The sequence below is a fragment of the Faecalibacterium gallinarum genome, from assembly GCF_022180365.1.
Lineage (GTDB): Bacteria > Bacillota > Clostridia > Oscillospirales > Ruminococcaceae > Faecalibacterium > Faecalibacterium gallinarum.
In genome coordinates this window covers 225933-283603 of sequence record NZ_BQKV01000098.1, presented here as the reverse complement: position 1 = coordinate 283603, position 57671 = coordinate 225933, and the positions used below count along the sequence as shown (strand labels likewise).

Here is a 57671-nt window from a genome sequence, read left to right as displayed (position 1 = left end):
TCTTTATAACGATGGTAAAAGTCGATGGCCTCGTGGGCCAGGTAGACTTTATCCGGGTTGAGGCAGATCTCATACTTTTGGGTTTGGGGGTTATACTTCACCCCGGGGGTATGCCCGTCGGTGATGATGCCCACCATGACGTCGGTGGCCTGGGGCTTTTTGCCGTCCTCCAGCCAGGCCCCTTCGGTCTGGTTGGCTGCAATGGCCCCGCCCCAGAGAAACCCTTCCGGGAACGTATACTGCAATTTTCTATCGGTCATATTTCTTCCCCTCTCTTAATAAAAAGGGCACAGCATTCCATTTTATGCAATCCTGTGCCCTTTTTCTGTTACGCTTACTTCAATTCGTTGGTGACTGCGTCATTCTTGATGACCTTATTGGTATCCTCGGTCTTAACGAAGAATACCAGGACAAAGGTCACCACAAAGGCGATGGCCAGGGTAGCAACTGCCTTCCAGATGTTGCTGGGGTCCTCGCCCATATAGGTGGGCAGGGTCACAATGGAAGGCGCTGCGGTTGCGTAGCGGACCAGGCCGCTCAGCCCGGCAAAGAGGCCGCCGGCCGCGCCGCCGATCATGACACAGGGCAGCACGTTTTTAAACCGGAGTGTAAAGCCATAGATGGCCGGCTCGGTGATGCCGCCGAACAGGGCGGTAAAACTGGTGGTCAGCGCTTCCTGCCGGATGGTGGTATCTTTGCTTTTGAGTGCCAGCGCCAGAGAAGCAGCGCCCTCAGCGATGTTGTGGGCCAGCATGCCGGGGCCCGCCACCGTCTCGTAGCCCACCGCGGACATCTGGGCATAAATCAGAGGGATGGTGCAGTTGTTCAGGCCAAACAGAACCATCAGCGGGGCGATGGTGCCGATGAAGGTGGGCAGCAGCCAGGGAATGGTGTTCTGGAGCCAGGTCAGCAGAGCCGCCAGGCCGTCGCCCATAATGGCGCCGATGGGACCCAGCACGCAGAAGGACAGCGGGATCATCACAATCATGACCAGCAGGGGTCGGAACACATATTTAACCACATCGGGCAGGAATCTGGTACCGAATTTTTCCACATAGCTGGCCACCCAGACGATCAGGATGATGGGGATAACCGTCGCGCTGTAACTGGTCATCCGGACGCTCAGGCCGAAGATATCCAGGCTGGTGCCGGCCGAAACTGCATTGCTGAAGGTGGGGTGGAGCAGCATGGCGCCCAGCATCATGGCCAGGCCCTGGGACATGCCGAACACCTTGGCGCTGGTGGCCGCCAGCAGCACCGGCAGGAAGTAGAACACCGAGTCCGCCACAAAGGTAATGATGGTATAGACGCCGGATTCGGTGTTGACCAGGGACATCCGGGTCAGGATGGTCAGGAGCGCCTTGATCATACCGGAGGCGATCAGTGCCGGCAGAACGGGGATGAAGATGCCGGAAATCAGGCCCAGCGCCTTCTGGACCAGGTTTCCCTTATCGTCTTTTTTGCCGGAGGGGGCCATATCCTCGGGATGGTTGTCGTCCACAGCGCCCCCGGCGATGCCGATTTCATCCGCCACCGCCTGGTAGCATTCGTTGACGCTGGGGCCGATGACAAACTGGAACTGGCCGGCAGATTCCAGCGCCTTTAAAACGCCGGGGACCGAGTTCAGTTTTTCCAGGTCCACCTTGCTGCGGTCCTTGACTTCAAACCGCAGTCGGGTGGCGCAGTGGGTTAGGTTTTTGACGTTGTCTTTTCCGCCTACGACTTCCAGAGCCTTTAAACCTGTTTCACGATAGTCCATAATGTCCTCCCCTTCCAATTTCTTTGTAACAAACCTTACAGTCCGTTGTTGGCGATAATCTCCTTATAGCGGTAGTAGCTCTGCTTGATGGAGCGGTGCAGATCACCGGTGCCGTCGTTGTGATAATCCACATAGATGAATCCATAGCGCTTGTCCATCTCGCCGGAACCAGAGGATACCAGATCGATGGGGCCCCACCAGCAATAGCCAAAAACCGGCGCTCCGTCCTCGATGGCCATATGGAGCTGCTTGAGGTGTTCTTCCAGATATTTAACCCGCTCAGGGTCCTGGATGGGCACCCCCTTCGACTCGTCCTCGTACAGGCCGATGCCGTTCTCCGCAATGAAAAGCGGCTTGTGGTAGCGGTCCGCATATTCATTGATCAGGACGCGGAACCCCTTGGGGTCCTTGCGGAACCGCCAGGGATCGGGGCTGAATTCATTGCAGTATTCGTTGGTAGTCTTTGCACCGCCGGGCACCAGGGCGCCGCCGTCGTACATATGGCCCTCCTGGTACTTGCACACGTTGGAGAAGTAGTAGCTGAAGCCCAGATAGTCCACGGTGTTGTCCCGGATAATCTCCAGCTCCCCGTCCCGAATCTCGGGGCGGACTCCCCGTTTCTCCCACAGTTTTGTCAGCCAGTAGGGGTAATAGCCATCGCACATAATGTCTGTGAACAGATAGGTCTCCCGTTTGGCGTCAATGGTGGCCAGCACATCGTCCGGATTGCAGGTGGCGGGATAAACCGCCGCGTGAGAGCCGGCCATCATACAGCCGATTTTCCCGTTGGGCACCAGCTTATGGAACAATCTGACGCTCAATGCGTTGGCCAGCATGGTGTTGTGCAGTGCCTGATGCATCTCCTTTTCCGTGTAGTTCTGGTCAAAGAACTTTTTGTCAGGGTCGGTCCGGGCGGGCAGCACCCCAGCTGCGGCAAAAGGCCGGCGGAACAGGTTGTTGATCTCGTTGAAGGTGAGCCAATATTTCACCTTGGAGCCATACCGGCGGAAAATCGTGTCGCAGTACCGCAGGTAGAAGTCGATGCACACCCGGTTGGACCAGCCGTTGTACTTGGTCATCAGGTTGAGGGGGTTGTCAAAATGGGTGATGGTGATGATGGGCTCCATCCCATAAGAGCGGATGGTGTCAATCACATCGTCGTAATGTTTCAGGGCCACCTCGTTGGGCTGCATTGCATCGCCCCCGGGGAAAACCCGCGCCCAGGAAATGGAGGTACGAAAACAGGTAAAGCCCATCCCGGCGATCAGCTTGATATCCTCTTTATAGCGGTGGTAGAAGTCGATGCCGGTGTTCGCCAGATAGACCTTGTCAGGGTCCTGGGCGATTTCGTACCGGCCGGTTTCAGCGTTGTATCGGATGCCCGGCGTGTGGCCATCGTTTTCAATGCCCACCATCACATCTGTCACCTGTGGGGTTTTTCCATCCTCCAGCCAGGCGCCCTCGGTCTGGTTGGCGGCAATCGCGCCGCCCCACAGAAACCCTTCGGGGAATTTGTATTGCAGTTGTTGTTCCGTCATAGTCTCCTCCATTTTTCCCGATCGTTTCCATACGAACAGCCGCGCGCTTGGCTCATGTTTGCGATCCGTGATTTTGAACAAATTCGTTTGATTTGTTTGGCCTTATTATATCGTCCCGCCAGCCAAATGCAACACAAATACAGTCTTCTGAAACTTTGTTCCATGTCAAGGGCCCGGAATCCCAAAAATAAAATTGTGTTTCATTTCCCGCGAACTTTCACTTGACGAAAGACTCTTTATTTGATATGCTATATTTTAGCACTTATTTTTCAAGCGATTTTGGTTAGATTGCATGACAGCAAGGAGACAGCATTATGAGCCGATCGGTACAAGAAACGCCAGCCGAAGATACCCTCACCATTCTGGAAAAGATCGGCAAGCTCAAACTGACCAGCACAGAATCTGCCCTTGTGTCTTTTTTGCTGAGCAACTCTGAGATGATCGCCAGCATCCAGCTGAACGAACTGGCCAAACAGGCCTATGTCTCCTCTGCCACCATTTCCCGGTTTGTCCGCAAACTGGGGTTTAAAAATTACAATGACTTCCGGGTGGCCTTTGTCAAAGAGCGCAGCGGCACCGCTTTCCCCGATATGGTGGTAAACTACGATAACCCCCTTCACCTGAACATGTCCACCCAGGACATCGAAAACACCATTTTCAGCATCCTGGAACAGACCCTCAAAGATGTATTCGTCATCAACGACACCGCCAGTTTTGAAAAAGCAAGCGAGTTGATTTTCAACGCCAAGCGGATCAAAATCTACGGCACTTCCACTTATCTTTCCATTGCCAACATCTTTAAGCTCAACATGCAGCGGATCAACAAAAACGTGGAGGTCATGCATCTGGAGGGCGAAGGCGTGTTTTCGGCCTACCGGGCCACCCAGGACGAGCTGTCCATCGTCATCACTTACAGCGGAAAATCCTCCCTCGCCCTGGCACAGGTGGTTTCGATCCTGTCCCGAAGCAAATCCCCCCTGCTGCTGATTACCTCCATGCACAATAAAACCTACAACCTGAACGATTTTGCCTCGGTGCTGTACATTCCCTCCAAGCAAAAGGGCCCAATCTATTTTTCCTCCATCTCGGTGGAGATGTCTATTTTTGCGATTCTCTATATGCTGTATGCCTGCCATTACGAAAAAGACTACAGCCTGAACATGGAGTATGTCCAGTCCATCCTGAAAAGGAACAATATCCAGGAGTAATGGATTTTCCTCTCCCCGTCTGCATTAAAACTGCTTCTCAAGAGGGCCCAGCCTATCTCGCCGAATGTCTGAGCGCCCGTGGATGGGGTCACACCGTTTCCCTTAATTTTGCAAAAAAGGCATCTGGATTCCAAGTGTAATCCAGATGCCTTTTTGTTATAAATTATTCTTGTGATTTTTCGCAGGTTTAGTCTAAATCCGCGCCATTGGTAACGATCACCTTTTTATACCAGTAGAAGGATTTCTTGCGGTACCGCTCCAGTGTACCACTGCCATCCTGATTTCGGTCTACATACACAAAGCCGTAACGCTTGGTCATCTCGGCCGAAGCGGCGCTGACGCAGTCGATGGGTCCCCAGCTGGTGTATCCGAAGACATCCACCCCATCCTCCAGAGCCCGCTCCATGGCCCGGATATGTTCCCGGTGGAAATCAATACGAGCCTGGTCGTCCACCGTCAGGGTTCCATCGGGCAGACGGATGAGCGTTTCACGGGCGCCGATGCCATTTTCTGCCACAAACAGCGGTTTATGGAAACGGTCGTACAGGTAGTTTAAGATGTAGCGCAGACCTTCCGGGTCAATGGGATAATTGTAATCCGACACCGGCACATAGGGGTTTTTGAGCCCTCGCATGATGTTCCCGTTGGCCATGGCATACCGGCTCTCATCGGCCGCCACCACCTTGCTGCTGTAATAGCTGAAGGAGATAAAGTCCACCGTGTGACGCAGCGCCTCCCGGTCCTCTGGGGTAATCTCCAGGGAAACGCCATTTTCCCGCCAGAGCCGCTGGGCATAGTAGGGATATTCCCCGATGCAGTGGACAGTGATAAAGTAATCCAGCTCCTGCTGGGAGAGCATGGCCGTCATCACATCATCCGGCGCACAAGTCATGGGATACCGGGGGGCCGAAGCCGCCATACAGCCGATCCGCAGCTCCGGGTCCAGCTCGTGGGCAAACCGGGTGACCAGGGCGCTGGCCACCAGCTGGTGGTGGGCTGCCTGGTAACGATCTTGGGCGGTCAGCTCCCTTTTCGGGGTCATGACCCCGGCCCCCAGCAAGGGCGAAATCAGGGTTACGTTGATCTCGTTGAAGGTCAGCCAGTACCGCACCCGATCGTGGTAGCGCCGCAGCACCGTCTGGGCGTAGCGGACAAAACAGTCGATGGTCTTTCGGGAGCGGAACCCATCGTATACACGGCACAATTCCAACGGCATCTCGTAATGCGACAGGGTAATCAGCGGCTGGATTCCATAGCGCAGACAGGTATCAATTACCTTGTCATAGAATTGCAGGCCCGCCTCGTTGGGGGTCGTCTCCAGCCCGGTGGGATAGATGCGGCTCCAGGCGATGGAGAAGCGGAAGACCCGAAACCCCATTTCCGCCAACAGTGCGATGTCCTGTTCATACCGGTGATAAAAATCGGTGCCGATCAGTTTCAGGTTGTCCGGGGTAGGGCCAGCCGTCACCGGCCCCTGTACCCCCCGGGGCATCACGTCCTGCTGGGACAGCCCCTTGCCGTCTTCCTGGTAGGCGCCCTCGCACTGGTTGGCCGCCAGTGCACCGCCCCAAAGAAAATTCTGCGGAAAACTCATGGTTTACTTCTCCTGCCCTGCGAGTTCCTCCACAGGGTCTTTGTGGGTAATGTACGAGAGGATGAATGCGCTGGCCATGGCAATGGCTACGGCGATGCAGATGTGCGGGAAAGAGTTGTCCTCGCCCAGATAAACCGGCAGCGCAAAGATGGTGGAGGTGCCGTAGGCCCACTGTTTCACATGCATGATGCCGGCGTACAGGCCGCCCAGGGCGCCGCCGGCCATTGCGCAGTACAGCGGCCGCTTATACTTGAGGCCCACGCCGTACAGAGTCGGCTCGGTAATGCCGCACAGCGCCGTGACGCCCACCGTGGAAGCCAAGGTCTTGAGCTCCTTGTTTTTGGTCTTGAGCGCGACGCCAAAGGTGGCAGCCGACTGGGCCATATTGCTGCACACCATACCGGGAGCCAGAATGGTGGCATATCCCATAGTGGCACGCTGGATGGACTGGGCGCTGCCCACGGCATAGTGCATGCCGGTCATAACCAGCAGCGGGCACAGACCGCCCACGAGGGTGGGAACCAGCCAGCCCACATAGGCATCCATCGCGGTAAAGGCGGCGGCCAGATAGTTGCCCAGGATGGAACCCAAGGGGCCCAGAACTACAAAGCCCACCGGGACCGTGACCAGGATGGTAACCATGGGCACAAAGAACACCTTGATGGCCTTGGGCGTATACCGCGTGAAGAATTTTTCGACAATGGACTGGAAATAGACAATCAGGATGACGGGCACCACGCTGGAAGTATAGCTGGCCAGGGTAACAGGCAGGAAATCAAACAGCTTGACGGCCTCGCCCGCCTCTTTGAGGGCCATATAGTTGGGGTGGACCAGCATGGCCGCGAAAATCAAGGACAGATAGGGGTTGCACTTAAACTTTTTGCCGGCAGAGAAGGCCAGGAAAAAGGGCATATAATAAAACACGCCGTCCGCTACCAGGTAGAAGATCTGGTAAGTCTGGGAGCTGGAGCTGATGAGCTCGAACTGGGTCAGAACCGACAGAATCGCCTTAATCATACCGGCGCCGGCCAGGGGGCCGATCATGGGCATAACGATGCTGGCCATGGTGTCCACCAAACGGGAGAAAATGTTTCTCTTTTTGGCGTTTTCTTCCTCCGGCTCCACTGCGGCTTCGCTTTTCAGCCCCGTATAGGCGATCAGCGCATCGTACACTTCCACCACATGGGGGCCGATGATGACCTGAAACTGGCCCGCGTTGTCCACGCAGCCCGCCACGCCGGGAATCTTCTTGATGGCTTCCTTGTCGGCTTTAGAGGTATCTGCCAGGGTAAAACGGAGACGGGTAATGCAATGGGTTGCCCGCACAATGTTCCCTTTTCCGCCGATCTTCTCCACAATGGTCTGCACCAAGGTAGTGTAATCGGACTGATTTTTCGCTTTTGACATAATGGTTGCCTCCTCTTGTTTGCGGAGGGTCCCAAAACGGAGGGTGAGACGGCTGCGGCCTTCTGTAACCGATACAACACCGGGCAGTTTACGCACCGCGTCCGATTCCGCCAGGCTGGCGTCTTTCAGCGTGACATACAAATTGTCCTGCCGAAATTCATGCCAACTGACATTATCCTGGCCGCCGATCAGCGGCAGAAGCTGTGCCAAAAACTGTTCACGATCCATATTATGGGACCTCCTAGGGATTGGTTGTATCTGTTACCGCCAGATGCGCGCCAAACCAGCGGGAACATACTAAAATAAAAACAAACGATACGGAACAGGTCTGTTCCGTGTTGGAAAACATCAGTCTTCTTCCCGATTCTGCACCCGATGGATATGCAGCATCAGGTAGAGAATCTCATTGCGGCTGCACTGCCAGCCGTACCGCTCCTGCAAGTGGTGCGCCAGGGCGCAGGCACAAGCATAGATCTGGGGGTATTCCTGGGCGGTCTGCTCCAACAGGCTGCCGCTTTCGTCCTGAGCCGGACGGCCTGTCTGCAACCGCTGGACCAAAAATTGCAGGTGCATGGCAAAGCGGGCGTAGTTATAGCCTTCCCGGCAGAGCTTTATGCCCAGCCGCTGTTCCACGATGGCGGTCAGTTCTTCCAGCACATTGAAGGCGGTCAGCATTGTGTGCATGTTGCTGCCCTCCAGCTCGGCGTTGATTAAATGCAGCGCAATGCTCACGCCCTCTGCGTCCGGCAAACTCGTACCTGTGCGCAGGCGGACAATCTCCAGCGCCCGGATTCCCAGTTCACTTTCTTTGGGATACAAACGTTTTACGTCGTAAACCAGTGGCATCGCCAGGGCAATCCCCTTTTTCTCCCGCTGGATGGCAAAGGCGATGTGATCCGCCAGGGTAAAAGTAAGGTTGGGGTTCAGTTCGCCGTCCAAAGCGATTTCGGCCTGCTCCACAATATCGGCGCTTGCCAGCACAACGTCCTGGGGCAGCTCCGCCAATGCGTCAAAGTAGCGCGGATCCACATCGTAAAATGTACGATAAATCCGGGAAAGGTCTGTCAACTCATAGGGCATTGTGCCAAACCCCACTCCGCGCCCCAGCACCACCATCTCACGGCCTTTTCTGTCCTGTGCAACCGCAGCGTTGTTGTTGATTTTGCGAATGATTTTCATGCCGGGTGCGGCTCCTTTCCAGATAAAAAAAACCCCCGGAGCGGACTACCACACAGAACAGCTCGCCTTTTTAAAAAGGCGATAACCCTGTACTGCTAGTAGCGCCTCCAGAGGAGTAACGGCTAGTTTTGTTTACGGCCATTATACTACCAAAAGAATGGCCGGGTTGTCCATTCGCAAAACCGACAAAAAGTGATTTTGTTTTTCGTGCATCGTGTTTAAAGTCTTCTGGTCCGTCCGCTCCTCAGACAAGTTCGGCTGTCCCCCGCGTCTGACGTATTCTCCCGCATCTTTCCATAAGAAAGACCCCCGCGCAGAACGCGCCGGGGCCTTTCTACCTTCTTTTCTTTTTTCCTGCTTCATGCTATACTGAATTCACAGCATTTCACGAAGCTGCGTCGATTCGATTTTCTGCCTGGGAAATGCACAGAAAGAGGGTGTGCTTATGACAAAGTTCCAATCCCTGAACCAATACCAAAAGATTGTTTTGCTGATTTTGGCCGCAATGACCGCTCTGTTCAGTATATTGTATTTCATCGCATTTTCCCGCAAAGGTTTTGCGTACAAGGACACCATCCTGATCCCAAGCCAGGAAGAGGGTTCCACAGTCTATTCCGGCAAAATTGAGGGCCAGCTGGCGCGGTTTACCGTGTCCCCAGATAAGACTATCTTATTTCAGTACGGAGATAAAACCTATGGGCCCTATACCGCCCGGGAAGATGCATCCGCCATCCCCAAAGGGAACGACCACGCCGAATCCATGACCGGCATTGAGATTCTCCGCGGCGACGAGATTATGTTCCGGGGCGCAATGTTAGACCTTGGGAATCTTCGCGTATTGTACAATGAAGATGGCAGCCCGGAAACCCTTTCGATTTTTGCGACTATGAGCGACGGGAGGGTTGTAAACCAATATGGGCACACCGTCGATCCCATGGAGCCCACCGTTTCGGATCTATTGAATTTGATGGCCGGCCCGGAGCTGACCCACAAAGGCGAAGGGGCCGGCTGGTTTGGTGGGGTATTCTTCTGCGTTGTTACCGCCATTTCCATCTTGTTTGCAGACGAGCTGTTCCGTTGGCAACTGATGTTCCGGGTGCAAAATGTGGAGAATGTGGAGCCCTCCGAATGGGAGATTACGGGCCGGTACATCTCCTGGACCGTTCTGCCCGTCGCGGCCATCGTTATTTTCGTAATTGGGCTTAAATGACCCGGCCCTCGCAGCGCTCCTATCTTGTGGAAGTTTCGTATTTATTCCTGCGTCTGCTTTATCCCCAGACGCTCATACTCTTCCGCAGGGGCATCTGCCTCCTGGAGCGCCCGGGCCAATCTTTCCTCCCACTCCCCGCGGTTTTGGTCCGTCAGGATGTTGTTCTGCTCCGCCGGATCCACTCTCAAATCGTAGAGTCTGTCGCCAAATTTTTCCGCGTGGTAGAACGAGAAGGCCGGGATTTTCATGCAGGGCAGGCCGTTGGTCATCCGGCAGCCGGGGGTCATCTCTGCCCGGGCCAGCTGCTCTGCCGAGAAAAAGCCGCAAATATTGGTGGGCATCATGGTGTATTCATACAGCGGTCCATTGCCCGGGAGATTCGCCTTGATAAACACATGGTCTCCATCGGTGTAACCCGTAGAGCTGCCGTGTACCCCAAACAGGGCCTGTTCCCGGACCGGTTTGCCCTGGGTCAGTGCCGGCAGGATGGACCGGCCGTCCATCTCCCCCATTGGTTCCGGGTCACACCCGAATACCTCCAGCAGGGTGGGCACAAGGTCCACCGTAGCGCACAGCTGGTTGCATCTGCCCCCTTCCGCCACGCCCGGCAGGTGCAGAAAAAAGGGCAGATGGACGATCTCCTCATACAGGGGCGGAAAATTCTTCCCCAACCACTCATGTTCCCCCAGCAAAAAGCCGTGGTCTGTGTTGACCATGAGGGCAGTGTCCTTCCACATATCGTGGGCATCCATAAAGTCCAGCACGCGGCCCAGATTTTCGTCGCAGAGAGTCAAAAGGGCCGCGTATTCTTTTGCCCCATTTTCCAGAGCTTCCTTATAGTTGCCTTCCGGCAGCTGGCCATATTTAGGCCAGAACAAGGTCTCCTGGTCCGGCAGGCCATAGCGTTTGCGGTACTGTTCCGGCACATAGAAGGGTTCATGGGGATCAAAGGCTTCAATCTGTAAAAACCAGTTGTCCCGATCTTTGTGCTCGGCCAAAAAATCCAGGCCCGCCTGGAAGGTTTGTACGCTGGGCATGGTTTCCCGGGTCGGCTGCCGGGTCCGGTTGCGGTAATGCTGCTGTAAAGATTTCCCCGTTTTGCTCAGGGCGCAGTAGGGCGCCGGCATTTCCGGCAGAATGTCGCTGGGCACAAAGCAGTCGTTTTCCTGGCCGCGGAACCCCTCCCAGCTATTGTACCGGTTGTGATAGGTGGCCCCGCCGTCCTCCCAGTAGTGGGAATGATCGGTAACCAGATGGGTATAGATTCCGTTTTGTTTCAGCACCTCCATCACCGAACGGTCAAAGGGTTCCAGCGGGCCCCATCCCCTGCGCAAAAAATTGTATTTGCCGGTATGCAATTCCCGGCGGGCCGGCATGCAGGGCATGCTGCCCCCGTAAAAACGATCAAACCGGGTGCAATGTTCTGCCAGGCGCTGGAAGTTGGGTGCCTGAACCCAATCGTTGCCGTAATTGGGCAGAAACTTGCGGGTCAGGGTGTCAAACATGACCATAATGACGCGCATTCCTGTTTCCTCCTTTCCGTTTTTTCAAACGCTCTCATTCAAAGCAGAGATCTGCGCAATCCAGACGAGCCGCCTCCCGGCCCGATACAGTAAAGTAGACGCTGTGAACCCCGGTCAAGGACGGAACTTCTGTCTGTACGGTGACCCACACATCACTGTCGGCGGCCAGCTCTGCCAGGGCCGGACTCTCCGGGGCATCCAGATGAAGTGTCACTTGGCCCTGGCCCCGCAGGGTCATGGAGAGGATGACGCAGCCCGCTCCAAAGTCAAAATACTTAAACCCAAATACGCTCCCCGGGCGAAGATTTTCCAGCCAGGAGCGGTAGCCTTCCGGGTGGCCGGGTTCCTTTGCGCCGTTCACATAGGGGATGTCCGTCTCGGTCCGGTGCTGGGGCTGGAGGGGCAGAAGCTGCTTCATCTTTTCCTTGTCGGGGCCTTGCAGGCAGCAGGCAATGCTGGCAGGGTAACGCTGCTCTCTGGCAGGCAGAGGCCCGCCGTTCAGGCCGCAGCTGGTAATCTCCGCCTGGCGGAAGGTTCCATCCGGCTGAAGGAGGATCTCATCGGCGCAGCCCTGACGGCTGAACTGGCCGCCGTGGGTGTGGCGGTGCCAGAAAATATAATATCTGCCGCCGATCTGTTCCATGCCGCCATGGTTGTTGCCCATATAGTACTGGGGCTGCTGGTTGCCCTCCCGCCCCAGATCGCCATTGGAGACCAACACCCCTTTATAGGTAAATGGGCCCTCCGGTCTGCGGGACATGGCGTAGCACAGCTCATGGCCCTGGAGGCTGGAATAAACGAAGTAATACCACGCCCCAAAATGCCGGATGCTGGAGGCCTCAAAGAAAGGGTGCTCCTCAAAACTGGTGCCTTGGGCCGTTTCAGGGCCGTTGGCCACACACACCGGCTCCGAGACAATGGTCTTCATATCCTCTGCCAGCCGTACCACCATGGCCCCAGGGATCTTTTCCGGCATCCCGGGGTAATGCTTGGTGGGCGCACTGCCGGAATAGAGATAAATGCCCGAATCCTCCACCAAAACAGCCGGATCGAACCAGACAAAATCCTTGGGAACCGTACCATCGGGGCAGGCAACCTTGCCCCAGTATTCATACCGGCCCGCCGGCTGGTCACAGACCGCCACCGACACAACCCCCGACAAATCCATGGAATAGTACAGATAGTACCGCCCATCGGGGCCGCGTGCCACGTCCGGCGCAAAAATCAGATGGGGTTTGCCCGCCCGGGTGGATAAGGATGGAATCGTGGGGTCCTGCTGCTGGGGGTCCTGCTCTTTGCGATAGATTACCCCTTCGTAACGCCAGTTTCCCAAATCGTCCAGCGGGGCGCTCCAGCCCACATAATCCCCCAGGCAAAACTCATTTCCGCCGTTCTCGTCGTGGCTGCCGAACACATACAAACGCCCCTCAAAAATATGGGGTTCCCCGTCCGGGACATACTCCCAGGCGGGAAGATAGGGGTTTACCGCGGGTTTCTTCATCGAGCGCAACCTCCTTGGATGTCCATGGTCCCCGGCACCGGATCACGCCCATAACACAGCGCCAGTTTTGAGAAAAAGTCCTCCAGCAAAAAGCGAACGTCTATACTGTCATAGATGCGGATGAGTTTTCCCTCCGGGTCTTCCCGGTAGGTAAAGTCGTCCTGGATATAGGGCGCGCGGCCCGGATGGAAGTTGCCCCGCCAATCGCACTGAAGCAGCGCGGCTACCACCGGCGAATCCCCCAAGTTCCAGTTTTCCCCTTTTCGCAGCGGATAGGGGTCGGCTTCGCTCAGGTTATAAGCTTCGATTTCATCATAGAGATACCGCCCCGGCGCGCCGCAAGGGCGGACTTTCCAGGCCAATTCCGCCATGGTCACTTCCACGGTGCCATAAGCGTTCAGGGGGATCTGCCACAGATTCACCTCCGAGCCAAAAACCACCCGGGCGGCATACAAATCCTGAATCAGATTGAATTCCTTCCCGCCCTGGGGGTAGGCCCCGCCGCCGATCCAGACCACCGTCATCCGCCCCGCGATCTCCGGGCACCGGTTGATGGCGGCGGCCACATCGGTCAGCGCCCCCTGCACCGTAACATACAGGGGCCGCGGGTCCTCCCGCAGAGCCTCCTGAATGATGAAATTCACCCCTTCACTGGCGGGGGCGTCCGCTTCACTTTCCAGAGGGCCCAGACACCCCCGCAGCATGGGCACATCCTCCATGCCGGCGGCCTCCATCAGGATAAGCAATTCCTGATAGCTCTTCTCCATGGTGGTATAGGTCCCGGGAGCCTTGCTCTCAAAATGGGCCGCCACCACTCCCCTCACATCAAAAATGGGGGTCATCAGCTGGTGAAGAACGGCGAACTGGTCGTCCGCCTCGTTCTTCACATCGCTGGAAACAATGAGCCGCAGCTGCCGGCGCATGGGCAGGCGGAGGCCCATCCGGCCCAAGATCTCGTTTCGCTTCACAGCCTTTCCTCCCCCTTATTTCACAAGAAAGTGCATCAGCGCATCCGCCGAGGCCACCGCCCCGCCCAGGCGCTTCATATCCTCACTGAACTCCTCGGCCGTGGCCTTGTAGGAGGGCTCGGTCAAAAGTTTTACGATGGCGGCTTTCAGACTCTCCGAGGTGATGGCGTTTCTATCCAGGAAAGCAGTGCCCAGGCCCAGTTTCTCGATCTGGCGGGCGGTGATGGCCTGCTCCTCCATCTGGGGAATGGCGATCATGGGCACGCCGTAGTAGATAGCCTCGCCGGTGCCGCCCATCCCCGCGTGGGTAATGAACACCGATGCCTGCGATAGAATGTCCAGCTGGGGCACCATCTGGCCCACCTCCACGTTGGCGGGGATGTCCTTCAGGCTGGCGGGGTCGATGGAGCCCAGGGCCGCAAAAACGTTGATGTCCAGATCCCGCACCGCATCAAACAGGATGGGGTAATACTCGGGCCAGTTGTTGAAGGCGGTGCCCAGAGAGGAATAGAGCAGCGGTTTGCCGTTGTCGGGCGCTTTCCAGCTGCCGAAGGCAGTCCGCTTGCCAATCTGGACGCCGGTAAAGACGAAGTTGTCCCCAAAGCTCTCGTTGTGGGGCACCAGACGCTTCTGCATCATCACCAGGTTAAAATCCCCCTGGCCGTCGAAAATTTCTTTCACCGTCATTTTCCGGCAGCCGTATTTTTTCACGAACTCTTCGGCGATCTGGTCGGCCGCCACCCGCAGCGGGTGAGTGGCCGGGACGCTCTCAAAGCTGGCGGCCATGGAATAGGACTCGTTGGAGGGGTAGCTGGTGTAGAGCATCACATTGGGGACATGCAATGCGTCGGCGGCGATGGTGCCCGCAATGCCCGCGAAGTCGTGGACAATGGCGTCGGGCTTATCCTCTTTCAGGACCTCCAGAATGGAGTCGATGGCTCCGCCCGCTTCGTTTAAAAAGAGGAAGGGCACGGTGGCGCCCACGTCCTCATCGGCGCCGCCCTCCTGCTGGCCGGACTGCTGGGCCATCCAGGAAGGGACGGCCACAAATTTGGCACCGGTGGGCTCGACGATGTTTTTGAAATTCTCGGTGGAGAAATAGGTCACCCGGACGCCCCGGTTGACCAGCTCGGTCACCAGGGAGAGGGTAGGGTTCACGTGACCGAAAGCGCCCAGAGATACAACTGCGATATGCATAGAGAAACTCCTTTCAAGCAAAATCATTTCAAAAAGGCAAAAAAGGAGCCATGCAGGCAGCGCACGGCGTCGCCCGCATGGCTGCGGAAATAAAGGAGAGAAGATGGCTTAGGATTCCTGCCCGGCTTCGGCCTCAACGGCTGACGCCTCGTCCGCAAGATACTTTTTATCCTGCATCCGAATAAAGGGCATGTAAACCAGAACATCGAGCACAAAGAGCACCACTTCCATGATGGCCAGGGAGACGCTGCCATTCAGCAAGCCGGTGGCCACCATGGGGAAGTTAAAGACGGTAACCCCTGCATACTTTGCCACCAGGCCCGAAGAGCAGGCCAGATAACCCAGAACAAAGTTGAGCATCGGGGTGATGATCCAGGGAACGGCCACAAAGGGATTCAGCACAACGGGCACACCGAAAATCAGGGGCTCCGAGATGCCCAGGAATGCGGGGGCCACCGAGATTTTGCCCACCGTTTTCAGCTGGCTGGACTTGGAGAAGAGAGCGACCGCCACCGCAAAGGCCGGATAAACCACCGCAACGGTCATGGCGTAGGAGAAGGCCATGCCAATAACGCTGGGGATGGGCTCGCCTGCGGCGTAGGCCGCCTGGTTCATGCCGTCCAGACCGAACATGATGGGGCCGGTCAGGCTGGCGAGGAAGCCGGGATGGACGCCGAACACCCACAGCAGCTGGGTGATCAGCTGGAAGATGCACATAGCAATGACGTTGTTGCCCATGATGGCGGTCAGAGGAATCTGGAGCAGGTTATACAGACAGTCAAAGATATTGCCCCAGGGGGTCAGGCCAAACAGGGCCCGCACCACCATGGCCACGATAATCACCACAAAACCGGGGATCAGGGAAACAAAGGAATTGGACACATAATCGGGGGTGCCTTCCGGCATTTTGATGACGATTTTGGCATCCACAATCGCCTTAAAAATCTTTACCGTGAAAATGGCCACGAAGATGCCCACGATCATACCCTTGGTGCCCAGGTATGTATAGGCGAAGTTCGCAGAGGATGCTTCCGGGTCAGCCAGCGGCGAAAGGGTCAGGTAGGCCACAATCGCCAGAATGGGGACCAGATCCGCCTGCAGTTCCAGATTTTTCGCATAAGCCTTGGCGATCCCGTAGGTAAAATAGACGCCCAGCATATTGGTGGTAGCCGCCACCACCATATTCAGGATGGTCACGAGCCCTGCGCTCTGAATGAACGACTGCCAGAACGGGATGGGCAGACCCGCAAACAGGCTGGCAAAAGAGCCAATGATGATGATCGGCAGGTTGGGCATAACGCCTTTGGAAATGCTCCGCAGATAGATGTTGCCGCCCACCACGTCGCTCAGCTTGGTGGCCATCTCCACAAAGTTTCTCTTCGCCATGGCTCAGACCTCCTCGCCCATCATCTTGCGGGCGGCCTTGAGAACAGCAGCGCCGTTCATCATGCCATAATCTTTCATCTCAATGGCCGCCGCAGGAACACCGGGGCAATCCTGCTGAACTTGACCCAGCTTGTGTTTGACCTGAGGGCCCACCAGGATGCAGTCCGCATCGGTGGCCACCTGCTTGGCATCCGACAAAGCGTAAGCGGCAATGCTGCAATCGTAGCCGGATTTGGCGGCAGCGTCCTTCATCTTGGCCACCATCATACTGGTGGACATCCCGTTGCTGCACAGTAGAACAATTTTTTTCATGATCTTTTTCCTCCATCCATCGTTGATCTAGTCATTTCAACAGCTTTTCAGCTGGTTCGCCCGGACTTATTGTTTCTCCAGTTTGTCGATCCGCTTATACAGGGCAATCATCTCTTCCACCAGGGTCTTGGTCAGCTCGGCGCTCATCAGCTGATCCTCCGCGTGGGCCAGCACCAGCCGGACGGTGGTTTCGACGCCCTGGCCCTCGGCCTCGATCATGGCGGCGTGGGCGTGGTGTCCCTGGATAAAGTACTCGTCTCCCTGTTTGAAGAGGGCCTCCGCCTCTTCGTACTTGCCCTCTTTGGCCTTGTATAAGGCCTCCATAAAGGTGCTCTTGGCGCCGCCGGCGGCGGTAATCAGTTCAAACACCTGCATCTCTTCCTGTTCGGTCATTTCTGCCATGGGTCATTTCCTCCTTATTCCATCCAGGTCCTCGCCGTTGGTGGCGATGACTTTTTTATACCAATCAAACGATTTTTTACGGCGGCGCTCCAATGTTCCGTTGCCCGCGTTGTCCCGGTCCACATAGATGAACCCATACCGCTTTTTCATCTCGCCGGTGCCTGCGCTGACCAGGTCGATGCAGCCCCAGGGGGTGTAGCCCATTAGAGGAATACCGTCCTCTTCCACTGCGGCTTTGAACGCCTTGATATGCTCCCGCAGATAGTCGATGCGGTAGTCGTCGTTGATGGAACCGTCGGGCTCCACCGTGTCCACCGCACCGAGGCCGTTTTCCACAATGAAGAGAGGTTTCTGGTACCGCTCATACAACAGCCGCATGGTCAGCCGCAGGCCCATGGGGTCCACCTGCCAGCCCCACTCGCTGGAGGGCAGATAGGGGTTTTTGACACCGGCCACCACATTGCCCTGGGCAGTGCCCGCCTCGGTGGGGCGGCCCGCTTGGACCATGGACATATAGTAGCTGAAGCCGATATAATCCACGGTGCCGCGGCGGAGCAGCGTGTCATCCCCCGGCGCTTTTGTGATCTGAACCCCTGCCCGCTCCAACTTATTGAGCAGGCGGGCCGGGTATTCGCCCCGGGCCTGCACATCCGCAAAGGCCAGCATAGTGCTCATCATATCGTCGGCGGCCTTGGCGTCCAGGGGGTGGCAGGTCTCGGGATAGACCACCCCGAACAGGGTCATACAGCCAATCTGATTTTCCGGGTCGATCTCATGGCCCAGCAGCACTGCCTTGGCGCTGGCCACAAACTGGTGGTGGGCCGCCTGATAGATCACCTGGGTCCGATTTTCCTCGGGGCGGATGTCCAGGCCCGCCGGGTTCCAGGGTCCAAACTCGATGGCGTTGATCTCGTTGAAGGTCATCCAGTATTTGACTTTGCCCTTGTACTCGGTAAAGATCACCCGGCAGTACCGCTCGAACAAATCCACCAGGCGCCGGTCCCGCCAGGCCCCGTATTTTTTCACCAGGCCATACGGCATCTCGTAATGGCTGATGGTGACCACCGGCTCGATGCCGTACTTGTGGCACTCATCAAAGAGGTTGTGATAGAACCGGATGCCCGCCGGGTTGGGCGAAGCCTCATCCCCCTCGGGGAAAATCCGGCTCCATGCGATGGAGGTACGGAAGCACTTGAACCCCATCTCCGCAAACAGGCGGATATCTTCCTTGTACCGGTGATAAAAGTCGATGGCGATGTGGCTGGGGTAATACTCCCCTTCCAGAATGCCGTCCGTAAGCCGGCGCTTGGTGTGGGCGTCGCCCGCAGTGAGGACGTCCGCCACGCTCAGGCCCTTTCCGTCCTCCCGGTAAGCGCCCTCGCACTGGTTGGCAGCCACTGCGCCGCCCCACAGGAAATTGCTGTCTAATGCCATATTGTTCCTCCTTGGATCATTCCAAAAGCAGTTTCATGAAGTGCTCGTACTCTCTCCGGCTGATAATCCGTTTGACCCGCAGCTGGTCCGAAAGCAGCGAGCTGGTCAGCTGGTAAAACTTTTGCGTCTGAGCCGAAGTCGATTCGTAGATGGACACCATCACCACCAGCTGAACTGTATTGCTGGACCAGAGGATGGGTTTATCCAGAATGCCCACGCAGACCATGTTTTCGTGGAAGAAGCAATCCTCCGGGTGAGGGATCGCCACCTGGTTGCCAAAGTCGGTACCACCCAGCTCTTCCCGGGCCAGCACCGAAGCGCAGAAGGTTTCCTCCGGGATGGGATAAACCTGGGCCAGCCGATGGCTCAATTCCCGGATGACCTCAGCCCGGGTGGTGCCGGTCACATGGGCGAAAAACAGTTCGGGCCGGTAATACGTTCGGAGGAAATCGGTGCTCCCCTGCTCCAGCTTTTTCCGGACCTGGGGAATGTCGTCGCTGTCCAGAAAGTTCCCGATCTCATAGATCGGGGTTCCGGCCGTGGTGTGCAGAGGCACCGTGGTAAACACATAGTCGATCCCGCTCAGATCGTACTGCTCGAACTCGTACATGCTGCACACATCCAGCCGGTTAATATAGACCCCAAACTCATTGCGGAACCGAAAAGCCAAAAACCGGCTGCTGGCCTTGCCGGTCATGCAGACCAAGAGGATATTCTTCTTCTCGATGTCATCTTTCAGGGATTCCAGCGCCATTTCCAGGATGATGGCAAAATACCCGGTCTCGGCCTCTGAAATTTTCCGGCCATAGAACCGTTCCAGCTCCACCATTGCCCGCTGGGCTATGGCAAAAGCGAACGGGTAATTCTGCTTTATCTCCTCCAAAATGGGGTTCGGCATGGGGATGCCGTAGGTCATCCGGATGTGGAAGGTGGCCAGATGATTGTACAGGGCAACACGGACGTTTAAATTGTCCTTAAAGTTGAGATTGTAAACCTTTTGGATGCAGTTCATCAAAAGGCTGCTGAGGCTGTTGATATCCTGGAGTACCACCGGATTAGACTGAAGTTTGTATTCGTCGCCCAGAATCCGCCGCCCTGCAATATAGACGGCAATGTAGAGCTGCTCCGCCGGCTCCGGCTCGATCTCCACCTCCATCTCCCGCAGCTGCTGCACCAGAATCCGGGCAATGGCATATTCCGGCATCTTCTCCACCCGGGCCAGCTGGTCGGGGCGGGCCTCCCGAATGATATTCCCCTCCCGCGTCCGCATGCAGGCCACATAAAGGTAAAAGACAATGTTCTGGAAGGCGGCTTCCGAGAATTTGACCCGGTGCCGGAGCATTACATCCAGCAAAACCTCGCCGATCAGAGCCGTCAATTTAGCCTGGGTCCCCTCCTGATCCAGGGCCCCATAATAGGGCTGGACCAGATAGTCCATACAGCATTTTCGTTTATCAAACTCGTGTCCGTGGACCCGCACCCCATAGTGGGGTTTACGCTGCAAGACCAGATCGTAATGCCCCAGCACAAACTCCACCTGCTTGAGCTCGGTGGAAAGGGTTTTGGTGGAGACACAGAGCTCCTCGCTCAGATCTTCCAGTTTCCAGCATTCTTCGCTCTGCAAAAAACGGGCCAGCATGTATCGGAACCGTTCTTCCACCGAGTTGGGGATAGACTGACGCATCCGGGCCTGTTCGGTCTGAAGCCAGGCCTTATACCGCTCCCGATCCTGCACCACCAGTCGATAACCGTGCCGTGGGCGGGACTCGATGGTTGCACCGTGAGATTCCAGCTCCTTTCGCAGATCCCGTATCCGGGTTTGGACGGTCCGGTCACTGGTTTCGTTCTGGTCTGCCAACCTTTTGGAAGTCAAATATTCTGTTTCGGAGAGGCTCGCCAACAGGTCCACCAGCTTTGAATCCAGCATACCGATCAATTCCCGTCCTTTCCCAAAAATTCATTGACCCGCGCCGTAAAGGTCATAGGCTGTACCTGATTTTCCTTCATCCACTGTTTCAGCGCCTCACTGCACAGGAACGCCGCCTCCATGGGGCGGATAAGGGTATAGGAAGAATGGTCCAGAATATACTGATCCAGATATCCGGGGTGGAACACCAGAACCGAACACTCTTTTTCTTTTATCTGTGCTTCATCCTCGAACAGATACCGGCAGGGATCGTAAAGGCCCTTTTCGTCCAAATGATAAAAGGCAGAGCACTGGATGCCGTATTCCGCCGCCCACTGGGGGTTGACGGGGTCGCAATAAAGCAGGCCATTCCGGGCCGCCACATTTTGCAAGCCCTGGAAAAAGTTGGGCGACATCACTGCGTGACCCTCAAAGTAGGCCGGGTCCCGGCCCGTGATTTGGCGGAACCGGTCCAGCTGGGCCTGGATTTCCAGCTCCACCTCTTCCAGGACGATGGTATCCTCTTTGCGGGAGCGGATCTCACGACTGGTACAGAACATCCCGTTGGGCTGAACCAGAGAAGGGATCCGGGCCGGGTCGGTGAGGGGGCGCCCGACACAGATATTGGTGTGCTGCCCCACCTCGACGCCTGTCTCTTTCACCAGCGCATAACCGGCTGCTGCTTCGGGCATGTTGGGCATCAGGCCGGTACAGGTAATGGCCCCACTGACAATGGACCGGTAGATCCCGCAGTTGACCCCTTCGCTGAACCCCAGGTCATCCGCCCTGAAAATAATCTTCATCTCTCCCCCGCTCCTCTCGGTTGTTTCTCTCTTTTGACGTTACCAGTGTACCAATTTGTGCCCCCAATGTCCACGAAGTCTTTTTCGGTAATAAATGCCGAAAAAATCCACATTACAGGGTTTATTTGTGCAGTACAACAAATTCATCTTGACGTTTTTGTACATTCCTGCCGACTCGGATGTATTGCAAAAGCCATCCGTTTGCTCGAACCGTTCCCCAGGCCGCACAATTCCAGCCTACACCATTCTGCACGACAACCGGGAAAACAGAAAAACCTCCCCTTGCAGGAATCGCATCCCGTAAGGAGAGGTTTTGAGATCGTGTGCCACGATGAGCCCACCCGCTCTGCGGGATGGTCTGGACGCTCTGGCACACTTTCTTTTTACTTTAGTTCCGGGTATAATTGGGTGCAGAACAGCCCTCCCGCGACAAGAGCGGTGAGCGCGTCAGCCGCCGCTTGGGCCGCCAAAATGCCGGTGTATCCCGCCAGAGCACGCCCGGCCACCAGGGCCAGCGCAAAGATTACTCCCTGCCGGCTGATGGACAGCACGAAAGCAGCCCCCGCCTTGCCGGTGGCCTGAAACAGGATGGACAGCAGAAGGACCGCCCCCACAAAAATCATGGTAACCACCTGCCAACGCAGCATGATCACACCGTCCCGGACGATGCTGTCGTTGTCCATAAAAATCCGCATCAGGGCCGGGGCCGCCAGGCAGATACCGACGGTCAGGACCAGGGCTGACCCGCTGATAAAACCCAGGCAGAACCGAAGCAGCGAACGAAACCGCTGCTTATCCCCCGCGCCATAATAGTAGCCGAACAGCGGCTGTCCGCCAAAGGCAAACCCGGTGAGAAGGAGCAGGGCGATCATACTCACCTTGAGAACAATTCCCATAGCGGCGATCTTGTCGTTGCCGTAAGGCAGCAGGAACTGATTCATTAAGACAGAGGCTGCGCTTTGCATAACATTCACCACTGCGGCCGGGATGCCAATGCCCATGATCTGCCCGACGTGCTGGGCCGGGACAAGCATCTGCCGGGGATCCAGCGATAGGACCCGGCTCTTTTTGATGACCGCCGCAGCATAAAACACATCGGCGAGCAGGTAACCAATGACGGTGGCGATGGCCGCGCCGGCTGCGCCCATCCCCAGAGTGGAGATAAAGATGGGGTCGAGAATAATATTCGCCACCGCCCCCAGGATGGTGCCCGCCATGGATTCTTTGCTCATCCCCTCGGCCCGCAGAAGGTTTGAGTGGATAAAGGACAGGGTGATCACCGGAGCACCGGCCGCCAGCCAAAAGCAGTAGGCAGAGGCATGGGCAAAGGTCTCTTCGCTCGCCCCCAGCAGCCAGACCAGCGGGGTGCGGGCCAGCAGCATCACTGCGCCGATTACGCCCCCCGTCAGCAGAGCGGCGTAAAAACAAAAGGCGCTGGCCCGGCGCACCCCCTGCTCATCCCGTTGGCCCAGCAAGCGGGAGATCAGGCTGCTGCCGCCCTGCCCAAAGATGTTGCCGACGGCCATCAGCAGGGTGAAGACCGGCATCCCCAGCGAGACGCCGGCCACGATGTTGGTGTCCCCTGTCTGCGCCACAAAAAATGTGTCGGCCAGGTTATAAATCAGGGTCACCACCATGCTGCAGACCAGCGGCACCGCCAGTTTAAAATAGGCCCGGGCCACATGGCTGTCATTGAAAACATTTTTTCCTTCCATGCAAAATCCTCACTTTCTGCGGTACAGTATACCAGCGCCGGAGCGTTTTTTCTGTGCCACATGACACATTCCGGGAGCAAGGAGGCCCCTCATGAAACGTATAGACGATCCCCACCAGATCCAGAAGCTGCGGGCAGCCAGCGGCGTCTGCCGCCTGTTTGACACCCCCGGCCTCATCTTCCAGGCTTTTTCCTTTGAGAAGGGTGAATATCTCGTTTCGCCCGACCGCCGGATGGACTGGCTGCTCTTTCTAGCTGAGGGAGCTGTGCGCATTTACGGCATCCGGGAAAATGGCAGCCTCTTGCCGGTAGACCGACTGAACAGCCCCGCATTGCTGGGGGATCTTGAATTTACGGAGAACGGACGCTCGGCTTTCTACGCGGAAGCCTGCGGCAGGGTGATCTGTCTGGCCCTGTATGTACCGGCCTATCGCGACGCCCTCAACCGGGACCTGCGTTTTTTGCACGTTCTGCTCCACGCCTATGCAGACAAGATCAAAATGTTTTCCGCTATGGACCTTACGGCCGCTACCGTCGAGGAGCGGGTGTTGCTCTATATGGCCACCGCCTGCCCGGACCAGGAGTTGCGCGGCATCGAGGCCGCTGTTTTGCAGCTGCGGTGCAGCCGCCGCCAGCTCCAGCGGGTCCTGCAAAAACTCTGCGCCGCCGGCCAGGTGGAAAAGCTGGGCAAAGGCCGCTACAAGCTGGCCGGCCCCCAGTGGACCAGTGTTTTATCTGAGGGAATTTCCGAGAGGGCGATCCGATGAAAAGTCAGTAAAATAACGCCTCTCTTGCTCAGCATTGCGGCAGATGCTACATTTTGGGACAGATCGAGGCTTTTGTCCTTTAAGATTTACAGTTCGTTCATTGACAACCTCTTTTTTCTGGTGTAAAGTTAAGACACTCTTTGCACTGCATTACGTCCTTTTACAGGATGCGAGCTCAACAGTACAAACTGAACAGGCGCTGACCAAACCGTCATTTGCCGGGCCTCTATGGCAGCAGATGTCCAACATCTGCGGGACAGTTGTATGTCCCGCAGGTGTTTTTTTATATTCACCCGGGGAAACGAGAATTTTCAGAATGTGTTTGCAAGAGAAACTTTTGTCGAAAGACACAGAACAGGAGGATTTCCCCATGAAAAACACCGCCAAGCAAACCGACACAGTTTCCCGCAAGAATCCCATCGATGAATCCGCCGCCATCCGGAAGATGTCTTTTGTCAGCGTGGCTGGCAACGCCGTTTTGTCCGGGTTCAAATTCTTTGCCGGGGTCACCGGCAACTCCGGCGCGATGATCTCCGACTCGATCCACTCCTTCTCCGATGTAATTACCACGTTGATCGCCTGGATCGGGGTCAAAGCCTCCAAAAAGGAGGCAGACGCCGCCCACCCCTACGGCCACGAACGGATCGAGTGTATCGCCTCTCTGCTGCTGGGGATCGTGCTGCTGGGCACCGGGCTGGGGGTCGGCAAGGTGGGGCTGGAGAACATTTTCTCCGGCAACTACCAGGCCCTGGCTGTCCCCAGCGCCATCGCTCTTGTGGCCGCCGTCGTCTCCATCGTGAGCAAGGAGGCCATGTACTGGTACACCCGCTATTATGCCAACCTGATCCATTCCTCGGCTTTTCTGGCGGACGCCTGGCACCACCGCTCGGACGCCTTTTCCTCCATCGGTTCCCTGATTGGCATTGCCGGCGCTATGATGGGATACCCGGTGCTCGACTCGGTAGCCAGCGTGGTAATCTGCCTGTTCATCGTCAAGGCCTCCTATGACATCCTGAAGGACGGCGTGGTCAAACTGCTGGATACCTCCTGCGGCGAGAGCTACGACAAGAAGCTGGCGGATTATATCTCCGGGCAGGAGGGCGTAGTCTGTGTGGACTCTCTCCGCTCCCGGATGTTCGGCAACAAGGTCTACATCGACCTGGAAATCCAGGTGGACGGCGAAAAATCCCTGCGGGAGGCCCACCAAGTAGCCGAGCGGATCCACGACGACGTGGAGAAAACCTTCCCCGATGTAAAGCACATCATGATCCATCTGAACCCCACCGCTAAGGCCGTGTGACCAAAGTTAAAAAGAGATTTGCTCCCGTTTAAGGGCAACAGCCCGCTTCCAAAAGGAAGCGGGCTGTTGTCTTATCTTGGGGATTCCCCGGTATCTATTGCGGATTTCCATAAGTCCCCAAGATCCGGCTCACCCTCAATAAAGGAATATGCTTATGAGCGCATCAACCGCCCCTATCTAGCCGCCTGAAAGCAAAAAGGCGGTGGATATTGCGGGGTCGCACCGCCGATCCCACCGTCTTGTGAGAACGATAAAGCAGCGCTCTTACAGCTCGTTGATGGTCTCTGAAATTGCCATGCTGCAAATTCTTTTTGCGGGGGCCAGGGGCGCCAAAAGAGCGGTGAAAACCAGAAACGCCAGGATTCCCCCCAGTGTGCCCAGCGGGAGCTGCCATCCCGTCCCCCAATAGTTTGTAATCATCTGGGAATAGAGAAACCAGTGCAGGGGCAGCCCCAGGCCGCAGCCCGCCAGGAGTCCGAGGCCTGTATAAGCGGCCGCCTCGGTCCGGATCATTTTCTTGATTTGGGCGGCCTCCATTCCCACCGCGCGCATGGCCCCATATTGCTTTGTTCTGGCGGATACGCTCATGGAGATGCTGTTGACCGTATGAATCACGGTAATCAGGGTAATCACTGCGAGGAATCCATACACAAAGAGGCAGAACATATAACAGGTGTTTTGGGTGTCTTTGTTTTGGGCCAGACGGTCGTAGAAGCGGTACTTCTCCCCCGCCAGCGCATGAAGTTCCTGCACATTTTTTTCGGTGGCGTCCCGGGTCAGCTGGACATCCAGAATCGCATAGGCGTCCTGGCCGGTGATTTGCCGGAACAGTTCTTCCGAGCAGATCACGGTAGGCTGATCCGAAGAATCAAAAGGGCTGTCCTCCAGGACGCCGGCCACCGTCAGCTCAGTCTGCTCCAGCCGGATGGTATCCCCCACTTTCAGGGCATTGCTCTTGTCGTAGACCGTCAACACCCCCTCGCCCCGGATTACAGCAGCCATATCTCCCGCAATCAAATCTTCTTCAGCCCATCCAAACTGCCGGCTCTCGTAGGAAATCAAATCAATCCGTCCGGTTTTGCCTTCGTATTCGGCGGGCAGGCTCTGGTACATCCGGCCAAACACCCGCTCCACATAGGGATAACCTTCCACCCGGGCAGCAAAATCTCTTTCGATTTCGCAGAGATTTTCGGGGCTGGCGTAAAAGACGTCCGGCGCCCAGGGTTTCAGCGGATTAAGAGCCATCTGAACCCACTGAATCAGAACCGAAAAGCTCAAAATCAGGAGGATGCTGAGGGCAAAAGAACCCGTCATCAGCACCAGATTTTTGGGGTAAGAGATGGCGTGATGAATCCCCAGGGCCGTCTCAATGTTCAGAGAGCTCTTTCGGACCGGACGTGAAATATTTCCCTTTTCGGCGAGATTTCCGGTCACCGCCGCCACCGGCGAAACCCCTGCCGCCCGTCTTGCGGGAGCGAGGGAGGAGAGCATCACCGTCAAAACTCCCACCACCACGCCGCTGGCGATCCCGATGGCGCTGACCCCAAACAGCGGGATCTGCACAAACTCAGCCCCCACCCCAAACCGCAAAAGAGCGCAGAGAAGCCAGGTACAGAGAATCCCGGCGCCCACCCCAAGGGGCACCGCCGTTTTGCACCAGTAGAGGGCTTCCAGCCGGACCAGGTGCATGATCTGGGCCCGGCTGGCTCCAATGCAGCGGAGCATCCCAAAAAACTGAGTGCGCTCCGCGGTCCGGCTGTTCAGGCTGCCGGCGATCATAAAAACCCCCGCCGCTAAAACCAACGCAAACAGGATGGCTGCCACCAAGTACATTCCCATCACATAGGAATCGCTGCTGAATCCGGTCAGCCCCAGCAGCGCCGTATTTTCGGTCAGGGTCTCATCGGTAAACCCCTGGGTCTGGCGCAGCTCGGCGATCACCCGGCGGACGTTGGTGTGTTCCGCAAAGCGGACAAAACAGACCGGGGCCAATTCGCTGCCTTCTGCTTTGGCGAGGGCCCGGAAGGAATTCCAGTTCAAAAAAGCCCCCACCACGTCGGCGTCCGAGCTGATGGTCACATCTCCCCCAAAGCCGGAGATCGTATAATCAAATGCGCCTGTCGGAGTGTTCAGGGTTACTGTGTCCCCTATCTCCAGGGAAAGCAGATTCTTTGCCCGGTTGGAGAGCAGAATCTCATCCTCCCGGGCGGGGTAATGCCCCTCGGTCAGATTGTCGTAGATCCGGGTGAGGATCGCTTCCTCCCCGCCCGCGATGACGCAGGCTTTCCCTCCAATGGTATAGTCCGCGGACAAATCAAAGTTCAGCCCGTCATAGAGGGAATAAGCCGCCACATCTTCCCTCTGGGTCACCTGCTCCACCTGCTGGCGGATGGGCTCTTTCAGCATGATATGCCAATAGCCATGATCCGCAACCACCCGCTCCTTTTCCATCCGGATGCCCATATCCGCCATGCTGAAAATGGTGGTAACCAGCAGGACTGAAATCACAATGCAGAGCAGAGTCATCCGGTTTTGGCGTTTGCGCACCCGGGCCGAGATCGGAATCAGACTCAGATAGCTTTTCATTCCCGGCACCTCCCGAAATCGGTCAGTACACCGTCGGACACCTGCAAAATCCGGTCCGCCGACTGGGCGATGCTCCTGCTGTGGGTGATGATCAGAATGGTCTGCTCGTATTTGCGGGAGGCCTCTTTCAAAAGGGCAATTACTTCGCTGGTGTTTTGGGTATCCAGGTTGCCGGTGGGCTCATCCGCCAGGATCAGGGCCGGGCGGGTCATCAGGGCCCGGCCGATGGCCACCCGCTGTTGCTGTCCGCCGGAAAGCTGGCTGGGCAGGTGGTTCCGGCGGGCAGTCAGATTCAGGACTTCCAGCAGTTCTTCCAGATAAGCCCGGTTGGGTTTTTGATAGTCCAGCAGCACCGGGAACAGGATATTCTGCTCCACGGTCAGCTCCGGGATGAGGTTAAAACTCTGAAAAACAAAGCCGATGTTTCGCCGGCGAAACACCGTCATGTTTCGCTCCTTCATGGCGAAAATATCTTTGCCGTCAATCCACACTTTGCCGGAAGTAGGGGTATCCAGCGCACCGATCATATTCAGCAGCGTGCTCTTTCCTGAGCCAGACTCCCCCACCACAGCCACAAATTCCCCTTTTGGGACCGAGAACGTGGCCCCTTTGAGGGCGTGGACTGCCGTTTCACCGGTGCCGTAGGTTTTGGAGAGATCTTTGACTTCCAACAGATTCATTCCATAAAACACCTCTTTCTTTTTTATGGAAAGAGTAACACAGCAACCCTACCGCAGCCCGACAGATTCCCTACAATTTTGTAGGAATCAAAAAACTGATGGTAAAAATCGCCCCCCGGCCAGGGTCGCTGTCCACCTCGATGGTACCGCGGTGCGCCTCTACCACCGCCTTGGTCAGGGGGAGCCCCAACCCAACTCCTTGGGTATCCTTGGAAAACCGGCTGCGGTAAAAACGCTTGAAAATATGGGGCAGATCCTCCGGGTGAATCCCGCTGCCATTGTCCCGAACGACGATCTGGACCATAGACGCCAGCTGCCGCCACTCCACCTGGATCGTGTCCCCGGCTTTTGTATGGTCAAGGGCATTTTTCACCAGGTTGCTGATGGCTTCCACCATCCACCCCCGGTCGCACAGCAGGGTCACCTCGTCCCCGCCGGAAAAAACCAGCTTCTTTTCTTCCCGCTGGGCCTGGTAGGCAAAGTGCTTTTCAATGCCGTCCAAAAGTTCCGCGAGGTTTTCCTCCCGCTTCTCCAGCACAATGGTTCCGGAGTCCCATTTGGCGATCTTCAAAAGATTTTGGACCAGGGTTTCGATCCGGTCCAGCTCCTGTTCCGAGAGGTCGGCAAACTCCCGGATGGTGGGGCTGCCCTGGGCTTCCTCCTGCAAAATCCCATTATAAATATTCAGCGCCGCAAGAGGGGTTTTCAGCTGGTGGGAGATATTGGAGATGGTGTCCTTTAAATAGAGCTTTGCTCTGCCCTCGTTTTCGGCGTGGGCATTCAGGGTCGCCGCCAGGGAGTTCACCTCATGGAACAGCCGATACAGCTCCCCTTCCTCATCGCAGTCGATCCGGGCGTCCCGGTCGCCGGAGAGATAAGCTCGAATCTGCTCCACCGCTTCTTCCATAATTTTTTCCTGCTGCCGGAAATAGAAAAAGAGGGCCGCGCAAACCATCGCCCCCATACACAAGGCCCCGGCCAGCACAAACCAGGCCGCTCCCTGGCCGTACAGGCGAACCGCCGCCCCCGATACAGCCGAAAAACCGACGGACAGCAGTAAAACCCAGCCGAAAAGCCGGTTGATTCTTCCATTGGCCAGGATACGCATGGCACACCTCATTCCACCACATTCCACTTGTAGCCGCTCCGCCGGACTGTGACAATCTTTTGGGGGCGGCCGGGGTCGTCCTCAATCTTTGTGCGCAATCTTCGGATATATACGGTGAGAGTACTGCTGTCGATGTAGTTTTCCTCACAATCCCAAAGCCGGCCCAGAATCTGTTCCGGGGAAAGCACCTGGTTTGGGTGCTCCATAAACAACCGAAGCAGCTTATACTCGCTGGCCGTCAGATCCACCAACACGCCGCTTTTATAAACTTCATGCTTCAGCAGCCGCATCGTGATGTCGTTTGCCCTCAGCTCGGCATCCCCCTGGCTGAAATTTTCGCTGCGGCGGAGAAGGGCGTTGACCCTGGACAAAAACACCGCCAGTTTGAAGGGCTTGGTGATATAGTCGTCGCCGCCCAGGTCCAGCCCCATGATGATATCCGTCTCCTCATCGGCAGCGGTCAGGAAAATAATGGGCACCCGGGAGGTCTGACGGATTTTCTGGCACAAATCGTAACCGGAACCATCCGGCAGGGACACATCCAGAATTACCAGGTCATATACTCCGTCCCTCCAAAGTTTCTCCGCTTCCAGGCTTGTCCGGGCAATCTCGATCTCATACCCCTGTTTTTGAATTGCAAAGGAGAGCCCATTGATCAGGCTCAAATCGTCTTCTACGAAAAAAATCCGCTTCATATCCGGTCACCGTCCACTGTTTGCTTCTGTCCCATTATATTTCCAGGATTTGCAGAATACAAGCCGGAACCCCTAAACTTCCCAAAACCAAGAAAAAGGCGGGAAGCAAAAATGCTCCCCGCCGGATCTCACAAGGCCACTGGGCCTTTCTCAAATATTTTCCTATCCGTTTTAACGTTTGGATTCCTGCCGGGCCGGACCCTCCAGACGCCGCACATAGCACCGGCCCTTGCCATTCTTTTTCGCCTGGTAGAGCATCCGGTCGGTCTCTGCATATACCTGCTGGTAAGTACACCCGGGCCGGGTGCAGACGCACACCCCCACGCTGCACTGAACTGCCAGAGGCTGTGTCTGCCATTGAATCGCGCCCAGCTGCTCCACCAGACGCTCCCCCAGGAGCCGGGCCTGGGCCTCTGTTATGGGCCGGTCGTAAAGGATCGCAAATTCGTCCCCGCCAATCCGCCCCAGGGCCGCTGCATCCGGAAAAACACAGCGCATGACCCCCGCCGTCTCTGCCAGCACATGGTCCCCGCAGGGGTGTCCGTAGCGATCGTTGATCCCTTTAAACTCATCCAGATCAAAGAGGAACAAGGTCAGCCCGCCCGTTCTTGCGGTGTATTCCGAATCCTCGAGCAGCCGTTCAACCCGTCGCTCCACCGTTGTTTTATTGAGCAGGCCTGTCAACTGGTCCTGCTGGACCAGCCCCTGCAATATATCGTTCATCTCCACAATCTGTTTTTGCTGTTTCAGGGTCACGGCAGTGTGGTGGGCGTTGGCCAGGCAAACCGCCAGGGCCACCACAAAGGTAATGGTCAGGTTCAGACGGTCTCCGGCTTCCATCCACGGGGCCATCACAACCCGGAACAGGAGATACCACGCCAGATACTGCACGGTGCTGTAAGTGGGCGGTTCCTGAATGAACAGGGCCAGCCCCAGCAGCGCGGTGGTTAGCACGGTCGTGCCCGCAGCAGGGTCTCGGTACAGATCGTACGTGTTAAGCCCCATGTGCCACAAAAAAAGAGCATTGGCCAAAGCGTATTGTACCGTCCACTGAAGATCAACGGATGCTTTGCGCAGCAAACGCCGCAATGCCAGCCACAAGACACCCAAAAGAATCAGGAGGCAGTACATCGAAAAATAAATCCGGTTGTTTTGTGTTCCCAAGCCGGACCGGGACCAAAACAATACACGGACGATGTTGAAAATCTCCACAGGAAAAATGATTGCGCAGATAATCCGCATGGAAATGTTGTTTTTCCGCACCGACTCACGCAAAAAATCCCTCCAAATATCCTCGGGGATTTGCAGAGCAACAGGCCATTTATCTTTGAGACGTTTTTGTATTTTGCGCACCATAAAAACACCCTTTATTAAAACAGGCTGAACTCCAAAATGTCGCCCTGTTTTTATACTATGAAAGCCGGACCCCGCAGTCGAAAGCCCCTCTTGACGATTTTTTGCTTCCATGCTATTTTCATTTTATCGACCCAAACGATATTGGAAAGCCGTTGTTTCAAATCCGATGTTCCGTGCGCAGAATTTGCATTCTGCCGAGAAAAGGAGGCTGGCTATGCTCCGGATCGCCCTATGCGATGATGAAGAAAAACACCTGAATCAGACTGCGGCGCTGCTGGCGGCCTATCTCAGGGTCCGCCCCCGTCTGAACGGACAGGTGGAGTGTTTCCAAAGCGGCGGAGAACTGCTGGCCCGGGCGGAGAACGACGGAGGTTTTGACCTGTACATCCTGGATATCCTGATGCCGGAGCTGAACGGAATTGAGACCGGGCGGCTTCTACGGGCGCTGGGGGAGGGCGGTGAGATTGTCTATCTCACCAATTCCAACGACTTTGCCGCCGACAGCTATGACGTCCGGGCCTTTTTTTATCTGCTCAAACCGGTAGAGGAGGCCAAGCTCTTTCAGGTATTGGACGGCGCAGTGGAAAAGCTGAGCCGGCGGAGAACCAGCGCCGTCGTGGTAAACACAGCGGCGGGGCCCCGGCGTCTTTTGCTGGAGCGCATCCGGTATGTGGAACGAGTGGGGCGCTGTGTTCGTTATTATTGTACCGACGCCACCGTAGACTCCCAAAGTATCCGGGGCTCTCTTCGGGAGGCGGCGGCGCTCCTGCTGGCCGATCAGCGTTTTTATCTGTGCGGGGCCAGTTATGTGCTGAATTTTCAGCATGTATCTGGGGTGAACGGCCAAGCGGCCCTGCTGGATGACGGCCAAACCGTTATGCTGCCCCGGACCGCAGCTGCCGAGTTTAAAAAAGCCTGGGGTGGCTACTGGCTGGAGGAAAACGGTAAATGGTAGAATTATTTATGATGGAGTACCTGACGGCGTTGGGTATGACCATGGTGTTATTATTTCTGGACAGCCGGTATTCCCCGCGGCGCACGGTGCTAACCGTCTGCAGCGCCATTGTTCTGGTTATGGCCGGGGTCGCCGCATTCTATCGGGTCTTCGGCCCAGAGACCACCCTCCGATATTATTCCCTGATCGTCCATGCTCCCAGCCTGCTGCTTTGCCTCGCCCTAAGCCGTTTCCGGGGATGGCGGCTGGTATTTCAGCTTCTCTCCGCGATCTTGTTCTGTGCGCTGATTCAGCACGGGTCCGGATCAATCTACTATTTCTCCGGCAGCCGGTTTTGGGTGCTTCTATTGTCCTACGCGGTCCTCAGTGCCGGAGTGATCTGGTTTTTGGTCCGCTTTCTTCGGCCGTTGTTTCTCAAGACACTGATGGAACTGCGTCAGGGTTGGGTGCTCATATGCCTGGTCATGGCCGTATACTATGTCATTATCATTTATCTGATCCCCGGCTATGTTGGGCTCACACGGACCAGTACCATCCTGAAACCTGCCATTTCTTTATTAATGGTGGGGTTTTATTCCATCTTGATGTTCCTCTTTTCTAGCATTCAGCGGGAAATGGAAACCCGGCACAGCGCACAGCTCTCCGCATTGCAGCTGTCTGCCCTGCAAAGCAGAATGGAGGCAGTGAAAGCCGCCGAGAATGTAATCCGCACAGAGCGCCACAACCTGCGCCACCGGCTCCAGGCTGTCACCGAACTGGTGGCCCGCGGGGATCAGGACGCTGCTCTGGATTTTCTGGACGCGGCGCAAAAACGGCTGGACGAGCACAAGGAAATCCGCTGGTGCCGCCCGCCGGTGCTGGACGCCGTCTTTGCCTCTTACTTTGCCCAGGCTGAAAGCCAGGGGATCCCGGTGGAGGCGAAGATCTCTTTGCCCGACACCCTTCCGGTGAAGGAGGGCGAGCTGGCCATTGTCCTGGCCAACGCTCTGGAAAACGCCATCCATGCCAATCTGGCCTTGCCCCAGGAGAAGCGGGCGATTCGCTGCAAGATGGTGGGAACCCCCAGCATTATGCTGGAACTTTCGAACCCATACACCGGCAGCATCTCCTTTGACAGCGACGGCCTGCCAACGACCCAAAGGGAGGGGCACGGCCTGGGAGTACAGTCCATCTCCTCCTTCTGCTGCAAAACCGGGGCTGTCTGCCAGTTCAACCAGCAAGACGGCTGGTTCCGGCTGCGGCTGGTGCTGTAAGCATCCCACCCAAATAAAAATGACGTCCGATTCCGAAACGGATCCGGCGCCGTGAAATCACAGCATCAAAAGAAAACCGGCAGGAGCCCTCTATGAGAGTTCCTGCCGGTTTCCATCTGTTTTTATTAAATTCCGGCCGCTCTGCGCATGGTTTCTTCCACCGTCTCACGGCTGGGCATGGAGCGAATGGCGCCCTTTTTGGTGGTAACCAGATAGGCCGCCGTGTTGGCAAACCGAAGCATCTGGTCCAAATCCCGGGTGGTCAGCCCGTCCAGGCCGTGTTCCAGTATAAAGTTCAGAACGCTGGCGCAGAAGGTGTCCCCCGCCCCGGTGGTTTCAATGACGCCGCCCAGGGTACACCCGGGCTGGAAGGTATGGAGATCCCCATAGAAAGCATATGCTTTACCTCCTGTTCGCCCCCTGGACGCTATTCCTGGTGCCTTTCATAGGGCTCTGGTTCATTCTCCTGGTCTGCGAGCTGATCCTCTATCGCCAGCTGGACAGCGCTTTTCAGATTGAGCAGCAATTCATTCAGCTTGAAGGCGACCCATGGCGGGAAACCACTTAAAAAACTGGCCCGGCTTTGCGTTTGCATTGCCAGGCCAGTCTTTTTATTGGGTGAGTTTCGTCAAATGTTTAGGAGCCATAGAGAGAATCAAAAGGCCGCCAGATCGGCCTCGGTAATGACCGTGGAGGGAAGGGTGCGGGTATCCTGATTTTCCGAAAGGGTCAGTTTGCCCTCCCGGAGCAGAGCCACCGCCTTGTCATGGCTGGCCGGGTTCCAGTTGTTGCCGATGATCCTCCAGTTCTGGTTGACTCTCGGCTCAATCACACCGCCCTTAACGGTCCGGATGTACTCGCCCAGCAGCTCCCGGATGCCGCCCACGTCGCCGCGGACGTCCATTTCCAGCAGCTGGGGCATCTCGTCGCCCGGGGCGAAGATATCCGCCGCCATCAGCAGCTGGGTGGTGGCGCGGTAGTTGTTCACCGCAATTACAAAGCTGTCGTTATCCTGCACCGGCCGGCCGTCGGGCCAGGTCAGGTTCTTGATCCGGTTGCCTGGCTCCTCCGAAATATCCAGCTCGTAGTTGACGCCCTCAAACGCATCGTACAGGTAGTACCGAGTGGAGGGGTCAAAGGCGATGGTCACATCCCCCGGCTGCCAGGTCTTGAAGAAGGCCGCCGACCACTCCATATAATCCCGCAGCTGGGCGCCGTTCATCTGGAGCTTGTACAGGGTATTCTCGTAGGTATAGATGCTGGTCAGGTCGCACTTGCGGATGACGCCCTCCTGCATCTGGCCGGTCATGGAGGTCAGTGCGGTAGCAGACACCTGGGCGCCGGTATAGTACATCTGCACCTCGTTGATGAAATCCAACAGGGCGGTATCCTGCACCATAGCCGAGGGAATGTTCACAATCTCGTTTTCGGGTGCCATGTTGCCGCCCCGCAGCTCACCGATGGGGATCACCGCGTCGGCCTTGGCCCGCTCGTCGTAGGGGGCCAACAAGGACACCAGAGCGGGATCTGCCTCGAACTCCTTGATTTGCAGGCTCTCGGAGCTGCGGCCGGTCACCTTCCAGCTGCCATTCCACTGGCGCTGAAGGTTCAGATGGATCTCGGACAGGGTGGCGCCGTTGCTCTTGTTCTCGATCACCAGAACACCGTTGATCTCCTCGCCGGGGATCTCCTTGTGGCCGTGGGCCGCAATAATCACATCAAACTCGGGGCAGGCATTGGCCAGGTCTCTGGCGCCCGAGCCCTGGACGCCGTACTCGTTTTCGGTGTCCATATGCACCACGCCGATCAGGACATCCACCTGGTCCTTGATCTGATCCACGATCTTGCGGCACTCATCCACCGGGTTGGTGACCGTCCAGCCCCTCAGGTTCACCGCGTCCCACCGGGTAATGTTGGGGGTAACCATGCCGATCAATCCGATCCGGACGTCCTTTTTCTTGATAATCGTATACCCATCGGCCAGGGCTGCTCCATCCGGGCCGTAGACGTTGCCGGTCAGAACCTTTGCCTTCTGCTGGGACATGACCTTTTTCAGAGTATCCATGCCGTAGTTGTACTCATGGTTGCCCGGCACCCAGACGTCGTATCCAATGGCATTCATGGCGGCCATCATGGGGTGAAGGTCGTCTTCAAGGAACAGCTGGGCGGAGTTGCCCTGAATGGTATCTCCCGCATCGATCACCAGGGTGTCGGCGGTGCGGCGCTGCTGGATGGCGGTGGCCTGCTGGGCAACGCTGCCGCTGGCCTCTGCCTTGTTAGCCGCATAATCCCAGGGGACAAATTTGCCGTGGGTGTCGCTGGTGGCCAGGATCTGCAAATCCATTGTAAAAGGCCAGAAGCAGGCCGACGCCGACGGCGCCATGCCGGTGATGGTTGCGGCGGCAGCTGTAACGCCTGCGGCACGCATGAAGGTACGCCGGGAGATCATGTTTTCTTTCATAATTGCCTCGCTTTCTGAAGTACGTTTGAGTGGCTTCCAGGGAAAGTCGGACTTTTCCATCAGTATAAAGTGATTTTCGCTATTTTTCAATGGATTATATGTCAAATTGCAGGATTATCTTTTGTATAGTATCACAAAGCTCTCCAAGTGCTTATAAATTGAAAGCCAAAAATCAACGTCTCAACATAAAACAGCCCCCGGCGGAGAACCCGCTGGAGGCTGTGAATTTTATGTGTAAAAGGTCTGCCCGGAGCGGCAGTCCCGGCAAAGGGTGGTTAGTCCCTCAGATACTCTTTCAGATAGGCGCCGGTGAGACTGGCGGGGTTCTCTGCCACCTGGGCGGGAGTGCCCGCCGCCACAATTCGGCCGCCGGCCTTGCCTCCGCCGGGGCCCATATCCACCACATAATCGGCGTTTGCGATCATATCCAGGTCGTGCTCGATGACCACCACAGTGGCCCCGGCCGCGATCAGCCGCTGGAACACTTCCAAAAGCACCCGCACATCCAGTGGATGGAGGCCGATGGTGGGCTCGTCAAATATAAAAACCGCATTATCCTGGGCCCGGCCCATCTCGGCTGCCAGTTTGAGCCGCTGGGCCTCGCCGCCGGAGAGGGCGGGGGTAGCCTCCCCCAGGGTCAGATACCCGAGGCCCAGGCTGTCCAGAACCCGCAGCTTTTCGGCCGCCTTTTTGGCGCCCGCCAGCCGTTCCAGGGCTTGTTTCACGGTCATTCCCATCAGTTCCGGCAGGGAGATTCCCGCCTCCCCTTCTCCGCCTTTTTGGGGGTACCAGCGGATCTTCCGGGCCGGTTTGCCATAGCGGCAGCCGCCGCAGTCGGGGCAGACAATCTCTACATCCGGCAAAAACTGGACGTCCAGGGTAATCTGGCCCGTGCCGTCGCACCCGGGGCACCGGAGAGAACCGGTATTATAGGAGAAGTCCCCCGCCTTATAGCCCTGTTCCCGGGCCTCTGGGGAGGCGGCATACAGCCGCCGCAGCTCATCCAACAACCCGCTGTATGTGGCCACGGTGGAACGGACATTCACCCCTATGGGGGTAGCGTCGATGAGTTCAATCCGCTCTACCCCGGGGGCCTCTATGCTCCGAATGTGTGCAGGCAGCGGGGCCCCCGCGATTTTCGCTTTCAGGGCAGGGATGAGGCTTTCCAGGATCAGGGTGGTTTTACCCGAGCCGGATACCCCGGTCACCGCCACCAACCGCCCTTTCGGCAGCGAAAGATCCAGCGCCTGAACGGTGTGCAGCGGCCGGGTGGAGAGGGAAATCCGCCCCTGTTGAAACAGCGTCCCGGCATCTGCTTGGGGCCGGGTGATGATCTGTTCTCTGCCTGCCAGGAATCCGGCGATCAGGGAGCCCGGGGTCCGACTCACCTGTTCCACCGTTCCTTGGGCCAGCACACGGCCGCCGTATTCCCCTGCCCCCGGCCCCATTTCGACAATCCAGTCGGCAGCTTTCAGCACCCGCACATCATGGTCCACCAGAACCACCGAGTTGCCGTGGGCCAGCAAATCCTCCACCACCCCCAGCAGACCGTCCACATTGGAAGGATGCAGTCCAATAGAGGGTTCATCCAGCACATAGAGAATACCGGTGGTCCGGCTGCGCACGGCCCGGGCCAGCTGAACCCGCTGCCGCTCGCCGGTGGAGAGGGTGGCCCCCGCACGGTCCAGGGACAGGTACCCCAGCCCCAGATCCATCAGCCGCCCGGCGGTGTGGAGGAACTGGCCGCAGATGCTGGCTGCCATCTCCCGCATAGGCTCCGGCATCGCCGCAGGCACCGCCTCTACCCAAGGGATCAGCTCGTCCAGGGTCATGGCGGTAACCTCGGCCAGGGTTTTCCCGCAGAGCAGCGTAGACCGGGCCCGGTCGTTCAGCCGGGTGCCTCCGCAGTCCGGGCAGGGAGACTGCTTCAAGAATCGCTCCACCCGTTTCATGCCCTTGTCGTCCTTCACCTTGGCCAGGGCATTTTCCACCGTATAGACGGCGTTGAAATAGGTAAAATCCAGCTCCCCTGCCGAGGCGCCATTCTTGGGCCGGTAGAAGATATGCTTCTTTTCGGCGGGCCCGTGAAAGACGATCTCCCGCTCGGCCTCTGTCAGCTGGGAGAAAGGCACGTCGGTGCGGACCCCCATGGCCCGACAGACATCGGTCATCAGGGACCACATCAGAGAGTTCCAGGGGGCCACTGCCCCCTGGTCGATGGTCAGGGACTCGTCCGGCACCAGGGTAGTTTCATCCACGGCCCGCACCACCCCGGTGCCGCCGCAGGTTTCGCAGGCCCCCTCGCTGTTAAAGGAAAAGCTCTCGGCGCTGGGCCCCTCAAAGGACGCGCCGCACTCCGGGCAGACCAGGGGTTTGCCCGCCGCGTTGTTCATGGAGGGCGGGGTCAGGTGCCCGTTGGGGCAGCGGTGACTCCCCAGCCGGGAGAACATCAGCCGAAGCGGGTTCAGCAGCTCGGTGGAGGTGCCAAAGGTACTGCGGATCCCAGGGACGGCGGGCCGCTGGTGGAGAGCCAGGGCCGCCGGGATATACTCCACCCGGTCCACATTCGCCTCTGCCGCCTGGGTCAGCCGCCGGCGGGTGTAGGCGGAGAGGGCCTCCAGATACCGGCGGGAACCCTCGGCGTACAGAATCCCCAGCGCCAGGGAGGATTTTCCCGAGCCGGAGACCCCCGCGATCCCCACCAGTTTCCCCAAGGGGAGATCCAGGTCAATGTTTTTCAGATTATGCACCCGCGCGCCGCGGATTTCGATATGGTCCGCCATTCTCTGCCCTCCGTTTCCTTCTTTGGATGATTTTATCGGCATTTTGCAGGGGGTCAGCCCTCTCTCTGGTCCACGATTTCCAGAGAATTCCGTCCCACCCGGCAAAGCAAAAAGAAGATTTTCACCCCGGCGGCCTTTGCCTCGGCCCAGGCCCGGCCGAATTCCGGCTGAGTGGCCAGATTGGGGCGAACCTCGGTGACCCCTTCCATCTGGACCACAAAGGCCACCCCGCATTGATAACCTGCCTGCTGGGCCCAAATCAGCTCCCGCAGATGCTTGACCCCTCGCTGGGTGGGGGCGTCGGGAAAATAGCCCACACCATTGATTTCCAGGGTACAGCCCTTAACCTCCAACAGGTAGGGCTGGCCCGCCTTTTCCATGGCGAAGTCAATCCGAGAGTTTCCATAGGGGAACTCCGGCTGGATGCGGTCGAAGCCCTGGGTTTTGAGCCATTCCCCCACCACCTTATTGGGGGCCTGGCTGTCCAGGTTGACCCAGCCAAGGCCCGGTTTATGGACCGCCACCAGGTCGTATTTTGTCTTGCGGGCCGGCTGGTCTGCCGTTTCCAGGCGCACTGCTGCCCCGGGCAGCAAAAGCTCCTTGCACCGGCCGGTGTTTTTTACATGCACGGTCTCCTCCCTGCCCTCGATCCGCACCCGAGCCACAAATCGGTTGGGGCGGGAGAGAAAAGTTCCCTCGGTAATTTCTCGATATTTCAAATGGCAATTCCTTTCCTTAAAACTTGGTTTTGGGGTTCATACGCCCTCCCAATCCTCGCCGGTGGGGGTGTCTTCTTTCCGGGCGATTGCCTCGCTGCGCTCCCGGGAGAGTTCTTCATCAAAGCCCCGCAGCGCCGCAAAGGGACTGAAGATTTTGGCCCGGTTGCCCAGTGCCATCCGGGGATGTTTTCGGGAGGGTTCGGGCCGGTCGAGGGACAAAATGTCCCCGTATTTTTCCGCCACCACCCGTCCTTCGGGGGTATCCTTGGCATCGGTCATTTTCTCCCCTCCTCACTCCGCTTTGTGGCCGCCAATCCGGCCGTTCCGGTCCCGCATGGTGGCACCATCCAGATAATTGGTTCCCTTTAAAACAGCATTCTTGCCAAACTTCTTTTTCAGTTCCAGCATGGTTTCCTGCAGATTTTTCTCCTTTTCCAGTTTCATGGTATCGGTGAAAAAATCGGTTTGAAAAATTCCCTGGTCCTTTACCACCCGGTTGGCTGTCAGGGTGAGCCGCCGGACCGTCAGCCTTCGATTGACGATCTGATCAAACAGTTTCATCACCGCTCCGCTCAACCGGCTGCCCAAATTGGTGGGGGTGTCCAGCCGGGCGCTGCCGTGGGCCCCTTTGGGGACCGTCCGTCCATAATGGTCAATGTGGACCGGGCCCCGGTAGCCCCCTTTGTCGCAGTTTTCCCGGTCATAGCCGATGTCCAGAGTCAGGCCGTCGGTCACAAGCCCTTTGTCGGTGAGCTGATAGACCATGCTGTCCACCATCTCCTGAACCACAATCCGGGCTTTTTCGTAGGGGTAGGGACAGGACAACACCTGCCCCTCGCACAGGCTGTTGGTTTCGGGCCGGTAGGCGTTGATCTCTTTCATGCCGCAGGGCTCCAGCCCCCAGGCGTGATCGATCAGAATTTCCGCATTGACCCCAAATTCCTGATACAGCATATCTTCATACCGGATGCTGGCCCGGGCCAGCTCCCCCATGGTATGGATGCCATGTTTCGCCAGCCGCCGCACCGTGCCCGGCCCCACCTGCCAAAAGTCGGTCAGAGGTGTGTGATCCCAGAGCAGATACCGGTAGGACTCTTCATCCAATTCTGCAATCCGCACGCCGTCTTTGTCCGGGGCAGCGTGTTTGGCGGTAATATCCATCGCCAGTTTGGACAGATAGAGATTGGTCCCAATGCCCGCTGTGGCGGTGATGCCGGTGGTATAGAGCACCTCCCGGATCATGGTTTTGGCCAGGTCGTGGGCCGTCATCTTGTAGTGGTCCAGGTAGGGCGTAGCGTCGATGAATACCTCGTCGATGGAATACACCAGGATATCCTCCGGCGCGATGTATTTGAGATAGATCCCGTAAATCTGCCGGGACACCTTTTCGTAATAGGCCATCCGGGGCGGGGCCACCAGATAGGCAATCTCCAGGGAACCGTCTTTATCCAGCGCTGCCGCATCGTAGGAAGGAGCCGAGAGACAGAGTTTGCCCTCCCGGCGAACCGCGGTGCGGTTTTGGATGGCGGCCCGGAGCCGGGCGGCATTGGCCTGGCGGACCTTCTGTATCACCTCAAACAGCCGGGCCCGGCCCGGGATGCCCAGGGCCTTTAAAGAGGGCGAAACCGCCAGACAGATGGTTTTTTCGGTGCGGCTGGCGTCGGCCACCACCAAATTGGTGGTCAGCGGGTCCAGGCCCCGCGCCGCACACTCGGCCGAGGCATAATAGGATTTCAGATCAATGGCAAGGTAGGCGCGCTGTCTTGGCATCCTCCATCCCCCTTATCTTTACCGGGTGACCGTTTTTTCCACAAACCACCGCCCCAGCCGGCCGGTGAACCGGGAGTCTACGTGCTCAAAGAATAAAAGCTTCTCCTGCCCCTGGATCAACACGGTAAAGCAGTCCCCGGCCAGGTCGCTGCCGGCCATCCCCGCCGGGCGAAAGTCCCGCACCCTCTCAATGGGAAAGGTCCGGCCATCCGCCCAGGTAATGGACAACGGCTGCATATACCCGGTGGCGTCAAACTCAGAAATCACCTTGACATAAACTCTCTCGGTGCGGGCGCGCCGCAGGCTGGACTCAGCCCGGAGATGCTTCGATTCCATAAGAGATCCCCTTTCCCAGAACGCAGTACAAAGCTGCCCAATCATAGCTTGCTATCCTTATGGTACCGCGTTCAGGCAGAGTTGTCAACATCATACTTGAAAACAACGAGAAGTTTTGTAATTTTACTGTAAGCCCTGCCGGAACAAGCCGCATTATCCCTGAAATTTCGCCTGGGAAAACAGGTTTCCCAGCGGGAGCTTCCCGCTCTTTGCCCGGGCCCGCAGATCCTCCAAAAAGCCCTCTGCCCCGGCGGGGAGCCACTGCTGCCGGTAGTAAAAGCCATAAGGCAGTTTATAATCCCACGCACAGGGAATGGCTTTCATCCCAATGCAGAGGGCGTCCCAGCAGGCGGGAATTTGCAGCAGATATCCGTTCACCCGGCAGGTATTAAAAACAGCGGTGGTGTATTGATCCACCAAAATCACCTCTGCCCCCCAGCTGTGCAGATCCTCGCCCAGCCGGCTGAGCTGTTCGTGCATGGACTCCAGGCGAACCGTAACCACCTGAACCCCCCGCAAATCCTCACAGGTCAAACATTTGCGGCCTGCCAGAGGATGATCCGGCGGCGCCGCCAGGCAAAGAGGCACCTCGCACAGAGGAAGGGGCTCGGCCCCCAAAGGCGGCTTGCAGCCAAACATTACGGTTTCCAGAATGGCAATCTCTTCCCCCTCCTGGGGGGCCAGGTCCATCATGACAAACCGGGTGGGCACCGCGGGTTTCCCGTCCCAGTATTCGGCCCAGAGCTCCGGAAACAACTGGGGCTGGGAGAGAAACCCTGTGCCGATGGTCAGCACCGACGGGTGGGACAACTCCGCCAGCCGGGCCCGCAGCGCCTGGCTGCGCCGGACCATCTCCTGGCCCTCCTGATACACCAGCTGGCCCGCTGGAGTGAGCTTTACCCCATGGGTGGTTCGAACCAGAAGCTGGGCCCCGAAATCTTCTTCCAGATGGTTCACCTGCTGGATCACCGCGCTGGGGGTGATATAGAGTGCCTGCGCTGCTTTGGAAAAACTGCCCAGCCGGGCCACCTGCAAAAATGTTTCCAGCTGCCGTTTGTACATCCTCTTTTATCCCCTTTGGTTTTAAGGTATTCCTAATAGCCATTATAACAATTCTGCGCTTCTCTTACAAGCCGAACCGTGCCATAATGAGGGCAGCAAGATTGCAGCTTTTTTCACAACCTGCAATCCGAGAGAGAACACACACAAAGAAAGAAAAGGAAGGATCGTTATCATGCGCAAAACCTACATTGCACGCCGTGATTTCCTGCGGGGGGCCGCTGTAGGCGCCCTGGGCCTGGCCGCTACCAGCCTGGCAGCCTGCGGCTCTGCCTCCAGTTCCACCGCCGCTTCCAGCAGCGCAGCCGCTGCCGGCAGCTACACCCCGGGCACCTACACTGCCACCGTCAAGGGCTATTCCAGCTACATCACGGTGGAGATGACCTTCGACGAGAGCTCCATCACCGCCTGCTCCGTCAATGCCGCCGGCGAGACCCCCGAGATCGGCACCAAGGCCGCCGAGGAGCTGGCCTCTCTGATCGTCAGCGATCAGTCAGTGGACGCCACCACCACGGCCACCGCCGACATCACCCTGCCCGCCGTCCGCAAGGCCGCCAACAACTGCATTCAGCAGGCCCAGGGCAAGGCTGTGGCCCTCAACGAGAACGCCGGCGACACCGGCGATGACTGGCTGGGCGAAGCCCCTGAGATCGACGCCTCCCAGATCAGCGCCACCCAGGACACCGAGCTGCTGATCATCGGCGCAGGCAACGGCGGCATGATGGCCGCTGTCACGGCCGCCGACGCCGGGATGGACTTTATTGTCTGCGAGCAGAACCAGACCATGGGCGACACCCGCCACTGGATCGGCGCGGTGGACACCGACGCCCAGAAGGCCGCCGGCGTGACCATCCAGAAGGACCGTCTGCTCAACGAGCTGGCCCGCTACGCCTCCTACAAGTGCGACATGGACGTCATCAAGATGTGGATCCAGAACAGCGCCGAGATGGTCTCCTATCTGGAGAGCCTGGGCATGCGTCCCTCGGTTCATATTGCCCCCGAGACCCACGTGGGCGGCAACAACATGGAGTACTATGTCCCCTCTCTGTGGCACACCGTGGACCTGCCCGAGGGCAGCGAGGCCAAGGACCGTCACGCTTTCCTGGAGCAGTACATCAACGAGAAGGGCTATGAGATCCAGTACGGTATGACCCTGGTGCGGCTGGTGCAGGACGCTTCCGGCAAGGTCACCGGCGCCATCTTCTCGGATGAGACCGGCGCTTATGTCCAGGTCAACGCTGAGAACGTGATTCTGGCCACCGGCGGTTACCCCGGCAACCCCAAGATGGTCAAGGCTCTGGCCCCCATCATCAACGAGTGCGTCACCGCCAACAGCTACTTTGGGCCGGACGCCGGCATGGGCATCCGGGCTGGCATCTGGGCTGGCGCCAAGCGGGACACCGAGTGCGCTCCCATGATCTTTGACCGCGGCATTGTGGCCCCCGGCGTCAAAGCAGGCTATGTGGAGGATGAGAACGGCAACCTGGCCTTCCCCGGTACCGTCGGCCAGTTCAACCTGGGCACCCAGCCCCACCTGAAGGTCAACAAGGAGGGCCTGCGGTTCGCCAACGAGAGCTGCCCCTACGATTTCCTGAACTATGCCGCCTCCCTCCAGACCGATGGCGTCTACGCAGCCATCATGGACTGCAAGGTGGAGGAGAATGTCATCGCCTACGACCAGTACGGCTGTGCACAGATTGCCGTGGATATGGCCAAGGGCGGCGCCCTGATGCCCGCCCTGGAGCAGCAGGTGGAGGCCGGCCTGGCTTTCAAGGCCGACACCATCGAGGAGCTGGCCGAAAAGCTGGGCCTGCCCGTGGACACCCTTGTTGCCACCGTGGACCGGTACAACGAGCTGTGCGCCAAGGGGGTGGACGAGGACTTCGGCAAGGAAGCCTACCGGATGCGCCCCATCACCGAGCCCCCCTTCTACGGTTACTTTATGGGCGGCAGCCTGCTGACCACCTGTGACGGTCTGCGGATCAACCGCAAGTGCCAGGTCTACGACCAGAACCACAAGGTCATCGAGGGCCTGTACTGCGTGGGCGACTGCTCCGGCAGCTTCTTCAGCGGCAACTACCCCGAATACTTCGTGGGCGTGGCTGTGGGCCGTACCATGACCCAGGGCCGCTACGCCGTCAAGGCCATCCTGGGCGAGACCGTCTGAGTCTCTTGCAGCACCTCTGAATAGATAAAGTAAGCCCTGCCCTGTGGTTTCCATCGGAACCGCGGGGCAGGGCCTTTTGTTGGGCGGCGCTTAGCATCCCGGCCCTGTCCGCCCCGGCAGAATCGGGAGTTTACCACAATTTTTAGTTGTGTCCCGCAAGATATATCTGTTTTTCTCTTCCCGAAAGATGTGTTAAGCTATCTGTGAAAGATATCACAATCCGGGCGCCTGTGCTGCATGGTGTGATAACACGCAGAAAGAAGTCCATCACTTCTTTCTGTCCAATCGCCCGAAACTAAGGAAGGGGAAAATCATGGATCTATCCAGAAGAAACTTTATGAAAGGGGCCGCCATCGGGATCGCCGGCGCCGCATCCGTCGGTATCCTGAGCGGCTGTTCCAACAGCGCCGCCAGCGAGGCCGCCTCCGCTGCTGCTTCTGAATCGACGGCTGCCTCGGGAGGCGCCGCTGTCACAACAACCAGTGAGGAATGGACGGTGGGCAGTGTTCTCAATCCGCAGGACACCAGCTTTACAAAATATACCACCGATTATTCCCACATTTTCTCCCCGCTGAAGATCGGCGGCGTCACCCTGAAAAACCGTATCGTCAAGAGCGCGGCCGGCTCGGAGATGCAGAAGACCTCCACCCTCTGGCCGGACGATGAGGCTCTGAGCTACTACACCCGCTTTGGCGAAGGCGGCGTGGGCATGGTCTGCTTTGAATCCTCCTCGGTGATCCCCGCCCCCTCTATGTCCGGCACAGAGGGCGGGGCCATGCCCAATATCCCCGGCAAACCGGAGGGCGCCGCACTGAACATGGTGTCCCTGGACATTTCCACCGACGAGGGCATTCCCGGCCACAAGGCCGTTGCCGACGCCATGCACGCTGTGGACACCCCGATCATCGCCCAGATGTACGACATGACCATGCTCACGGGCGCTTCCTCCACCATCACCGAGAAATACAACCTGGAGAGCAGTTTCAGCTCCGGCCGGATGCAGACCACCGAAGAAGTCCAGACCGAGATCCAGCAGTTCATCGACGGCGCAGAGCGATATTACAAAGCCGGGTTTGACGGCGTTGAAATCAACTGCTCCTGCAACCATTATTTCTCCACTTATCTGTCCCGGCGCATCAACAAGGAGCGCACCGACCAGTACAGCGGCGAGAGCATCGAAAACCGCTGCCGCATCGTCTGCGAGATCATCGAAGGCATCCGCAAACGGGTGGGCAGTGACTTCATCATCCAGATCCTTTACAGCGGCATTGAGGAAGATATTGTGGATCTGGGCAAAAACGCCGAGTGCACCACGGTGGACGAGGCCATCGAATTTGCCAAACTCTTCGAGAAGGCCGGCGCCAGCAGCCTGCACATCCGGTCGGAAGCCTACGGCCACCACTGCGGCGGCTTTATGCCGGATGTTCTGCACATTCCCGACCACGGCTATACCGGCTACGGCAGCTGCATCCAGTACGGCAAACATATGCCCGAGGTCCTGGGCCAGTACGACGGCATCGGCGCTCTGATCGAAGTAGCCGCCAAGATCAAGAAGAATGTTTCCATCCCCGTGGGCGCGGTGGGCAGCATGGACCCCCGGATGGCCCCCGATCTGCTGGACAACGCCATCGCCGAGGGCAAGCTGGATTTCCTGCTGATGACCCGCCCCCTGATGGCAGATTTCTTCCTGCCCCAGAAATTAAAGGAGGGCCGCCGGGAGGATGTGGCCCCCTGCACCCACTGCATGACCTGTTTTGTGTCCCCCATTGACATGGGCACCCCCATGTACTGCCGGGTCAACCCGGCTCTGTCCCGGGCTTTTACCGAGGATATGCCCGAAGGTTACGATCCCCTGCCCGCAGAAACGCCCCGGAACGTTATGGTCATCGGCGGTGGCCCGGCCGGCATGGAGGCGGCACGAATTGCCGCCGAGCGCGGCCATCAGGTGACCCTCTATGAGGAAAAGAACCGTCTGGGCGGACGGCTGCCGGCTCTCCAGACCCTGAAGGGCAGCCACGAGCGTATTATGGACCACCTGGAATATCTGGAGCATCAGTTGGACAAGCAGAAGGTTACGGTGGTCACCGGCAAAAAGGTAGACGCCGCTTTTATCGCCAGCGAAAAGCCGGATACCGTCGTGGTTGCAGTGGGCAGCACGCCGGACCCTCTGAGCGATCTGATCTCGGCTGGCTCTGTCATGAACATGAACGACCTGCTGGAAGAGCTGGAGGTCACCGGCAGCCTGGATCTGACCGACGAAGTGGTCCTGGTGGGCGCCCAGTTCCAGGCCTGCGAGATTGCCATCTATCTGTGCAAACACAAGAAAAAGGTCACGATCCTGAACCCCGGCCCCGAGTCCCAGTTCTACATGAACGGCGCCACCTGGCCCAGAGAAATGGGCAAATCCTGGCTGTATGCCCAGGGCGTCAAGGTCTACCATAACGCCAACATTCACGAGATCACCTCGGACAGCGTGACCTTCGACACCCAGTACAGGATCACCAAAACCATCTCGGACGTCACGGTGATCAATGCCATGCCGGAGCAGAACAACCGCGCCCTGTTTGAGGAAGCACAGACTGCCTGTGATGATGTCTACGCAGTGGGCAACTGCTACGCCGCCAGCACCATCGCCAACGCTACCGCCCGGGCCAATATCATTGCCCGGCGGATCGGCAGCGCACAGTCCAGCACCCAGCAAAACCTGACCGGCGAAAACGTCTATTCCGCCACCTCTACCGGCATCGGCGACGTGACCGTCTCGATCCAGGTGGAGGACGGCAAGATCGTCAAAGCCCTGGTAGATACTTCCAACGAGACCGCCGACATCGGCCGTGGTCTGGGCGAACAGTTCGCCAGCCAGATCCTGGAAAAGGGCGCAGTGGATTCGGTGTCCGGCGCAACCGTCACCAGCAATGCAGTCTCCACGGCGCTGAACGATTGTCTGCGCCAGGCCGGCTTGATGCCGTAAGCCATTAAAGGCTCCCCACAGGGCGAAACCGGTTTGAAAAGCACCCGGGGATATGATAAACTAACGTAAAGAATCGGTGTACAGAGAACACGATCTTCTTTGTACACCGATTCTTCTTTTACAAGCGCCTTTAACTGCGAGGTGCCCCATGGAATTCAGACAGATCCAATATTTTCTGGCCATCTGCAAATACCGCAACATTTCACACGCTGCAAAGGCGATCCACCTCTCCCAGCAGGCGCTGTCCAAACAGATCCACGAGCTGGAAGAAGAACTGGGGGTTTCCCTGTTCATCCGCAGCACCAAAGGGGTCGAGTTGACCCGCTACGCCCAAAAATTGGAGGCACCCGCCCGGCAGATGCTGGAGCAGGAAGAGCTGGATCTGGCCGTCACCATCGACGGCAGAGCCAACCCGCCCTTAGTGAAAAAACTGGTTTCGATGGAGCCGGCGTACATCCTGTTCAGCAATCAGAACCAGGCGATGCAGCGCGATCCCCTTACAGCGGAGGATTTGCGCCAGCAGCGCATTTTGATCTCCCAGTTTGATTCCTGGCCCCAGCAGGCCATGGAACAGATCGAGCATTATCTGGGGTTTCAGCCGGACTACAAAATCTACCACGGAAACTTTGATCAAGGAGTGGAACGGGTCCGGCAAAATGAAGGAATCCTGATCGCCGGCAAGAATTTTTGCCTATCCCGGAACATGAAAGGCCTGGACGCCCGGCGGTTCCCCAACGAGGACTTTATTTTTTACCACTATTTGGCCTATAAATCCGGCCGGAAACTGGCCAAACCCATTCTCTCCATCCTTCGGCAATACGAGGAGTCCCCTCCGAAACTATGAGCTAACCGGCGGCTGAGGGGCGGCAGTCTCCCCAATGGTGCGGCAGAGGGCCAAAAACTCCTGCATAAGAGGCGTCAGGTATTTTTCCCGATGCCAAGCCACCGTCCACTGCCGCCGGAGAGGTGCGTCCACAATATCCCGCTGGCACAAGCGCCCGGCCCGCACCAGGGGCGCGGCGGCTTCTTCGGGCAGGACGGCCACCCCCAGCCCCTGAGCCGCCGCCAGCAGCAGCGCGTCGCTGCTGACGCTCTCCCAGGCGGGGCGGAGAGGCAGATCATAAAGGGCCATTGTGGTGTTCAGAATGGCGCGGGCGGTGCTGCCCTCTTCCCGCACCAGGAGCGGGCAGGCCGACAGCTGTTCCAAGGTGAGCTGGGGCTGACTGGCCAGAGGGTCTGTGGGGGCAAACAGGGCGCAGAGCCGATCGCCGCCAATGGCTTCCGCCTGCAATTCGGGCGTGGGGACCTGACCTTCCAGCAGGGCCAGATCCAGCCGGTTGTCACAGAGCTCGGCGGCAATGGTTCCGCCGTTCGCCACCGTAACGGTGACCGCGGTGCCAGGGTGCGCATCGGAAAACCGCCGCACCAGCCCGGGCAGTACCAGCGCCCCCAGGGTCACCGTAGCCCCCACCCGCAGCGGCCCGGCGGTCCCCTGGCTATGCAGATCCGTCTCAATCCGGGCAAAATTATCCAGCAGATGGAGCGCCTGGGGATACAGCTGCTGGGCCGCCGGGGTCGGGTAAAGCCGCCGGTGCATCCGCTCAAACAGCCGCACATCGTAATACCGCTCCAGCTCCTGCACCGCACGGGTCACCGCCGGCTGGGTCATGTGGAGTTCCTCTGCTGCATGGGTGATGTTCCGGGCACGGTAGACCTGTATAAAAATCTCAAGATGACGCAGCGTCACAAGCCGCCCTCCTTCCATGCAAAAATAGCATGATCTTTATAATAAAATATCATTTTATATATAGTAAAACAAGTGGTATTATATAGTCAAGGAAACTTTTGTGTGAGAAAAAGGAGGCTCCCCCATGGATCAGCAATCCCCTGCGCTCAGCCCCAAACAAAAGCTGCGCGCTTTATTCTTCAGCACGCTGTACATCAGCGCCTTTACCTTCGGCGGCGGTTTTGTCATCGTCACCTTTATGAAGCGGAAATTTGTAGACCAGCTGCACTGGATCACTGAAGCCGAAATGCTGGATATGGCCGCTCTGGCTCAGTCTTCTCCCGGCGCCATTGCTGTGAACGCCGCCATCCTGGTGGGCTGGCGGGTCGCCGGGCTGCCCGGCATGGTGGTGGCCGTAGTGGGAACCATTATCCCCCCCATGGTCATTCTCTCGATCATCTCCTTTTTCTATGCGGCCTTTGCCACCAACCCCTATGTGGCTCTGGTGCTCAAGGGCATGCAGGCCGGTGTGGCTGCGGTGATCCTGGACGTTGTCTGCGGCCTGGGCGGCGCTGTCGTCAAAACCAAGTCGGCGGTTTATATCGCCCTAATGGCGGCAGCCTTTGTGGCCAACTTCTTCTTTGACGTCAATGTGATCCTCATCATCCTAGTTGCGGCGGCCTTTGGCGTCGTGCGCGCCCTGTTCCAGCAGAGAAAGGCGGCCAAAAAATGATTTATCTTCAGCTTTTTATCAGCTTTTTGCAGATCGGGCTGTTCAGCATCGGGGGCGGCTATGCGGCCATGCCCCTGATCCAGAACCAGGTGGTGGAGCTTCACCCCTGGCTGACCTTACAGGAATTCACCGACCTGATTACCATTGCCGAGATGACCCCCGGCCCCATCGCTGTGAACTCGGCCACCTTTGTAGGGATCCGGATCGCGGGCATTCCGGGGGCACTGGTAGCCACTCTGGGCTGCATCACACCCGCCTTGTTCCTGGTTTCTCTCCTGGCCTATGTGTACAACAAGTACAAGGACATCTCCCTGTTGCAGAACATCCTCTCCTGTCTGCGGCCCGTGGTGGTGGCCCTGATCCTGGGCGCCGGTCTCTCCATCCTGTCCATGGTGCTGTTCAACGGCGCTGCCCCCTCCCTCGAGCAGGTGGACTGGATCGGCGGCTGCAGTTTCCTTGTCGCCTTTGTGGTGCTGCATAAGTTCAAGTGGAATCCCATCTTGACCATGTGCCTCTGCGGCGTGGCCGGCCTTTGCCTCAATCTGGCGCTGCCCGCCATCCTTTGAGCCATTTACGCTTGAAGCAAGTTTTCTCCCCATGAAAAACCCTCTGACTGTCCCCCGATTTGCCGGGCCCAGCCAGAGGGTTTTTGTTTTGTGCGCTTTTATATTTTCTCCGGGGCAGAAATATTTGTCTGCAAGTACTCGGTGAAAGTCTGCTGGGCTGCGGAACTGGGGCGGGATTTGTCCGAAATGCTGTAAATCCCCCACCCGTCCTGCATTTCGGAGACAAAGGGGATCATCGCAATTTCTTTCGGGTCAATCAGCTGTTTGCAGGAAGCCAGGGCAAAACTGACGCTGCGATTCTCCCGGACCAACTGAATGGCGATTTGGGGATCGGTGCTAATGATGGAAAATTTCGGGGTGAAACCGCGCTGCAGGCAGAGGGCCACATAATTGCGGTGGAACTCATATCCCTCCCCGTGCCCCACAATGGGCAGCTCCCGGAGGTCATCCACCGTTACAGAAGGTTTTCGGGACAGAGGTTGGCTGCGATTCACCAGAACATAGGGCACGCTGCGCTGAATCAGATGATGGTCAAACTCGGTGATCATGGGTTCTGTGGTAACGATCAGCCCGATTTTTCCATCTGCATTTTTCACTCTGGCCAGAATATCCGCATCGGTACCGCTCTTGACCGTCAGGAGAATTTCGGGGTGGGCCGCCGAAAATCTGGTGAAGATATCCTGAGGCAGCTCTTCCCTTACCCCTGCCCCCACCCAGATTTCCAGGCGCTGTTCGGTGCTCTGGAGATAGCTGGCCATATTGTTCTCAAAACGGTCGTACTGCATCACCAGCTTGGCAGCCTCTGATTGCAGCTTCTGCCCCGCCGGGGTCAGGGACAACGTATTCTTATTTTTGAAGAACAGGGTTGTGTTCAGCTCATGTTCCAGTTTGCGGATGGTTTGAGAGACCGCCTGGCGGGAAAGATACACCCTTTTTGCCGTTTCGGTAAAGCTCAGCGTTTCGCAGGCCGTCAAAAAAATCCGCAGATTGTTGATGTCCATAAAATCCCTCGATGTCCTGTTTTTACATCCTTCCGGAGGCCCCTCCGGCAGTTTATCTTTATTATACACATTTGTCCATCCGGATGAAAGAAGAATTCATAACCACAAAAAGATTCTTTCAAAGGCTCCGGGGCGCAGGCCGTGCAAACACTGGTTGCGGGCTGTCAAGTTTTTAATGCTTGTTAAAAAAATATTTTACTCTATAATAACAACCAGACATCTTCCACAATTTCCCGACAAAACCAAGGAGGAACATCATGAAATTATCCAGAAGAAACTTTCTGAAAACCGGCAGCGCCGCCGCGGCGCTGGGCCTTCTGTCCGCCAATCTGGCGGGCTGCTCCGCGCCCTCTGCCGCAGAAAGCACCGCGGCTTCCAGCCAGGCCAGCGCCGGTGCTGCCACCGAAACGGCAACGCAGGAAACCCAGAACAAGCTGTACACCGCCTACATCAACCCCCAGCGAACCGACTACAAGACCAACACCAAGGAACTGAAAACCCTGTTCTCTCCCCTGACCATTGGCTCGGTAACCATCGGCAACCGCATTGTCAAATCTGCGGCCGGTTCCGCCACCTATCTGGCGGGTCTGACCGACGAGCTGATGCAGTACTATGTCAACTTTGCCAAGGGCGGCGTCGAGCTGATCTATGTGGAAAACCTCAGCATGCTCAACATCAAAAAGGGTGAGAGCCTGAGCGAAGAGACCAAAACCTTCTTCCGGAAAATGGTGGAGGAGTGCGCCTCCTACGGCGCGAGCCTGGGCTACCAGTGGTACTCCATGGGCGGCCAGGAAAATACCATGACCGTCGCGGAGATCCAGGCCCTGGAGGACGACCTGGCCGAAACCGCCAAGGCCCTGAAAGACCTGGGCTTCAAGGCCTTCGAGATCAACTCGGCAGGCTTCAACATCGGCGCACACTTCATGTCCCGGTTCTATAACACCCGGACCGACGAATACGGCTGCAACTCCTTTGAGGACCGCACCCGGTTTTTGACTGAGTCGGTCCAGAAGATCAAGGATGTCTGCGGCAGCGACTTCAACGTCCAGATCCTGATGAACGCCATCGAGGCCAACGACAACACCGCCAACAACCCCACCATGGCAACCCTGGACAGCGCCGTGACCACCCCCAAGACCAAGGCTAACACCCTGGAAGAGGGCATCGAGATGGCCAAGTATCTGGAGCAGGCGGGCGTAGATTCTCTCCACCTGCGGCTGGGTTCTCTGGGCCACCATGTGGCACAGTTCGCCAGCGACCTGTACTTTATCCTGAACGGCATCGAGGGCGTCACCGGTTTCGGCAACCAGTTCGACTTCAAGAAGCACTGGCAGGGCCAGCTGATCGGCGACACTCAGGGCGCCGGCATGCTGCTGAACGTGTCCGCACGCTACAAAGAGGCCGTCAGCATCCCCTGCGGCGTTGTCACCTACATGGATCCCGCCCACGCACCCGATCTCTTTGAGCAGGCGCTGGAGGACGGCAAGGCAGACTTCTTCCTCATGACCCGTCCTCTGACGGTGGATACCGAATACGTCAACAAGCTGAAGGAAGGCCGGATCGACGAGATCGCCCCCTGCACCCGCTGCCTCCACTGCCACATCGGCAGCAACGAAGCCAATGCCGCTATGGGTTACTGCCGCGTCAACGCGCTGACCCAGCGGGTCATGCGGGAGGGCGGCCCCGCCACCTATGAGCTGGAGAAAGCTCCCGTCGCCAAAAACGTCATGGTCATCGGCGGCGGCCCCGCCGGCATGGAAGCTGCACGGATCGCGGCGGCCCGCGGCCACAACGTCACCCTCTATGAAAAGAACAAGTCCCTGGGCGGGCTGCTGGACTTTGCCAACGCCGTCAAGGGCCCCCACGAGAATCTGCTGGACTTCAAAAAATACCTGATCCGCCAGCTGGAACTGACCGGCGTCAAGGTGGAAACTGAGGTGGAAGTGGATCAGGCCAAGATCAAAGAGGTTAACCCCGACGCCGTCATTCTGGCCGTGGGCGGCCTGCGGGACACCCTGACCATCGACGGCGACGGCCAGACCCCGGTTATCGAGCTGGACGACTTCATGTCCGCCGATATGGGTGAAAATGTCATCGTCTACGGCTCCAACGCCCAGGCCTTCGACACTGCACTGTGGCTGGTGGTCCACAAGAAAAACGTCACCATGGTCACCCCCAACAAGGCCGAAGAGCTGGATATGCAGCAGTCTCAGCACGCCATGCGGATGATGACCACCGCCCTGTATGCGCTGGGCATGAACGTCTATCCCCAGTCTCAGATTGTCACCGTCGAAAACGGCAAGGCCACCATCCTGATGGAAACCGGCGTGACCACCGAGGTAGCCTGCGACGCCATTGTGAACGGCGCGGATATGCTGAAAAACACCTCTCTGGTGGATGGCCTGAGCGGCATCGAGGTCTACACCATTGGCGACTGCGCCGCCCCCTTCAACATCGCCAAGGCCATCCACAGCGGCAACGATGCCGGCCGCCAGGTTTAATCCTCTCCCCCGCCCTGTATCCTTTGGAAGGCAGGCCCTCAGCCTCCGGCAGAAGCCCTAACCTTCCATCGAATTTTGAATAACACCCCCCTGTCAAGATAAAAACCCGCGCCCTGTCTTTGAAGGCAGAGCGCGGGTTTTTGCTTTATTGGATCTTTAGGAATTTGCCGTCCGTGTTTCTTACAGCAGGCCGGCCATCTGGGGCAGGCCCAGGCTCACCACCGGCACATAAGTTACCAGCAGCAGGCCGATCAGGATGGCCACATAATACATCAGCATATAGGGCATAACCTTGGACAAGCTGGTGCGGCCCACCTTAATGGCCACAAACAGGGTGTTGCCCACCGGCGGGGTGATGTTGCCGATGCACAGGTTATACACCAGGATCAGGCCGAACTGCACCGGGTCCATGCCAAAGGTCTTGACCACCGGCAGGAAGAGCGGGGTGAAGATCAGGATGGCCGGGGTAACGTCCATAAAGGTACCAGCAATCAGTAGGATGACGTTCATGATCAGCAGGATGATCACGGGGTTCTGGGTCAGACCCAGCAGCGCCGCCGAGATGGCCTGAGGGATCTGGGTGAAGGCCATGACCCAGCCCAGAATGTTGGACACACCGATCAGGAAGACCACCATGCCGCTCATCTTGGCGCTTTCCACCACGATTTTCCAGAACGATTTGAGGGTGATATTGCGGTAGAAAATGCCCAGGATCAGCGCATACACCACAGCGATGGCGGAGCCCTCGGTGGCGGTGAACACGCCGCCCACGATGCCGCCGATGACCACCACGATCAGGGACAGGGAGGGCAGAGCCGCCAGGGTTGCCCGGAGCAGGTTCATCCAGTCAAATTTGCCGGGGATGCCTTTGTAGCCCTTTTTCTTGGCGATGATGACCGACACCGCCATACAGGCCAGCGCCCAGATGATGCCGGGCACATAGCCCGCCAGGAACAGCGCCGCCACCGAGGTGCCGCCCGCTGCCAGAGAATAGGTAATCAGCGCATTGGAGGGAGGAATCAGCAGGCCGGAGGGCGCCGATGCGCCGTTGGTGGCTGCGCAGAGGGCCTTGTCGTAGCCCTGTTCTTCCTCGCCCTGCTCTACCATGCTGCCCACCGCAGCCGCCGCCGCAGAGGCAGAGCCCGAGATGGCGCCGAAGAGGGCGTTTGCGCCTACGTTGGTCACCAGCAGCGCGCCGGGCATTTTACCCAGGAGCGCCATCACGAAGTTGACCAGCCGTTTTGCAATGCCGCCCTGGTTCATCAGGTTGCCGGCCAGAATAAAGAACGGGATCGCGGTCAGGCTGAACTTGCTCATGCCCACAAAGATGCGCTGCGCGGCAGTCAGCACCGAGACATCCAGCGGCACCGTCTGGAGAATGGCCACCAGAGAGGAAATACCGATGGAGTAGGAGATCGGCACGCCGACAATCAAAAGGACTGCCAGCACGCCAATGATAATCAGCAGAGATTGGATCGCCATAGCTTACGCCTCCTTCTTCACTTTTCTGCGGGGGCACCCTTGCAGATGTCCGCGATGTTGAGGATGGTGTAGATCATATTCAGCACACCGCAGATGGGCATGACAATATAGAACACGCCCACGGCCACCCCAAGGGACGAGGTCATCTGCCCCATCGCCAGCTGGGTAATCTGAAGGCCGCCGAACCCCAGAATGATCCCCGAGAAGGCAAAGGCGATCAGCTCGCCGAAGATGGCGATAGCCTTCTGCACGGCGGGGCTGAACCGCTCCACCAGGACCGGAATGTTCATGTGGCCGCGCTCACCGGTAATCAGGGAGGCGCCCAGCAGGCTGGCCCAGGCAAACAGATAGGAGACCAGCTCCTCCGACCAGGAGGAAGGGTTTTGCAGGATGTAGCGGGTAAAGACCTGCCAGCAGGTCAGGCCGACCATCGCCAGAAGGCTGAGCCCCGCCAACGCATTCAGAAGCGTCGTCAAAGTTTTTCTCAATGTTTTCATGTTCCACTCGCCTCCTTACGATACAGTCCGATACTGCTCGTTGTACGCCTGGATCGCGTCGTAGATGGGCTTGAGATCCGGGTACTGCTCCAGCATCGCCTCGTGCATCGGCTCGCAGGCCTCCTGGAACGGTTTCGTGTCGGGGTAGAGGAACTGCACGCCCTGCTCCTCTGCGGCCCGGACCTTCGCCTTTTCGACGGCGGTCACCCACTCTCCCCGCTGGACCTGATTGACCAGCTCAAAGCCTTCCTCAAAGATGGCGCGCTCTTCCTCGCTGAGGCCCTCCAGGAACGCCAGATTGCCGATCAGGATGTCGGGGATCATCTGGTGCATGTCGTAGGAGTAATATTTGCACACATCGCCGTGGCCGTTGTCGGTCAGAGCCATCTCGTTGTTTTCGGCGCCGTCAATGATCTTGGACTGGAGGGCGGTGTACACATCGCCGAAGCCCATGGGGGTTGCAGAGCCGCCCAGCAGGTTCATCATCTGCACGTTGGTCGGGGACTGCTGCACCCGGATCTTGAGGCCCCGCAGGTCGGCCGGGCTCATAATGGGGGTGCTGACGGTGTAGAAGTTGCGGGTACCGGCATCCAGCCATGTGACCGCCTCAAAGCCCGCCTGCTTGGTGGACTCAAAAATGGGGCCGGTAATGTTCTCATCGTCCATGGAAGCGTGGTATGCCTCGCTGGACGCGAACAGATACGGCAGGTTGAACAGGGTATAGTTGGCGCTGAAGGTTTCCAGCAGCGAGTTCGACGCCACGCAGAAATTGATGGCGCCGGTCTGGGTCAGCTGCACCATCTCATTCTGGGAGCCCAGCAATTCGCTGGGGAAAACCTCAACGTTATATTTATCGCCCAGTTTGCTCTCGATGAATTCCTCAAATGCCACCAGCGCGATATGCGTCGGGTGGTTGGTGGACTGGTTGTGCCCAATGCGGATGATCTGCCGGTGATCCGCCTCGCTGGAACCGCCGCAGCCCGCCAACAGACCCGCCACAAGCACCACTGCCAGCAACAGCGCCGCTGCGCGAATTCTCTTTTTCATAAACTTCGCCCTTTCTTTCAGGATGCGTTATTCATCCAGTTTTTTCGCCGGCACCCCACCGGCAGAGATTCCCCCTTGCCGGTGGGTGCCCGTTTGCAGGTTTCTCTGGCG

The 57671-nt window shown here is 57.6% G+C and carries 48 protein-coding genes and 1 riboswitch (1 of these 49 only partly in view); of the genes, 13 read left to right on the top strand and 35 right to left on the bottom strand.

From position 1 onward, the window contains the following. From JCM17207_RS11885 to JCM17207_RS11875, 3 genes are all read right to left on the bottom strand, one after another. On the bottom strand, positions 1 to 260 hold the 5' portion of the coding sequence (locus JCM17207_RS11885) for a glycoside hydrolase family 1 protein (RefSeq protein WP_238317843.1). The gene continues 1243 nt to the left of window position 1, outside the view; only the first 260 of its 1503 coding nucleotides appear in the window; the start codon lies at positions 258 to 260; its stop codon lies off the left edge, out of view. A 74-nt stretch (positions 261 to 334) separates the two neighbouring features. Then, positions 335 to 1759 (bottom strand): PTS transporter subunit EIIC, encoded by a 1425-nt coding sequence (locus tag JCM17207_RS11880; RefSeq protein ID WP_238317842.1) that lies wholly within the window; start codon positions 1757 to 1759, stop codon positions 335 to 337. Between the two features lie 35 nt (positions 1760 to 1794). After that, the gene (locus JCM17207_RS11875; protein ID WP_238317841.1) at positions 1795 to 3297 is read right to left on the bottom strand and encodes a glycoside hydrolase family 1 protein; all 1503 of its coding nucleotides are present in this window, start codon (positions 3295 to 3297) and stop codon (positions 1795 to 1797) included. Between the two features lie 314 nt (positions 3298 to 3611). Between JCM17207_RS11875 and JCM17207_RS11870 the strand changes: the two genes are divergently transcribed. Continuing rightward, the gene (locus tag JCM17207_RS11870; RefSeq protein ID WP_238317840.1) at positions 3612 to 4505 is read left to right on the top strand and encodes a MurR/RpiR family transcriptional regulator; all 894 of its coding nucleotides are present in this window, start codon (positions 3612 to 3614) and stop codon (positions 4503 to 4505) included. Between the two features lie 187 nt (positions 4506 to 4692). Here JCM17207_RS11870 and JCM17207_RS11865 read toward each other — a convergent pair whose 3' ends face one another. From JCM17207_RS11865 to JCM17207_RS11855, 3 genes are all read right to left on the bottom strand, one after another. After that, the gene (locus tag JCM17207_RS11865) at positions 4693 to 6099 is read right to left on the bottom strand and encodes a glycoside hydrolase family 1 protein (RefSeq protein ID WP_238317839.1); all 1407 of its coding nucleotides are present in this window, start codon (positions 6097 to 6099) and stop codon (positions 4693 to 4695) included. Positions 6100 to 6102: 3 nt separating this feature from the next. Then, positions 6103 to 7734, bottom strand: coding sequence for a PTS transporter subunit EIIC (locus JCM17207_RS11860; protein WP_238317838.1), 1632 nt, complete (start codon positions 7732 to 7734; stop codon positions 6103 to 6105). Between the two features lie 120 nt (positions 7735 to 7854). Next, positions 7855 to 8685: a PRD domain-containing protein gene (locus tag JCM17207_RS11855; RefSeq protein ID WP_238317837.1), complete on the bottom strand. Its 831-nt coding sequence runs from the start codon at positions 8683 to 8685 to the stop codon at positions 7855 to 7857. A gap of 445 nt (positions 8686 to 9130) precedes the next feature. Here JCM17207_RS11855 and JCM17207_RS11850 point away from each other — a divergent pair, with 445 nt between their 5' ends. After that, the gene (locus JCM17207_RS11850; protein WP_238317836.1) at positions 9131 to 9895 is read left to right on the top strand and encodes a hypothetical protein; all 765 of its coding nucleotides are present in this window, start codon (positions 9131 to 9133) and stop codon (positions 9893 to 9895) included. A 41-nt stretch (positions 9896 to 9936) separates the two neighbouring features. On the opposite strand, the gene JCM17207_RS11845 is transcribed toward JCM17207_RS11850, so the two are convergent. The 11 genes from JCM17207_RS11845 to JCM17207_RS11795 form a co-directional block, all read right to left on the bottom strand. Further along, complete coding sequence (locus JCM17207_RS11845) at positions 9937 to 11418, bottom strand: sulfatase family protein (protein WP_238317835.1); 1482 nt, start codon at positions 11416 to 11418, stop codon at positions 9937 to 9939. A gap of 34 nt (positions 11419 to 11452) precedes the next feature. Then, positions 11453 to 12919 (bottom strand): family 43 glycosylhydrolase, encoded by a 1467-nt coding sequence (locus JCM17207_RS11840; RefSeq protein WP_238317834.1) that lies wholly within the window; start codon positions 12917 to 12919, stop codon positions 11453 to 11455. Next, positions 12916 to 13887 (bottom strand): nucleoside hydrolase, encoded by a 972-nt coding sequence (locus JCM17207_RS11835; RefSeq protein ID WP_238317833.1) that lies wholly within the window; start codon positions 13885 to 13887, stop codon positions 12916 to 12918. Before JCM17207_RS11835 ends, JCM17207_RS11840 begins: the two co-directional genes overlap by 4 nt. A 15-nt stretch (positions 13888 to 13902) precedes the next feature. Then, entirely contained in the window at positions 13903 to 15084 is a 1182-nt protein-coding gene (locus JCM17207_RS11830; RefSeq protein WP_238317832.1) for a macrolide family glycosyltransferase, read from the bottom strand. A gap of 108 nt (positions 15085 to 15192) precedes the next feature. Then, positions 15193 to 16470, bottom strand: a complete 1278-nt coding sequence (locus JCM17207_RS11825; protein ID WP_238317831.1) for a PTS sugar transporter subunit IIC — start codon at positions 16468 to 16470, stop codon at positions 15193 to 15195. Positions 16471 to 16473: 3 nt separating this feature from the next. Next, positions 16474 to 16782 (bottom strand): PTS sugar transporter subunit IIB, encoded by a 309-nt coding sequence (locus tag JCM17207_RS11820; RefSeq protein WP_238317830.1) that lies wholly within the window; start codon positions 16780 to 16782, stop codon positions 16474 to 16476. 66 nt (positions 16783 to 16848) lie between these two features. Beyond that, the gene (locus tag JCM17207_RS11815) at positions 16849 to 17184 is read right to left on the bottom strand and encodes a PTS sugar transporter subunit IIA (protein ID WP_238317829.1); all 336 of its coding nucleotides are present in this window, start codon (positions 17182 to 17184) and stop codon (positions 16849 to 16851) included. Positions 17185 to 17187: 3 nt separating this feature from the next. Beyond that, on the bottom strand, positions 17188 to 18618 hold the full coding sequence (locus JCM17207_RS11810) for a 6-phospho-beta-glucosidase (protein WP_238317828.1): 1431 nt from the start codon (positions 18616 to 18618) through the stop codon (positions 17188 to 17190). A 16-nt stretch (positions 18619 to 18634) separates the two neighbouring features. Beyond that, complete coding sequence (locus JCM17207_RS11805; protein WP_238317827.1) at positions 18635 to 20545, bottom strand: BglG family transcription antiterminator; 1911 nt, start codon at positions 20543 to 20545, stop codon at positions 18635 to 18637. 5 nt (positions 20546 to 20550) lie between these two features. Then, a complete protein-coding gene (locus JCM17207_RS11800; RefSeq protein ID WP_238317826.1) occupies positions 20551 to 21327 on the bottom strand; it encodes a ChbG/HpnK family deacetylase in 777 nt (258 codons plus the stop codon). 383 nt (positions 21328 to 21710) lie between these two features. Beyond that, the gene (locus tag JCM17207_RS11795; protein WP_238317825.1) at positions 21711 to 23042 is read right to left on the bottom strand and encodes an MATE family efflux transporter; all 1332 of its coding nucleotides are present in this window, start codon (positions 23040 to 23042) and stop codon (positions 21711 to 21713) included. Positions 23043 to 23133: 91 nt separating this feature from the next. Here JCM17207_RS11795 and JCM17207_RS11790 point away from each other — a divergent pair, with 91 nt between their 5' ends. Continuing rightward, positions 23134 to 23808: a Crp/Fnr family transcriptional regulator gene (locus tag JCM17207_RS11790; RefSeq protein ID WP_238317824.1), complete on the top strand. Its 675-nt coding sequence runs from the start codon at positions 23134 to 23136 to the stop codon at positions 23806 to 23808. Positions 23809 to 23986: 178 nt separating this feature from the next. Further along, positions 23987 to 24070: riboswitch (NiCo riboswitch) on the top strand. A 75-nt stretch (positions 24071 to 24145) separates the two neighbouring features. Then, entirely contained in the window at positions 24146 to 25108 is a 963-nt protein-coding gene (locus tag JCM17207_RS11785) for a cation diffusion facilitator family transporter (protein WP_309295412.1), read from the top strand. 264 nt (positions 25109 to 25372) lie between these two features. Here the strand turns inward: JCM17207_RS11785 and JCM17207_RS11780 are convergent, their stop codons facing one another. The 5 genes from JCM17207_RS11780 to JCM17207_RS11760 all read right to left on the bottom strand — a co-directional run bounded on the left by JCM17207_RS11780 (position 25373) and on the right by JCM17207_RS11760 (position 31182). After that, on the bottom strand, positions 25373 to 27694 hold the full coding sequence (locus tag JCM17207_RS11780; RefSeq protein WP_238317823.1) for an ABC transporter permease: 2322 nt from the start codon (positions 27692 to 27694) through the stop codon (positions 25373 to 25375). Next, a complete protein-coding gene (locus tag JCM17207_RS11775) occupies positions 27691 to 28374 on the bottom strand; it encodes an ABC transporter ATP-binding protein (RefSeq protein ID WP_238317822.1) in 684 nt (227 codons plus the stop codon). The genes JCM17207_RS11780 and JCM17207_RS11775 overlap by 4 nt, the downstream gene beginning before the upstream one ends. 70 nt (positions 28375 to 28444) lie before the next feature. Next, positions 28445 to 29482, bottom strand: a complete 1038-nt coding sequence (locus tag JCM17207_RS11770) for a sensor histidine kinase (RefSeq protein WP_238317821.1) — start codon at positions 29480 to 29482, stop codon at positions 28445 to 28447. A gap of 8 nt (positions 29483 to 29490) precedes the next feature. Further along, the gene (locus JCM17207_RS11765; RefSeq protein ID WP_238317820.1) at positions 29491 to 30177 is read right to left on the bottom strand and encodes a response regulator transcription factor; all 687 of its coding nucleotides are present in this window, start codon (positions 30175 to 30177) and stop codon (positions 29491 to 29493) included. Positions 30178 to 30348: 171 nt separating this feature from the next. Further along, positions 30349 to 31182: a GGDEF domain-containing protein gene (locus JCM17207_RS11760; protein WP_238317819.1), complete on the bottom strand. Its 834-nt coding sequence runs from the start codon at positions 31180 to 31182 to the stop codon at positions 30349 to 30351. 565 nt (positions 31183 to 31747) lie between these two features. Between JCM17207_RS11760 and JCM17207_RS11755 the strand changes: the two genes are divergently transcribed. Together JCM17207_RS11755 and JCM17207_RS11750 are read left to right on the top strand one after the other, a co-directional pair. Further along, positions 31748 to 32488, top strand: a complete 741-nt coding sequence (locus tag JCM17207_RS11755) for a LytR/AlgR family response regulator transcription factor (protein ID WP_238317818.1) — start codon at positions 31748 to 31750, stop codon at positions 32486 to 32488. Beyond that, positions 32482 to 33741: a sensor histidine kinase gene (locus JCM17207_RS11750; RefSeq protein ID WP_238317817.1), complete on the top strand. Its 1260-nt coding sequence runs from the start codon at positions 32482 to 32484 to the stop codon at positions 33739 to 33741. The genes JCM17207_RS11755 and JCM17207_RS11750 overlap by 7 nt, the downstream gene beginning before the upstream one ends. A gap of 125 nt (positions 33742 to 33866) precedes the next feature. Here JCM17207_RS11750 and JCM17207_RS11745 read toward each other — a convergent pair whose 3' ends face one another. Continuing rightward, positions 33867 to 34172: a PfkB family carbohydrate kinase gene (locus tag JCM17207_RS11745; protein ID WP_373871966.1), complete on the bottom strand. Its 306-nt coding sequence runs from the start codon at positions 34170 to 34172 to the stop codon at positions 33867 to 33869. Here JCM17207_RS11745 and JCM17207_RS11740 point away from each other — a divergent pair. Then, positions 34139 to 34309: a hypothetical protein gene (locus tag JCM17207_RS11740; protein WP_238317816.1), complete on the top strand. Its 171-nt coding sequence runs from the start codon at positions 34139 to 34141 to the stop codon at positions 34307 to 34309. The genes JCM17207_RS11745 and JCM17207_RS11740 overlap by 34 nt on opposite strands. Before the next feature lie 87 nt (positions 34310 to 34396). Here the strand turns inward: JCM17207_RS11740 and JCM17207_RS11735 are convergent, their stop codons facing one another. From JCM17207_RS11735 to JCM17207_RS11705, 7 genes are all read right to left on the bottom strand, one after another. Then, a complete protein-coding gene (locus tag JCM17207_RS11735) occupies positions 34397 to 36202 on the bottom strand; it encodes a 5'-nucleotidase C-terminal domain-containing protein (RefSeq protein WP_238317815.1) in 1806 nt (601 codons plus the stop codon). Positions 36203 to 36477: 275 nt separating this feature from the next. Continuing rightward, positions 36478 to 38985 carry an excinuclease ABC subunit UvrA gene (locus JCM17207_RS11730; RefSeq protein ID WP_238317814.1) on the bottom strand — a complete coding sequence of 836 codons (2508 nt, stop codon included), beginning with the start codon at positions 38983 to 38985 and terminating at the stop codon, positions 36478 to 36480. Positions 38986 to 39038: 53 nt separating this feature from the next. Further along, positions 39039 to 39704, bottom strand: a complete 666-nt coding sequence (gene sfsA, locus JCM17207_RS11725) for a DNA/RNA nuclease SfsA (protein ID WP_238317813.1) — start codon at positions 39702 to 39704, stop codon at positions 39039 to 39041. A gap of 36 nt (positions 39705 to 39740) precedes the next feature. Beyond that, complete coding sequence (locus JCM17207_RS11720; protein ID WP_238317812.1) at positions 39741 to 39983, bottom strand: hypothetical protein; 243 nt, start codon at positions 39981 to 39983, stop codon at positions 39741 to 39743. A gap of 12 nt (positions 39984 to 39995) precedes the next feature. Further along, the gene (locus JCM17207_RS11715) at positions 39996 to 41474 is read right to left on the bottom strand and encodes a Y-family DNA polymerase (protein ID WP_238317811.1); all 1479 of its coding nucleotides are present in this window, start codon (positions 41472 to 41474) and stop codon (positions 39996 to 39998) included. 18 nt (positions 41475 to 41492) lie between these two features. Beyond that, a complete protein-coding gene (locus tag JCM17207_RS11710; RefSeq protein ID WP_238317810.1) occupies positions 41493 to 41810 on the bottom strand; it encodes a hypothetical protein in 318 nt (105 codons plus the stop codon). A 153-nt stretch (positions 41811 to 41963) separates the two neighbouring features. Then, entirely contained in the window at positions 41964 to 42872 is a 909-nt protein-coding gene (locus JCM17207_RS11705) for a LysR family transcriptional regulator (protein ID WP_238317809.1), read from the bottom strand. Positions 42873 to 43044: 172 nt separating this feature from the next. On the opposite strand from JCM17207_RS11705, the gene JCM17207_RS11700 reads away from it, so the two are divergent. From JCM17207_RS11700 to JCM17207_RS11690, 3 genes are all read left to right on the top strand, one after another. Further along, positions 43045 to 45036: an FAD-binding protein gene (locus JCM17207_RS11700; protein ID WP_238317808.1), complete on the top strand. Its 1992-nt coding sequence runs from the start codon at positions 43045 to 43047 to the stop codon at positions 45034 to 45036. A gap of 313 nt (positions 45037 to 45349) precedes the next feature. Further along, a complete protein-coding gene (locus JCM17207_RS11695) occupies positions 45350 to 48007 on the top strand; it encodes an oxidoreductase (protein WP_238317807.1) in 2658 nt (885 codons plus the stop codon). A 148-nt stretch (positions 48008 to 48155) separates the two neighbouring features. Further along, positions 48156 to 48851 (top strand): LysR family transcriptional regulator, encoded by a 696-nt coding sequence (locus JCM17207_RS11690; protein ID WP_238317806.1) that lies wholly within the window; start codon positions 48156 to 48158, stop codon positions 48849 to 48851. On the opposite strand, the gene JCM17207_RS11685 is transcribed toward JCM17207_RS11690, so the two are convergent. Next, on the bottom strand, positions 48846 to 49754 hold the full coding sequence (locus tag JCM17207_RS11685) for a LysR family transcriptional regulator (protein WP_238317805.1): 909 nt from the start codon (positions 49752 to 49754) through the stop codon (positions 48846 to 48848). The genes JCM17207_RS11690 and JCM17207_RS11685 overlap by 6 nt on opposite strands. Before the next feature lie 124 nt (positions 49755 to 49878). On the opposite strand from JCM17207_RS11685, the gene JCM17207_RS11680 reads away from it, so the two are divergent. Together JCM17207_RS11680 and JCM17207_RS11675 are read left to right on the top strand one after the other, a co-directional pair. Then, on the top strand, positions 49879 to 50466 hold the full coding sequence (locus JCM17207_RS11680) for a chromate transporter (RefSeq protein ID WP_238317804.1): 588 nt from the start codon (positions 49879 to 49881) through the stop codon (positions 50464 to 50466). After that, positions 50463 to 51032, top strand: coding sequence for a chromate transporter (locus tag JCM17207_RS11675; RefSeq protein WP_238317803.1), 570 nt, complete (start codon positions 50463 to 50465; stop codon positions 51030 to 51032). Before JCM17207_RS11680 ends, JCM17207_RS11675 begins: the two co-directional genes overlap by 4 nt. 98 nt (positions 51033 to 51130) lie before the next feature. Here the strand turns inward: JCM17207_RS11675 and JCM17207_RS11670 are convergent, their stop codons facing one another. Beyond that, the gene (locus tag JCM17207_RS11670) at positions 51131 to 52033 is read right to left on the bottom strand and encodes a LysR family transcriptional regulator (protein WP_238317802.1); all 903 of its coding nucleotides are present in this window, start codon (positions 52031 to 52033) and stop codon (positions 51131 to 51133) included. Between the two features lie 257 nt (positions 52034 to 52290). Between JCM17207_RS11670 and JCM17207_RS11665 the strand changes: the two genes are divergently transcribed. Then, positions 52291 to 54534, top strand: a complete 2244-nt coding sequence (locus JCM17207_RS11665) for an oxidoreductase (RefSeq protein WP_238317801.1) — start codon at positions 52291 to 52293, stop codon at positions 54532 to 54534. 180 nt (positions 54535 to 54714) lie between these two features. On the opposite strand, the gene JCM17207_RS11660 is transcribed toward JCM17207_RS11665, so the two are convergent. The 3 genes from JCM17207_RS11660 to JCM17207_RS11650 are packed head-to-tail and all read right to left on the bottom strand — an operon-like array spanning position 54715 to position 57560. Next, a complete protein-coding gene (locus JCM17207_RS11660; protein WP_238317800.1) occupies positions 54715 to 56016 on the bottom strand; it encodes a TRAP transporter large permease in 1302 nt (433 codons plus the stop codon). A gap of 17 nt (positions 56017 to 56033) precedes the next feature. Continuing rightward, positions 56034 to 56513 carry a TRAP transporter small permease gene (locus JCM17207_RS11655; RefSeq protein ID WP_238317799.1) on the bottom strand — a complete coding sequence of 160 codons (480 nt, stop codon included), beginning with the start codon at positions 56511 to 56513 and terminating at the stop codon, positions 56034 to 56036. Between the two features lie 15 nt (positions 56514 to 56528). Further along, on the bottom strand, positions 56529 to 57560 hold the full coding sequence (locus JCM17207_RS11650; protein WP_238317798.1) for a TRAP transporter substrate-binding protein: 1032 nt from the start codon (positions 57558 to 57560) through the stop codon (positions 56529 to 56531). Positions 57561 to 57671 lie beyond the last annotated feature (111 nt).

Coding starts and splice junctions, on each gene's coding strand:
- JCM17207_RS11870 (WP_238317840.1), top strand. CDS start 3,612: ATGAGCCGATCGGTACAAGAAACGCCAGCCGAAGATACCCTCACCATT.
- JCM17207_RS11840 (WP_238317834.1), bottom strand. CDS start 12,919: ATGAAGAAACCCGCGGTAAACCCCTATCTTCCCGCCTGGGAGTATGTC.
- JCM17207_RS11790 (WP_238317824.1), top strand. CDS start 23,134: ATGAAACGTATAGACGATCCCCACCAGATCCAGAAGCTGCGGGCAGCC.
- JCM17207_RS11740 (WP_238317816.1), top strand. CDS start 34,139: ATGCTTTACCTCCTGTTCGCCCCCTGGACGCTATTCCTGGTGCCTTTC.
- JCM17207_RS11865 (WP_238317839.1), bottom strand. CDS start 6,099: ATGAGTTTTCCGCAGAATTTTCTTTGGGGCGGTGCACTGGCGGCCAAC.
- JCM17207_RS11730 (WP_238317814.1), bottom strand. CDS start 38,985: ATGGCGGACCATATCGAAATCCGCGGCGCGCGGGTGCATAATCTGAAA.
- JCM17207_RS11650 (WP_238317798.1), bottom strand. CDS start 57,560: ATGAAAAAGAGAATTCGCGCAGCGGCGCTGTTGCTGGCAGTGGTGCTT.
- JCM17207_RS11830 (WP_238317832.1), bottom strand. CDS start 15,084: ATGCATATCGCAGTTGTATCTCTGGGCGCTTTCGGTCACGTGAACCCT.
- JCM17207_RS11815 (WP_238317829.1), bottom strand. CDS start 17,184: ATGGCAGAAATGACCGAACAGGAAGAGATGCAGGTGTTTGAACTGATT.
- JCM17207_RS11775 (WP_238317822.1), bottom strand. CDS start 28,374: ATGAATCTGTTGGAAGTCAAAGATCTCTCCAAAACCTACGGCACCGGT.
- JCM17207_RS11780 (WP_238317823.1), bottom strand. CDS start 27,694: ATGAAAAGCTATCTGAGTCTGATTCCGATCTCGGCCCGGGTGCGCAAA.
- JCM17207_RS11655 (WP_238317799.1), bottom strand. CDS start 56,513: ATGAAAACATTGAGAAAAACTTTGACGACGCTTCTGAATGCGTTGGCG.
- JCM17207_RS11760 (WP_238317819.1), bottom strand. CDS start 31,182: ATGGGGCTTAACACGTACGATCTGTACCGAGACCCTGCTGCGGGCACG.
- JCM17207_RS11690 (WP_238317806.1), top strand. CDS start 48,156: ATGGAATTCAGACAGATCCAATATTTTCTGGCCATCTGCAAATACCGC.
- JCM17207_RS11670 (WP_238317802.1), bottom strand. CDS start 52,033: ATGGACATCAACAATCTGCGGATTTTTTTGACGGCCTGCGAAACGCTG.
- JCM17207_RS11805 (WP_238317827.1), bottom strand. CDS start 20,545: ATGCTGGATTCAAAGCTGGTGGACCTGTTGGCGAGCCTCTCCGAAACA.
- JCM17207_RS11825 (WP_238317831.1), bottom strand. CDS start 16,470: ATGGCGAAGAGAAACTTTGTGGAGATGGCCACCAAGCTGAGCGACGTG.
- JCM17207_RS11675 (WP_238317803.1), top strand. CDS start 50,463: ATGATTTATCTTCAGCTTTTTATCAGCTTTTTGCAGATCGGGCTGTTC.
- JCM17207_RS11875 (WP_238317841.1), bottom strand. CDS start 3,297: ATGACGGAACAACAACTGCAATACAAATTCCCCGAAGGGTTTCTGTGG.
- JCM17207_RS11800 (WP_238317826.1), bottom strand. CDS start 21,327: ATGAAGATTATTTTCAGGGCGGATGACCTGGGGTTCAGCGAAGGGGTC.
- JCM17207_RS11850 (WP_238317836.1), top strand. CDS start 9,131: ATGACAAAGTTCCAATCCCTGAACCAATACCAAAAGATTGTTTTGCTG.
- JCM17207_RS11845 (WP_238317835.1), bottom strand. CDS start 11,418: ATGCGCGTCATTATGGTCATGTTTGACACCCTGACCCGCAAGTTTCTG.
- JCM17207_RS11705 (WP_238317809.1), bottom strand. CDS start 42,872: ATGTACAAACGGCAGCTGGAAACATTTTTGCAGGTGGCCCGGCTGGGC.
- JCM17207_RS11795 (WP_238317825.1), bottom strand. CDS start 23,042: ATGGAAGGAAAAAATGTTTTCAATGACAGCCATGTGGCCCGGGCCTAT.
- JCM17207_RS11715 (WP_238317811.1), bottom strand. CDS start 41,474: ATGCCAAGACAGCGCGCCTACCTTGCCATTGATCTGAAATCCTATTAT.
- JCM17207_RS11695 (WP_238317807.1), top strand. CDS start 45,350: ATGGATCTATCCAGAAGAAACTTTATGAAAGGGGCCGCCATCGGGATC.
- JCM17207_RS11855 (WP_238317837.1), bottom strand. CDS start 8,685: ATGAAAATCATTCGCAAAATCAACAACAACGCTGCGGTTGCACAGGAC.
- JCM17207_RS11700 (WP_238317808.1), top strand. CDS start 43,045: ATGCGCAAAACCTACATTGCACGCCGTGATTTCCTGCGGGGGGCCGCT.
- JCM17207_RS11810 (WP_238317828.1), bottom strand. CDS start 18,618: ATGGCATTAGACAGCAATTTCCTGTGGGGCGGCGCAGTGGCTGCCAAC.
- JCM17207_RS11665 (WP_238317801.1), top strand. CDS start 52,291: ATGAAATTATCCAGAAGAAACTTTCTGAAAACCGGCAGCGCCGCCGCG.
- JCM17207_RS11755 (WP_238317818.1), top strand. CDS start 31,748: ATGCTCCGGATCGCCCTATGCGATGATGAAGAAAAACACCTGAATCAG.
- JCM17207_RS11710 (WP_238317810.1), bottom strand. CDS start 41,810: ATGGAATCGAAGCATCTCCGGGCTGAGTCCAGCCTGCGGCGCGCCCGC.
- JCM17207_RS11765 (WP_238317820.1), bottom strand. CDS start 30,177: ATGAAGCGGATTTTTTTCGTAGAAGACGATTTGAGCCTGATCAATGGG.
- JCM17207_RS11820 (WP_238317830.1), bottom strand. CDS start 16,782: ATGAAAAAAATTGTTCTACTGTGCAGCAACGGGATGTCCACCAGTATG.
- JCM17207_RS11880 (WP_238317842.1), bottom strand. CDS start 1,759: ATGGACTATCGTGAAACAGGTTTAAAGGCTCTGGAAGTCGTAGGCGGA.
- JCM17207_RS11735 (WP_238317815.1), bottom strand. CDS start 36,202: ATGAAAGAAAACATGATCTCCCGGCGTACCTTCATGCGTGCCGCAGGC.
- JCM17207_RS11770 (WP_238317821.1), bottom strand. CDS start 29,482: ATGCGTATCCTGGCCAATGGAAGAATCAACCGGCTTTTCGGCTGGGTT.
- JCM17207_RS11680 (WP_238317804.1), top strand. CDS start 49,879: ATGGATCAGCAATCCCCTGCGCTCAGCCCCAAACAAAAGCTGCGCGCT.
- JCM17207_RS11860 (WP_238317838.1), bottom strand. CDS start 7,734: ATGGATCGTGAACAGTTTTTGGCACAGCTTCTGCCGCTGATCGGCGGC.
- JCM17207_RS11750 (WP_238317817.1), top strand. CDS start 32,482: ATGGTAGAATTATTTATGATGGAGTACCTGACGGCGTTGGGTATGACC.
- JCM17207_RS11660 (WP_238317800.1), bottom strand. CDS start 56,016: ATGGCGATCCAATCTCTGCTGATTATCATTGGCGTGCTGGCAGTCCTT.
- JCM17207_RS11720 (WP_238317812.1), bottom strand. CDS start 39,983: ATGACCGATGCCAAGGATACCCCCGAAGGACGGGTGGTGGCGGAAAAA.